Origin of the sequence: Gracilimonas tropica DSM 19535 (assembly GCF_000375425.1) — a bacterium.
Classification (GTDB): domain Bacteria; phylum Bacteroidota; class Rhodothermia; order Balneolales; family Balneolaceae; genus Gracilimonas; species Gracilimonas tropica.
Genome location: NZ_AQXG01000016.1, coordinates 1 through 57671, shown reverse-complemented (window position 1 = coordinate 57671; position 57671 = coordinate 1). Strand labels below are relative to the sequence as shown.

Below are 57671 nucleotides of genomic sequence, written 5' to 3'. Positions count from 1 at the left end.
AATGTAGCCACTAACATCAAATTCAGCGCAGATGATATGCCGAATGTGGATGCCGTAGATTGCCGGGCTATGCTGCTATCTTTTTGGGATGCTCACAACAAAGATACACTTAAACTCGATCTGTGGACCCGCGATATGACGGTTGACGAAATGAAGATATTCTTCCATCAAACCCTGGTTACGATGGCCAATACTCTCCAAAATTCCATTGATGACGAACGCATTGCCGGCGACATGCGCGATTTTTGTGATTACTTTGCCGAACGAATGGAGATCAAAGAGTAAGAACATCCAACAGCGAGGATAGACCCGTTGGATTAGCCGCCTGATATCATTCCCGAGAAGCCGAGAATTATATTTTTATCATTGATACTCACAATTTTCGTTGACTCTCGTTCCCAAGCTTTGGCTTGAGGATGCCGTCCGGGAAGCTCTCCGCATGGTTCGGAATGCCAGCCCGGATCACCGGGGCGAAGATGTTGAAAAGGAATATTACGTTTACTTCGTGCATTGGAGAACTCGTAGCAAAACGCTGTGATTAAAATTCACCGATATAAAATCGACCCAAAACTCACGCCGCTTTCCCGCTCACTCTCATCCCAGATATCATAAGTAAGAATTTCTCCATTCAAACCGGGCAGAGTTTTTAGGAAAGAATACAGCGGTGGATATCCACAAATGCGGAAAGGGTCATATTTTTCGCTCATCAGGTTGAGCAATTTTTGGGGTGAACCGGAGGCTCCGAAATCCAGGAAAGCATCATCAAAATTCCGGATGTCATCAAATAGTTCTTTGGCCGGTTTGTTATCTCCGAATTTCTTGCCAATGTGGGCGAGATCTCCGCTGATCAGAAAAAACGTATTGTCATCATCTACGAATAATTCTGCCAGTAATCCTGAAAAGTTTTCCACTTGCTGTCCCTGGAACCCATCGGCTTTGTAAAACAATTCATCTAGGCCGCCAACGACAATTGGGATCAACGAAAATTCATGCTCCCAAAGGTGATTGATGAAGATGAGGTGTTGCTCAATACTGTGCTCGATACGGTGCGCCCTATCCTGAAACGTGACGCCGTAATGTTCTTCCTCACCCTCAATTTGTTCACGGATTTTTTTAATGCCTTCCCAATCCGCTTTCACAATTCCGTTCACCATTTTGAAATCTTTAGAGGCGATCACAAACGGCCGCTCTTCATAAATATCGGGATACATGCCGGAGTAGTGGGAAGTGGCCAACATCACCACTCGTTTTGGTTTTAGTTCTTTGATAGCCGAAAAAGCTTTCACGTAGCTGTTCATTCCTACCCGTATATCGATGTGAGGTGCGTAGAGTGCTTTTGCGGTTTGAACCGGTTCCGATGTTGGGAGTTTCTCAAAAGCCTCATTCAAAAAGTGGGTCATTTCTTCGGGATCATCGGGGTAGGCGAGTCCTGCTGTGATAGAAAAATGTACGTCCGAGCGTTCATATTCTGATTCCATTTTAGCAGCATGTTCTTTGAAATGAGCCGAATGCAGCAGGGCATTTTCATCCAGAAATTGAACATATTCCAGGATCTGTTCTTTGGTCACGCCATTGTCGGAAAACTCCATGATATCTTCCACACTTCGCTGCCCGTCAAACAAGGAAAGCATAGACCGAGCAGATTGTGGAACGGCAAAATCGCTGGTGGCATATCCGTATTGATCCTGAAAATAAAGATAGGTTTTCCCGTCCTGTTTGATCGGGATGATCTGCACATCAAACCGTAAGGGCGGGATGGGGTCTGTGTAGGAATTGAAAATGGAATCAGGTTTAATATCAGACACGTCTTTTAAAATATTTTGTAAGGGATTGGTTTTAAATAGCTCTTACTAAGAGAAAGCAACCTGTATTTGTAGGGGTAATTCATGAATTACCCCTACAAATACAAAGAGAATTTAATTCAATAACCATGAAAGATTACAAGCCAAAGAATAACCGAAAATCGATTCGACTGCAATCCTACGATTATTCAAATCCGGGATATTATTTCGTGACAATTTGCACGAAAGACCGGGAAGCTATCTTTGGTAACATTGAAAATGGAATGATGGCGAAAAATGAACTGGGGAATGTAGCTTATAAATATTGGCTGAGAATGCCGATACAATATGATTATGTTCGAATTCCTGCCTTCGTGATAATGCCGAATCACGTTCACGGAATCATTGAAGTTACCCAAAAACACACCCCAACCGTAGGGGCAATCCATGAATTACCCCTACGGTTGGGAATTATTGATCATGAGACTTATAGAAAAGAAAGGCGGCAAATGTATTTGTCTAAAATTGTGGGCTGGTATAAAATGAATGTATCTAAAGAAATAAATAATAGATTTGGATTGAATGGGAGTAGTTGTTGGCAAAGAAATTACTATGAGCACATCATTCGTAATCAAAAATCATTGAATAAAATCACGGAATACATTGAAAAGAATCCTCAATTGTGGGAAAAGGATAAATATTTTAATAAATCGCGTAGGGGCAATTCATGAATTGCCCCTACGCGATTGGATCAACTATCTTTCCGCATTTTCTGGCATTCACAATTTATGCCGTAATTCTTGCACAGTGGATGATCCGGCGCTTCCGAAATTCGGGCTTTACACGGGCCGCGACCATGATGGATCATCAGGTGTGAAAGATCCGTCCAGCTTTCGCGGGGAAATAACGCCATTAGGTCCTTTTCTATTTTGTTCGTGTTCTTCTTCTCTTTGGTGAGTCCAAATCGGTTCGAAAATCGCTTAACATGCGTATCTACTACTACTCCGACATTGATTCCAAAGGCATTTCCTAAAACCACATTCGCTGTTTTTCGGGCAGCTCCACGCAGCTTTAGCAAATCCTTCATGTTTTGAGGGACAATTCCGTCAAATTCCTCTACTAAAATCCGTGAAGTTTCTTTCAGTGATTTGGCTTTATTACGATAGAATCCTGTTGATTTTACCAATTCTTCCAACTCCTCCAACGGAGCATCTTTCATCAATTCCGGCGTGGGATAGGTTTCGAAAAGTGCCGGCGTGGTTTTATTTACGCGGACATCCGTACACTGAGCACTCAAAATTGTTGCGATCAGCAATTCAAACGGATTCCGATGATCCAACTCACAATGAGGGTTGGGATAATATTTGTAGAGCTCATTCAGAATTTCCAGCGCTCGTTCTTTCTGTGCTTTGGTTTTTTTAGGAAGCTTGGGAAGTTTGTTCTTCTCTTTCGGCATGTATATTAGTGATCAGTTAGCAGTAAACAGTTATCAGTGCGCTTTGAAGGTAGGGGTTTGAAGTTAGATGCGCAGGTTGAATTGTAGAGCTGATATGAAGTCAACATCGTTCCTCTCTTCCCGTATGCACGGGACGAAGCTAAATCCGGTCTCTCTTACCTTATTCGGCAAGCAGGCGCCAAAGAGAGATAAGTTCTTGCTTAGTTCTAAAGTTTAGTTTGATAACCAACATCTTGCCAAAGCAAAGAACCTGTGTCCCTCTGGAGGGACAGAAAAATCAGTTCACTGATTTTTCAGGGAGGATCGTCAGTTTAGTCCATATCAAACAAAGAAAATAACCATACCCGCATAAGCAATCACAGCTAAACTTCCAGCCAGAATCGCCAATGGAAACTGTGTTTGAACATGATCCATTAAATCACAACCGGTAGCCAGGGAAGATAAAATTGTAGTATCCGAAATGGGTGAACATTGGTCTCCAAAAACAGATCCGCCGATCACGGCAGAAAAACAAAGAGTGATAAAAAATGGATCGGGAACCACCGCCCAGGCCAACGGGATGGCGACCGGAAATACCACAGCATACGTTCCCCAGGAAGTTCCAGTTGAGAACGCGATCAACATGCAAAGAACCATCAACAAGCCGGGAAGAAGGTAAGCGGGGATCACATCTCCAACCAGATCGACTACATATGGAGCAGTTCCGACCGCATCGGCCACTTCTTTCAGTGTAACTGCAAGGGCAAGAATGATGGCTCCAATGGTCACGCCTTTACAGCCGTCAATAAATCCATCGATCACTTCCTGCAGTTTCATTCCCTTGGCGAGTGCAATTCCAAAGCCAACTAAAACGGCTAAAATGAATGCTTCAGCAATCAACAAAACCGCATTTTCGCCCATATCTAAAATAAAACGAGATACGATGTAGGGGATGATGGCTACTCCGAGTAAAGTCCCGATCGGACCAAAAAAGTCGATCAGCCCGGAATTATAATTTTCTGGGATCGCACTTTTGGTGAGTTCATCAGCGGCCATGGGAGAGGAACCGGGTCGGTCTAATCCTTTACATGAACGAGCACGTTTGATGGCAGCTCTCATTTTTTTCCCGGGAACGAATGGGAATTTATCCCAGGCAAATAGGAGCGTCAAAAGGATCGCAAAAATGGCGTAAAAATTGTAAGGGAGGGCAGAGAAGAAAAAGGAGACACTTTGCTGTGTGGTTTCCAGGAAGGGAAGTGTTCCGATTACCAGTCCACCTACATAAAACGGCCACACGTTGAAGGGGATGAGCGTGGCGGCGGGAGAAGCGGTGGAATCTACCATGTAAGCCAGTTCTTCGTGAGAGACCTTATGTTTGTCGGCAATGGGGCGAACCGTGGCTCCGGTCAAAACGGTACTAATAGTCCCGCCCTGATGGAAAATGAGTCCCATCATCCAGGTGAAGAATTTAGCGGTTTGAGGACCACGCACCATTTTCTTGCTGGCCCAAATTGCGAATCTTTCTGCACCGCCGGTTCTTGTCCAGATGCCGATCAATCCTCCAAGTGCCCAAAGATACACGATGATAATCAACGCAAAACTTTCGGTTCCAACGGAGGGAATCAAGAAATCCTGTACAATATTGAGCTTTCCTGAGATCACTCCACCCAAACAAATTCCGATGAAAAGAGAACTGACCACCTCCCGGGTATAGAACGCAAGAACAATGGCGACCACGGGCGGCATTACCGACCAGAAACCGTAATGTCCGTTCTGCTCAGGAAAAACTTCATTCACCCCGGCATAAACGCCCGCAATAATGAGTGCAATGAAAGCTCCAACTCCAATTCTTCGACGTGTTTTAGGGTCTTTCCACTTCTGCTTGGTACCTTCGAAATCGTTGCTCATAGAATCTCATTTGTTAATCGGTGCGTCGGATGGTAGCCATTGAGTATCGAACATTCAATAAAGAACATAGGTTTTAATCGTAAAATGAGGTTACAGTTTTTACTTCCCAGTTCAGGCGTAAGCGTATCGCTTGTGTTGTGTTGAATTCGAAATGGGTTGCCTTTTGTCGACCTCTTGTTTCATTTTTTCTTGATAAAAAACGAACCAAAATCAAGAAAACACAAGACCGCAAACACCCCAATCTTTTAATCATTTCTTGCTTACTCGAGTTGGTTCCCGGTGATAAATGTTTCCCTGTTTTTTTGATTTGTTCTGTAATCCATCATTCGGTTCAGTTTTAAAAGCAGGGGAGTCAGATTCGAAAAGAGCCGGGTGATGGATAGCGGAGAGCATCGAATATTGAAAAATGGGATATTCAATTTCGAAGAGTTTTACTTCCCGTTTTGAACCGTGATTCCCAGGATTTGGAGATTACCGGGATTTTGTTGGAGTTGACAAAGAAATTTATCCCTCCCCGGGTATCCTGAAAATGAAAAGTACCTGTTTTTTGTATTCTGGAAGTTAAACTAAGTATCAATTAAAGTTTGACGGAAATGGATATTGAATTTTGGATCATCGTAATTGTAAGTGCCATCCTCGGAGGCATTGGCGGAGATTTAGCGGTGAAATGGTTTGCCAAAAAGGGATGGATTAAGCTGAATGAAGCTAAAAAGGATAAAGGGGAATAAGACATCAATTCTGATTCTCAAAGAGAAAAGTGTACAAAAAAAGGCGCATCATTTGATGCGCCTTTCGACTATTCAATAATAAAAACTGAAATCAGTTAAACAGCTTTTTGATCCAGCCAAAAGCTCCGTCGGAGCTGCTTGGGGATGGACGTTTACCGTTACTGTCACCTTCTTTTCCACCGGATAATCCGTCATAGGATGGGCGTGGCAGTCCGTTGGATTTCTTCTCTTTCTTAGGCTGGCGGCGTTTTTTATCCCGCTTTTTATTGCTCGATTTCTTCTTGTCGGAAGACTTCTTGCCTTTGCCACGGCTTTTCTTCTCTTTCACTTCTTCAGGCAACGGTATTTCAGTAGGAGCATATCCCACTTTTTTCACTATCTCGTCGATGTCATCCTTATCCATTTTGGAAACTAAAGATACCATCCGGGCTGCTTTACCACGGCCAACCAACTCAGCACGATATTTGTATTCCTCTACTTCGTTAGGCACATCGTAGTTGATGACCTGCTTCACTTCATCCAGCTCCACTTCCGTGGCCGAAAGTCCGCCCACCAGCAAGATCTTCATGTCGCCTGAGGTAAACTTCCCGAAGCGCTCATCATAATACTCCTGCTTCAAGCCTTTGTTGATGCTCACCACGCCCCAACCTTTCTTACGGATAATGCGGAAGAGTCGATCCGTAGTACGTTTGGAAGCAGCAAACACCACTATTTTATCTGTCAATGTATCCTCAAGATGAGCCAGTAACGTGGAGATCTTGGCTCTCGGTGGCACATAAATATAAGCCTGTGTCAAGTCTTCGGGAACCGGTTCTGGCTCTTCATCCTGATTTCCGGAATCCTGCTGCTCAGCTTTTTCTTCTTCCTTTTTCTCCTCCGGGTTGAGCACGACGCTTACACTTGCCTCGGCCAGCTTCCGGTTCACTTCCTGCTGATCGAGCTCAAAATCCTCTTGCTCTTCCTGCTGATTTTCAGGCTGAGATTTTTCATCCTGAGATTCGGACTCTGATGTTGTTTCTTCTTTGGAATCAGAGACAGCGTTGTCATCAAATCCAATAACCTGAGCATCTTTTAACAGGGCAGAGGAAAGCTGTTGAGTGGCTTTGTTGTTAGATTTGGAAAATATAAGCACCTGTGGATCGCTCTCCACTTTTTGCATGATATCCTTCACCCGGCTTACCAGGTTATAGTTTTCCATGCCGTGGGCTTCATCAATGATGATCAAATCCACGTGAGGGAGCTTTAGCTCGTGATTTTCCAGTATTTCAATTAGCCGGCCGGGATTTGCTACCACAACCGGTGCGCCATCTTTTATCGCTTGTTCTTGCTCAGTGCGAATTCCTTTCATGGAAAGCGCCGCACTGCTGATTTGAGCATGGTAGCCCATAGCCCAAACCGTTTCGTCTATTTCCTTAACTCGCTCAATAGATGGTGTTAATATTAAAACTCGTGTGCCAGAAACCTCTCCGTTGGTTGTCAACTTCTGCAAAGCAGGTATCAAAAATACACCGTCATCGCCGGCTTCATGTTTTACAAGCAAATGCTTCCCTTGTAATGCCGGTGGAATAACTTCATTTTGGAGAGGTGTGGGTTCTTCAATTCGTACGTCGGCCAGCCCGCTCATAAGTTCGGGGCTTAGGCCAAATTCTTCAAAAGACAATGGTTACACCTCTTTCATTTTTGGCGTTATAGTTCAATTTTCAAAGATCTTGTTCTCTCAATGAGAACTCTTCAATATACAAAAAATGAGAACCAAGCTCAGAGAATATCGAACATTGAACAACAAACCTGTCTTTGGGGGCAGGCAGCATTCAATATTGAAGTAAAAATGAGTTCTCGTCCGACCACTGAAAGAGGTAATTTGGCCAACACAAAATTCAAACCTTTTATAAAGCTGGAAATTTAATCTAGCAAGGAGTGATCCGACGAGTGGAACTAGCTCGGTATCTTTTGAGGCGATAGAACCTGCTTAGCAGAGGTACAATCGTCGGACGAATTTGAAGGTTTTGGAGAGATTCAAATTTGGTTAGACTTATTTGGACTGATAGATTTTTGTATGGTTTCATTCGTCGAAGGATGTCCTGGGCTTTTAGAACAACGATGAACCCTTCCGATGAATGACTGCATAATTGGAAAAAATGGAAAATCCGAAAATTTAGCTTTTCTGAACGGGGGTACTTTCTAATTCCCGAAATGATTTTCTAAACGGCTCAGCCAGTTCGAGTTTTACTCCTTTCCATTTTAGATAGAGGAGCGAAATTCCCAGAATGAGCAGAATGCCGATGATGCCAATGACGCCGGCTTCGGGACCAAAAGCACCACCGGTCCACCAATCGGGACCGCTTTGCTGGATCTGAATAATCGAACTTCGGATTTCAAGCCCACTTACCCGAAACCCAAAAATGCCGCCCTGGAAAAAATTCCAGGAGAAATGTAATCCTATGGGAAGAGCCAGCCGACCGGTGAGGACGTACGGAACGGCTAACATCACCCCGGCCAAAATAATGTTGACTACGGCAGTAGTTGACGCATTGGGATTTCCTGCATGTAAAATCCCAAATATGGAAGAACTAATGAAAATGGCTATTAAAGTCGCTTTTTGTGGGCTGATGTTGCCAAATGAAAATCCTTCCGCGATGTTGGGGATGAGGTAGCCGCGCGCCATGAGTTCTTCGTAAAATCCCACCGATATCATCTGAATGAGGAATATGCTAAAAGGAATCAGCCAGTGCCGCTCAAAAGAACGCTCCCAGGCAAAGCCGGTGATTTCCAGCGTTCCGGTTTGCCATTGGGCCAGGAAGATGAGTCCCATTACGGTTGCTGCAATCAAAATTCCAGAAAAGCACTCCTTGATCCATGTGGATCTGATTTGGAGTCCGGCATAATCCCACGGGCGACGATCCACAAAACGAAAAAATGTATAAAAAAGTCCGAAAATCAATACTCCGCGAGCAATGTATTCCAAAGCGGTGAATGGGATAAGAGTAGGAACGCCGGTCAACAAGGCAAAAAGGAATATGTAGGAAATAATCCGGAAGAAAGCTCTCATGCGGGCTTCATCAGAATTAAAAAAAGGATTGGTCATGCCGGAATTGGATTATTTTGGCCTAAAGGTAGTAAAGTTTGAGCAGTTATAAATAAGGTCCGGATCAGAGGAAAGGATTTTATACTTTATCAAATGAGGCTGAGAAATTTTAAAGAACGTGTAGATTTATTGGGCAATAGAATTGGCTTTTCTCGTTAACACAAATAAATCAGAGCAAATAATGGAGACATCATGAAACGTTATGTATTAGAAGCTGATAAATTTGTTATAGAAGAGACCTTTGGGGTGATCTCAAATTCTCAGATCATGTATGAGCCAAATTATAATGTCATTCCCGGTGCCACTATGCCGATCATCATAAAAACAGAAGAAAAGAGAGAAATTATACAGTCGGTATGGGGTTTAAAATTTGAGGGTGAGGGGGAAGGAGCTTCTGAAATTAAACAAGAGGAAATAGCTGAAAGTGAAAAATATCTTAAGCAATTGAGATCATTGCCCTGTTTGATCCCCATTTCCGGATTTTATAAATGGAAAGAAACGGTAAGTGATCCTCTTCCATTTTATTTGAGAATATTGACTCGGGATGTAACGGCGGTTGCAGGTTTATATAATTCTTTTAAGGATCAGGACGGTCGTATTGTTCATACCTTTGCGGTTGTAACAATGCCTGCAAACCCTTTAGTGGAACCACTGGATAACCGAATGCCGGTTATTATTGAAGAGAAAGATTTTGAAAGCTGGTTGTCAGGGGATGCAGCTGATATGGTAAAAAAAGGTTTTTCCGGTAATTATTTACTGCCCGATATGTCGGTATTCCGTGTTCCTGAATTGGTGAATGATCCTTCCAATAATTCCAAAGAACTGATTCAGCCCATACCTAAACTCAGGAATTATGATGGTGCTGATGAGGATGAATGAATTAAAAATTCAAAATTAAGGATTGAAAAAAAGTTAGCAGATAATCCTTAATCTTAAATTCTACATCTTTAATCCGCGGAGGGAATAGTTCCAGGTTTGCCTTCGGTTGGATTATTGTAATATCTGATAGTGGGGTATGCAAAGTCAATGTTGTCATGGTCTGCAAAACGTTCCAGAATAGTTTCCCACAGCATCTGAGAAATACTGCGCCTTCTCCTTGGATCCGATAAATAACGAATGGTGAGATTGATTCCACTGTCCTTTACATTCGTGTATACAATGGGCGTTAAATAACGATACTGAATGAGGTACGACTTTTCAGCTCTTTTGACTTCTTGGCGGGCTTGTTCTACAAATTCCTCGCAGACCTGATCCGCAATTTCCTGAAGTATCAGTTTGGCTTTTTTCCAGTCACTTTCAAAGGTCAATAAAACTCCCATTTCATTCCAAACCCATTCAAAATCGCTGGTGTAATTGGCTATATCTTCCGAGAATATCTTATGATTTGGAATGTGGATGACTCTCCCGGTGCTTTGGTCGGCATCCACCCAATTCCCAATTTCAAGTACCGTAAATTTGAAAACGCGAATATCTATAACATCTCCTTTGGAGCCGCCTACCTGAATGCGATCACCTACATCGAAGGGCTTTCGCCAAATAAGAAACAACCAACCGGCCATATCTGTTACCGGATCTTTTAAGGCAATGGCGATACCGGCGGAAAGTAAACCGAGGAATGTGGCTAGCTGTCCTATGGCAGAGAACCAAACCTGCGCTAAAATAAGAAGCCCGATCAAAAAGATGATATAGGTAATATTCTTCTTCCATTTGTAAAGCGTTTTCCTGTTCTCAACATTTTTCTGAAGAATTCGCACAGAAAAGAAACGGATCAGCCACAGTATGACAATGATACCAATGGTTTCGGCGATCTGTATAGTTAAGGAGGGAGAATTAGCTAAAAATTCTCTTATTGTTTCAATGAATTGTTCCATTCAAGTATTTTGAATTTTTTGAGGTCTCCATGCTTGGGATAGTAGGCAAAATTGGGTATCTTTTCACCCTTCTAAAAGATAAGAAACGAATTACATGCTGTTATATAATATTATTGTAGGAGTTATTGCTGTTATCTGCTTCCTGTTGATCGTGGTTGTGTTATTGCAACCGGGACAGGGGCAAGGAATTTCCGGAATGGGTGGAGCCGGAGCCATCGGTGGAGGTGGCGGACTGGGTGCCCGCAGAACGGCTGACTTGCTTTCTAAATCGACTTCGGTTCTGGCCGGAGCGTTCCTGGTGCTTTGCATATTAGCTAATTTTGCAATCGACCGTGGAGAAGTTAACCGAAGTATTTTGCAGGAAGGGGGCCCCGGAGTAAATGCTCCTATTGAAGCACCTTCACAAACTGCACCTGCTATTCCTCAAAATCAGGGACAGCAAGAGCAAGGTGGAACTGAAGCAAATTCAGAAAGCGGAAGCAGCGAAAACTAAATACTGCAAAACCGAAAGAATCTAAGCCTTATCAATTATTTTTGATGAGGCTTTTTTTTATCTCCTTATTTCAATCCATAAAAAGTGGAGAACTCAGATACCGGTCTCCGCGGTCGCAGGTAATACATACAATGATCCCTTCGTCCAAGCCTTGAGCTAATTTGAGTGCGGCCGTAAGTGCACCACCACTGCTCATGCCGGCAAAAATGCCTTCTTCTTTGGCCATGCGCCGAGACATTTCGGTGGCTTCAGCTTCGCTCACATCTATGGTTCTGTCTACCCGGTTTGCTTCAAATATTTTTGGAAGAAATTCCGGTGACCATCGACGAATTCCAGGGATGGAAGATCCTTCAGTGGGTTGTGTGCCGATAATTTGTACCCGTGGGTTTTGGCTTTTTAAATAGCGTGAAACGCCCATGATGGTGCCGGTGGTTCCCATAGCGGATACGAAATGAGTGATCTTGCCTTCGGTATCTCGCCATATTTCCGGTCCGGTGGTGCGCTCATGCATTTTGTAGTTATCGGGATTTGCAAATTGGTTGAGTTGGAAGTAACCGTTTTCGTCTGCCATTTGTTGGGCAAGATCGCGGGAATATTCAATGGTTTTTTCTGCGGGAGTCAGGATCACTTCTGCCCCGTAGGCTTTCATGGATTTGATTCGTTCCTCAGTAGCACTTTCCGGCATAAGCAATTTGATATTGAGGCCTTTCAGAGAAGCGATCATAGCCAGGGCAATTCCGGTATTTCCACTGGTGGCTTCCACCAGGGTATCTCCGGGTTTGATATCTCCACGTTCCAACGCTCCATTGATCATCCCTAAGGCAGCGCGGTCCTTTACACTACCACCGGGATTTTGCCCTTCCATCTTACAGTATATGGTTACATTTTTATTAGTGGGAATGTTTTGTAGTTCAATGAGTGGTGTGTTACCGATGAGTTCTTCTATTTTCATAGCTTATCTTCTTTTGCCTCAAAACTTGTATTACGTAAAACGGGTAGTTTTTAAAACTTCGTAGCCATTAAATTCAGGTTCTATTTGTAGGTAATGGTGTCTGTTTCGCCTTCGGTGTTCGACATTTTGGCTTGATAGTAGATCTTAGAGTTGGGAGGTACGCTTTTGGTCAGCCAAACATTTCCACCAATTATACTGCCTGTACCGATCACTGTATTTCCTCCTAAAATGGTAGCCCCTGAGTAAATGACCACATTATCCTCAATGGTGGGATGTCGCTTTTTTTTGGCATCTTCTTTTTTCACGCTCAACCCTCCAAGCGTCACGCCTTGGTAAATTTTTACATGCGAGCCGATCTTAGTGGTTTCGCCAATCACGATTCCTGTTCCATGGTCGATACAAAAATGGTCGCCAATTTCGGCTCCCGGATGGATATCAATTCCTGTTTGTCGGTGGGCATGCTCGGAGATGATGCGCGGGATCAGGTTTACCCCTAATTTCAACAGCTCGTGCGCAATTCGGTGAGCGGCCATGGCATAAAAGCCGGGATAAGTCCGGATGATCTCACCTTTACTTCCGGCCGCCGGGTCGCCGGCAAAAATAGCGTCCACATCTTCAAGTAGAGCTTTTCTCACTAAAGGAAGTTTTTCAAAAAAAGCATCTTCGAGTCCTGCTCTTCCACTTTGTACACAATCTTCATTTTGATCCAAAATATCCCGTAACTCTGATCGGCATTTATCAAGGATACGCTTAATTCCTGACTCATCAACTTGGCGCTTATGGGCAAATTCAGGAAATAAAACACTCAGGAGGTGATCAAAAAAGGTAATCACCATTTCGGGAGGAGGACATGTGGATACATCTCTGTGGGCTTTGGCAAGTTCTGTTATAAAATCTTCTGTAGTACTCACTTTTTCGAATATTTAATTTTTTAACATTGAACAAACAAATTATGCGAATAGGTTCATCGTTTAAAGATAATTACAAGACCAATGTGGTCACTTAGGTGTTAAATAAATTAAGAACCAACATTTGTCGTATTATTTATTATAATGTTAGTATTAATTTTCGGGAACGCTAAGGAAGGTCAAGAAAACTTCTGCTTCCAGAATTATTCGATTATTTAACATTTGTATTACAAAACCAAAAAGCTAATTCATTATGAAACATTTATTCACAGCACTAATTGTTTCTCTGTTGTTTGTGAACCTGGGTTATGGGCAAACAAAGCTGATAGAGAAGGTAGAACAGTCGGATGACGAACTGGTCATCCCATATGAAAAATATGAGCTCGAAAATGGGCTTACCCTCATCATTCATGAAGATCATTCCGATCCTTTGGTTCATGTAGATGTGACTTATCATGTAGGTTCGGCACGCGAAGAACTAGGAAAATCAGGCTTTGCTCACTTTTTTGAACATATGATGTTCCAGGGTTCGGAAAACGTAGCTGATGAAGAACACTTTAAGATCGTATCCGAATCGGGGGGTACCTTGAACGGGACTACAAACCGCGATCGCACCAATTATTTTGAAACACTGCCAAGTAACCAGCTTGAAGTGGCTCTTTGGCTGGAAGCCGACCGTATGGGCTTTTTGTTGCCTGCTGTAACTCAGAAGAAATTTGAGGTTCAGCGATCTACTGTGAAGAACGAGAAACAGCAGAATTATGATAACCGTGCTTATGGTTTGTATAGCGAGCTGAATGCCGCAACCTTGTATCCATACGGACACCCTTATTCCTGGCTGACGATCGGTAAGCTTGAGGATCTTGACCGAGCCGACCTTCAGGATCTGAAAAACTTCTTCCTGCGCTGGTATGGGCCAAATAATGCTGTTTTAACAGTGGGTGGTGATGTTAATCCTGAAGAGGTGGTAGCCCTGGTAGAAAAATACTTTGGCGTGATCGAATCCGGTCCGGGAGTAAAGGACATGAACCTTGAACCGGTTTCCTTAGACGAAGACCGGTATGTTTCCTACGTAGATAACAACATCCGCTTTCCGGCGCTGATCTTAACCTACCCAACCGTGCCGCGCTTTCATGAAGATGAGGCTCCTCTTGATTTCCTTGCGCAGATCCTGGGAACCGGGCGCAGTTCTTATTTCTTCAAGAAGTTTGTGGAACCCAGAAAAGCAATCCAGGCATTTGCCAGCAACAGTGCCAGTGAATTAGCCGGCGAGTTTGGCATGTTTGTACTTCCCTACCCGGGACAAACCCTTTCTGATTTTGAAACCGAAATGAGAGGTATCCTGGAGCAATTTGCTGAGGACGGCGTTTCTGAAGAAGATCTCCAAAAGATCAAAGCGTCTTATGAATCCAGCTTTGTAAATAGATTGGCCAATGTAAGCGGAAAGGTGTCTCAGCTTGCCAGCTATGAGACGTTTGCTCCAAGTTCAAATTATATCAATCAGGATTTGCAGCGTTATCTGGATGTGACTGCAGAAGACATTATGCGGGTCTTTAAAAAATATATATACAACAAACCTGCGGTGATCCAAAGTGTACTTCCAAATGAAGATACTGCACCGGCCAAACCGGATAATTTCACTCCGCCAACGGATGGGGATAATCCATACCCTCAGGCAGATTATACCGGCTTAGCATACGAGCGCCCCACGGGAGATGATTTTGACCGAAGCGAAAAGCCGGATCCCAAAGCGGCTCCACTGGTTCAAGTCCCGGATTATTGGAGATCAGAGTTTGACAATGGAATTAAAGTGATCGGAACCAATTATACAGAAATCCCGATCGTTACCCTTCAGCTCACCATTAAAGGCGGTCACAGGATGGATGCATATGCACCTGATAAAGCAGGGCTGGCTTCCATGACGGCTTCCATGATGAACGAGTCGACCGAGAACTATACCGCTGAGGAGATCCAGGAAGAACTCCGGAAAACGGCCAGTACCGTGCGGGTATCTTCCGGTAATTCTACAACAACGGTTTACATCAGTACGCTGAAAAAACATTTGGACAAGACGCTGGAACTTGCTGAAGAGATCATGATGCGGCCTGCATTTGTAGAAGAGGATTTTCAGCGTGTTAAGATGCAGCAGCTTGAAGGACTGAAATCCAGTTATCAAAATCCGGCATCGATCGCTAGCATGGTGTACGACCGACTGCTGTATGGTGATGAACATATCTATTCCGTTTCTTCAAGCGGTCTGGAAGAAACCATCGAGCGAATAACTTTAGATGATATAAGGGATTTCTACAACAAATATTACGATCCGTCAATAAGTGAATTGGTGATCGTGGGAGATGTAGAGCAGGATGAGATTACATCCAAACTTGGTTTCTTGAAAGACTGGGAACCAAAAGGTGCGGAAGTACCGGATCTGCCGGAAACCAAGCAAGCTGAAAAAACCAAGATCTATTTGGTTGATAAACCCGGTGCTCCTCAATCACAGATCAGAATAGGTAACATGACCGACCTGACCTATGATGCAACGGGAGAATACTTTAAAACCGGTTTAATGAATTACGTTTTAGGCGGAGCCTTTAACAGCCGTATTAACCTGAATCTTCGTGAAGACAAAGGATGGACCTATGGCGCCCGTACCTATTTCAGTGCTTCGGATGAACCGGGGCCATTCACGGCATCTGCGGGAATTAAAGCAATTGCTACCGACAGTGCCGTATACGAGTTCATGAAGGAGATCACTGAATATCGTGAAGGCGGTATTACAGAGGAAGAACTGGCATTTATGCGTAATTCGATCGGTCAAAGAGATGCTCGTGAATATGAGGCTCCTTATCAAAAGGCCGGTTTCTTGCGTGAGATCGTGCGCTATGATCTTGATAAAACCTTTGTTGATAAACAATCTGATATCATCAAGACGATCACAAAAGCAGAGATCGATGACCTGGCTAAAGAGCACCTGAACCCGGATGAGTTCTATATTCTGGTAGTAGGTGATGCTGAAGCTCATCGCGAAAACCTTGAAGCGTTAGGTTACGAAGTGGTTGCCGTTACTGAAAAAGGTGATATTATCACGGAGTACCAGGAAGGCACTTCCGAAACCGGAGATGAAGAATAAGAGGTAAATCTTATTTAACTAAGTTTCGAGCCCGCTTGTCGATGGATGAGCGGGCTTTTCTATATCAAAAATTGAAATCCAACTCTATCATCCATTCATCATCTTTGTATTCCCAAAGAATGACATAAAGACCTCCATTGCCAACTCTTTCAGCTCCGGTGAAATAACGCCCTAATTCCAGAACACGGCTTTCAGAGATTTGCCAAAGCTGTTCCTTTTTGAGATCGACTTGGTAATTAGGGTTCTCCATATAAAAATACCTCTCAGCGATTTCTTCTCTTCCTTCAGATTTATAGCCATTCCCAAAATACGTAGCCCCCGCACTGTACAAAGCTTCAATATGAGTTTTAGGATCATGCTCATTAGCCAACCTGACCCATGTTTTACGTCTTTGATCGAGTGTTCTGTCAAGTGATTCACTCACCGGGTAATCGGTAGACTCTGGGGTAAGTATAACATCTATTTCCTTTTTCCAGCTCCCCTCAACATCCCGCCAGCCTGTTAGTAATAGGATTGAATCAGCAGTAGTGCTCAAAAGACCTAAAGTGACGTAGCGAGAGGGGTCATGCTCATAAGTTTTCCAATGCTGGTAATGCTTGATCCCCAAACTTCCTTCTGATGAGAATAACTGTGTAACACTTTCTGCATCAAGTGTGGTGATCTTTGAAAATATCAGGCTCCTGTCATCCCAATAAAAAGAGGCGGTGGAATCCCCTGACTTCAAGGCCTCAACCCATTCTTGTTGATGGGAATCTAAAACGACTTGAGCCTGGAGCGATTGAGGAATAATTAGAAGTAAAAGAGGAATCAAACTTTTCATGCTTCAGGAATTTATTTACTAACGCAATAGTATATAAATGTGCGTCCATATCTGCAATAAGGCGATCGAGAATGTTTATGGGCTTGATATACACAAGATTGGGGTCAATTTGGAAGGATTTGGGCATGTGGCATGTTTGTTGAGATGATTTAATGTCAAACTATTTATTAACTCATTCCATAAATCAGATTTGTATGAATTTTTACGATGCTATTAACTGGCGATATGCCACCAAAAAAATGAACGGAGACGCCGTTCCAAAAGAGAAATTGGATAATATTTTTAACGCGATTCAAATGGCTCCGACTTCGATCGGTTTGCAGCCATTTAGTGTGATTCACGTCACTGATCCTGAGCTGAAAGAGCAAATTCAACCCATTGCCTATGGACAATCACAGATCGTGGACGGTTCCGATATTCTGATCTTTACTGCCTGGGATGAAATTACGTCCGAGCGTATTAATGATTATGTGAAGTTGACCGGAGAGATCAGAGATCTTGGCGAGGAGGAATTGCAGCCTGTTCGTAATATGGCGGAAGGGGTAGCTTCCCGTTCAAAAGAAGATCAATTCAATTGGTCGGCCCGGCAAGCATATATCGCCCTTGGTTTTGGTCTTTCTGCAGCGGCCATTGAAAAAGTGGATGCAACACCTATGGAAGGGTTCAAAAATGAGGAACTGGATGAGCTGTTCGGACTTCCCGAACAAGGCCTGAAAAGCATCGCTATTTTAGCACTTGGCTACCGCGATGAAGACAACGACTGGCTGGCCCCGATGAAGAAAGTCCGCCGACCCAAAGAAGAATTGTTTGTAAAACCGGAAGTTCCTGAATTGGTATAACATTCAGACTTTAGATTAAGGTTGAGAAGTCCTAAGCAGCGTAAGTTGTTTGGGACTTTCTTTTGCGGGTGATTTTTTTGCTTGCTCAAACACAGCCCTCTCTCTGGATTATAGCAAAGCTAAATCCGGTCTCTCTCCAAAGAGAGATAGGTTCTTGCTATGAAATAGTCTGTTACCCTCCTCGAATTATGTTTCTAGTGATAAGAACCCTATGTCCCTCCGGGAGGGACTGCAAAAACAGCTTGCTGTTGCTTGCAGGGAGGGTAGTCAAAAGACAGGGTTTACTACTCCAATGCTTTAACTGCTTTATCGATCTTCTGAATTACCGAGTCCATGTTTTTCAGCACATCTTTGTTGGTAAAACGCAAAACGGTGAACCCAGCTTTTTCTAATTGTCGTTGCCTCTCCAAGTCCTTTTTAAATGCTTTTGGATGGTCATGTGTGCTACCATCCACCTCAATGATCAGCTTGAGCTCTTTACACATAAAATCAGCAACGTAATTAAGTACAGGTCGTTGCCGGTTAAAAGTATACCCTCTTTGGTTTTCTTTTAATACATATTTCCAAAGGCAAACTTCTGCTTTGGTCATATTCTTTCGTAAAGTTCGTCCAACGGGTTTTAAATTTTTATTGTAATGATGGTGTGATTGGTCATTCCCCATAATCCCCCTCTTTTCATTCAGTATAATTAATTGTGGTTAGAAAATCAGAATTGCTATTGGTGACACTGCCCTCTCTCTGATTTCCAGCGAGCTGAAATCGGTCTCTCTCCAAAGAGAGATAGGTTCTTGCTATGGTAAATTAATTCTCTTTACTAAATAGAGTTACTTAGGGCAAGAACCCTATGTCCCTCCGGGAGGGACAGGAAAATTAACTCGTTAATTTTGCAGGGAGGGCAGTCAGAAAACTTAGCTTGGTTGTTGAACCTTCACTTTCCAATACAAAACCGCGAAAAAATAGAATCTAAAACATCTTCATTCGTGATCTCTCCGGTAATGGTTCCCAATTCCTTCAAAGCCGCGCGCAGATCAATAGAAAGGAAATCCCCGGTCATGTTTTGGGATAAAGCGCGAAGGGCAGATTGAACGTGTTCTTTGGTTTTTTGAAGGGCATCACGGTGGCGGGTAGAAGTGACCAAAAGGCTGGAGGCATCGTAATGTTTGTTTTCCAATGCCCGGTCTTTCAGTAATTGCTTCAATTCCTTGATACGCTCGCCTTCCAGTGCCGATATCTTCAGATCAAATTCGGTTCGCCATTTTCCGTCCATTTCAATATCCGCTTTGGTGCCGATCAGGATGAAAGGCGTGTCTTTGGCGCGTGACTGGAAATCGGCAATTTCTTTACGTTCCTCATCGGTGAAGTTTTGGGAGAGATCCTTCAGGTAGATCACCAGGTCTGCCTGCTCAAATGCTTTTTGGGATCGTTTCACGCCCTCGGCTTCAACAATGTCTTCTGTTTCCCGTAAGCCGGCAGTGTCGATGAGTTTGAAGAGTAAGCCGTCGTAACTCCAGTCGGCATCAATGGTATCACGAGTGGTTCCGGCGATCTCGGTCACAATAGCGCGATCACTTCCCACCAGCGTATTCAGCAGCGTAGATTTCCCTGCATTCGGCCGGCCAATCAACACCGTTTTTACTCCGTCTTTCACCAAACGGCCGGTTTCATAGGTTTCCAAAAGTTCCGTGATCTCCGAATCGAGATCTTCAAGAAGTTTCTGAAGCTGTTCCTTGTTGGCGAATTCCACATCCTCCTCAATGAAATCCAGCTCCAGTTCTACCATCGCCGTAGCATCAATAATTTGTTGACGGAATTTTTTGATGTGTCCCCCCAATCGGCCTTCTAACTGCTGATGTGCTGCATCCACCGCCTTCGAACTTTTGGCGTGAATCAGATCTGCGACGGCTTCGGCTTGATCCAGATCCAGTTTCCCATTCAGAAAAGCACGCTGTGTAAATTCTCCCGGCTCGGCCGATTTCACTCCCAGAGCCAAAATGGTTTCTAACACCGATTGTGTAACCAACACGCCGCCATGACAAGAGATCTCCACGGTCTCTTCGCCGGTATAAGATGTTGGAGAATGAAAAAGCGTAACCAATACTTCATCTACAGGAAAGCCGGCTTTGTTCATGATCTTTCCGAAGTGAACCGTATGGGATTTTTGCTGCGTGAGATCTTTGCCTTTGAACGCCTGATTTACTTTGGCAATGGCATCTCTCCCGGAAACGCGGATAACGGCTATTCCGCCTTCGCCCACAGGCGTTGCAATGGCCGCAATAGGTGGTTTTTGAGTGATGTCTGTCATGTTTAAAAGATAGGCAGATTGGGACGAAATCCGTAGGGGGAATTCATGAATTGCCCCTACGGATTTTGACACGGATTATGTAGTTTAAGATGAAACCAACCTCAATAAATTCAAGCCTATGAAAAAGTTATTATCTGTTATCGTTCTATTGTTTTGTAGCCTCAATTTTGTACATGCGCAAACTTACAGTCCGGATCGGCCGGGTATCGGGAATGGCTCATTCATCACACCAGAAGGAATATTTGGAGTGGAAGCCGGACTGGATTTTCGAACCAACGACTTTGTCAATCAATTCAATATCGGGCAGGTTTTGCTGCGAATTGGTGTTATGGAAAACCTGGAACTTCGGGCAGGCTTAGGTTCTTTTTCTTCAAGGAAAGTAGAACTGATTGGTTCAAGGGTCACTAATTCCGGGTTGCAGGATATGTCGATAGGGGCTAAATACAATTTTCTATCCAAAGAAGGACAACCCAACGTGTCAGGTATGGTGAATATCAGTTTACCGGTAGGAGATGATGCTTTTACTTCTGATGAAGTGGTGCCGAGCTTAACTGTTTTAGCGGATCATTCCTTAAACGAAGACGTTTCCATTTCATCTAATTTAGGATATTCTTTTGGGGTAGGAGATTTACGTGACAGCTGGTTGTTTACTCTGACTCCCGGCTTTTCTCTTGATGATAACATGGGAGTTTATGGCGGCTATGCCGGAAGGTATTATGGGGATGGGATCAATCAGAATTGGCTGGAAGCCGGCTTCACATACCGCCTGGAAACGGAAGCCCAATTAGATGCCAACCTTGGTTATGAAACTGAAGGTGAAACCTTTTTTATCGGAATCGGCTTTGCCAAAGGATTTTAGTTCAGAACCATCATTACAATATGTTGAATTCATAAAAGGGCGAATACACTTCGTCCTTTTTTTGTATGATGAGTAGAAAGTTAAGAAAGATACCTTTATGGAACAGTTCATTTTAGCATTAGATCAGGGAACGACCAGTTCAAGAGCAATGCTTTTCAATAAGAAAGGTGCCATTATTTCGGTGGCTCAGAAAGAATTCAGGCAGATCTATCCTGAGCCGGGGTGGGTAGAACACGATGCACAAGAGATATGGTCCACCCAGGCAGGTGTTGCTGCAGAAGCTGTTGCTTCTGCGGGTGTGAGTGGGAAAGCAATTGCGGGAATTGGAATCACCAACCAAAGAGAAACGACGGTAGTTTGGGATCGGAAAACGGGAAAGCCCATCTACAACGCCATTGTGTGGCAAGATCGCAGAACCTCAGAATATTGCGATCAGCTTCGGGAAGAAGGTTATGCCGAGATGATTCAGGAAAAAACCGGCTTGGTGATCGATTCCTACTTCTCCGGAACCAAATTAAAATGGATCCTCGATCATGTGGAAGGGGCAAAGGAAAAAGCCCAAAAGGGAGAACTCGCCTTTGGTACCATCGACAGCTGGCTGGTGTGGAATTTAACGCAAGGAGAACTGCATATCACCGATGTAACCAATGCTTCGCGAACCATGCTTTTCAACATCAATACGATGGAGTGGGATGATGAACTGCTGGGACTGATAGACATCCCCAAAAACATGCTGCCGGAAGTAAAACAGTCGAGTGAGGTATATGGGGAAACCCGCACTTCATTATTTGCGATCAAAGTACCGATAGCCGGGATCGCAGGAGATCAGCAGGCTGCCTTATTTGGACAAATGTGTACGGAGCCGGGGATGGTTAAAAACACTTATGGAACCGGCTGTTTCATGTTGCTGAATGTGGGGGATGAGCCTGTTAAGTCAGAACAAAATTTATTGACCACGATAGCCTGGCAAATCAACGGAAATGTGACTTATGCATTAGAGGGATCTGTATTTATTGGAGGTGCGGTGGTTCAATGGCTTCGGGATGAGTTAGGTATCATTCAGGATGCAAAAGATGTGGAATACTTTGCGAACAAAGTGGAGAGTTCGGACGGAGTGTATCTGGTGCCCGCTTTTGCAGGTTTGGGGGCTCCGCACTGGAATCAACATGCCCGGGGAATGATGGTGGGAATGACCCGTGGAACCAACCGAGCACATTTAGCCCGGGCAGCCCAGGATGCCATTGCTTACCAGGTATTGGATTTATTAAACGCCATGAAAGCCGATTCAGGCATTGAGATCAAAGAACTACGGGTGGATGGCGGTGCAACTGTAAACAACACCTTGATGCAGTTTCAAAGTGATTTGCTCAGAGTTCCGGTTATTCGTCCCAAGATCACGGAAACGACGGCTTTGGGAGCCGCATATCTGTCCGGACTTGCGGTTGGTTTTTGGGATGATATCGAGGAGATCCGCAATTTGTGGAAAGTAGATAAAAACTTTGAATCTGAAATGAATGAAGATAAAGTTGAAGAGTTAACGAATGGTTGGCAGCGAGCGGTGAGAGCAGCTATTAGCTGGGCTGATGACCGATCATGAGATCCATAAAAAAAGCCGGATCAAAAAGACCCGGCTTTAAATAATTGGCTAAATGAGTGTTAAAGTTACTCTACATCACCCATTAACTTTTTAACTCCTGGAGCAGCAAGTAAAGCTATAACGCCACCGCCTCCAACAATAATCGCTACCATTTGGAAAAGTCCGGCAGGAGCCAGGCTTTCTAATTGTCCGGCTACCAGGCCGGCCATTAGGTTACCCAGCGCAGCAGCTACGAACCAAATTCCCATCATTTGACTTACACGATTCTTGGGAGCCAGTTTGGTCATGGAAGAAAGACCTACCGGTGATAAGCAAAGTTCACCGGCCGTATGTAAGAAATAAGTTACGATCAGCCATGCCGGGGAAACCAAATTTGTAGAGGAAGCATTTGCAGATCCCCATGCAAGAACAAAGAAACCGGCTGCAAGTCCCAGAAGGCCTAACCCAAATTTAACCGGAATAGAAGGATTCGCATTTCTGGAAGCCAGCCAGGTCCACATAAATCCAAAAATTGGGGCAAAGATCACAATAAAGGTTGGGTTGATGAGCTGCAGGGTACTGGCAGGAATTTCCCATCCTTTTCCAATTTGACTAAAAACCCAGTATAAAAATGCTAAAAGCCCAATGGCAGAGGCGATCAGTGCAAACTTTGCCATCGACCAAAGATCTTCGCGCCGAACGGCTTTCATTACATAATAGCCCACTGGCAATGCAATAATAAATGTGATCAGAAGTGCTCCATATCCTCCTAAAAATGCATTGGGCCCGGCCGCGCGATTGGTTAGGTCAGAGGCAAATAAGTTCAGAGACGAACCGGCTTGTTCAAAGCCACTCCAAAACAAGGCTGCCAAAATAAATAACCAGAATATTACCCCCAGCTTCTTTTTCTCTTCGGTGGTATGTCCTCCAAAGAAAATGATATATGCAAAGAAAAGGAACGTGATGATCACTGCTACGATACCAAGATTTTGAGCGAGGGCATCAAGAGCCACATTTATAGCACCGGAGCTTTGTAAAAATCCAAAAATAACAACCAGAGCAATCAGAATGGACGAAACCGTGTAGAAGATCTTACTTTTCTTACTTACTTCTTCTTCTGTGAAACTCTCATCAAGCTCACCTGCACCCTCAAGGTATTTATCACCTACTTTGTATGAAATTAGTCCTAAGACCATACCAAATCCGGCCAAAGAGAAACCATAATGCCAGTTGTATCCTTCACCTAACAAGCCACATAATAGAGGCCCTAAAATAGCCCCAAGGTTTATACCCATGTAGAAGATAGAAAATCCGGCATCCCGGCGGGCTCCTCCTTCTGGGTAGATATCACCTACCATGGAGCTTACATTTGGCTTCAAGAGCCCTGTTCCTAACACAATAAGGGCTAATCCAATGAAAAAGAAAGTGGTTGTAGGCACGGCCATACTAAAATGTCCTGCGGCGATGATGCAACCTCCAACAAATACTGCTTTTTTCTGCCCCCAAATATTGTCAGCTACCCATCCGCCCGGGAGAGATAATACATACACAAAAAACGTGTAAATACCATAGATAGCGGTAGCTTCGGCCACGCCAAATCCCATTCCCGGATTGTCTCCGACAGCCTCAGCCGTCATAAAAAGGACCAGAAGCGCGCGCATTCCATAGTAACTGAAACGCTCCCAAAGTTCGGTAAAAAATAGAGTAGAAAGACCGCGTGGATGACCGAAAAAGTCATTGGCGGTAGCTGTATTCCCGTTTGCCATAATGATGTTTAAGGTTGGTTAAGGTGTTTTCGAAAACATAAAGTGTCCGATGATAGCCAAACAGAGCAACGGTTGCAAGAAGGGATTGAATTCCAAGGCTGACTTACCGACCTTCCAAACATAAATAAATTGGATGGAATGGTTCATATTACAATAGAAAATCTGTATTCAAATATTGAGCAATCGATATCTGAATTGAGAAAAAATCCTGCGCGTGTCCAACAATCACGGGAAGTGGTGGAGGGTGCCTTAACTAAAAATGAGGCGTTTTACGGTATCAATACCGGGTTTGGAATTCTTGCTAACAAACGGGTTGGGGCCGATCAGCTAAAACAATTGCAGCGAAATCTGATCTTATCGCATGCAGTGGGAACCGGAGATTTGATCTCCAAAGATATATCAAGGCTCATGCTTCAGCTCAAGATCCATGCCCTGGGTTTGGGGTATTCCGGCATTTCCAACGAAACTTTTGCCCGGCTTCTCTATTTTGAAGAACATGACCTTATCCCGGTCATACCCGAAAAGGGAAGTGTAGGAGCTTCGGGTGATCTGGCCCCTTTATCGCATATGTCGCTGCCGCTGTTGGGCTTTGGTTCATTCTGGGATGAAGCCGGTTCAGAAACTATTCCTGCAGATGTCGTGCTGAAGAAACACCATCTGGAACCGATCGATCTCCAGCCTAAAGATGGTTTGTCGCTCATCAATGGGACTCAATTGATGAGTTCGTACGGTGCTTATGTACTTGAAAGAAGTCTCGACCTGCTTAAGGTGGCAGACCTTTTGGGGGCTATGAGCCTGGAGGCATTACAGGGAAGCATCAAGCCTTTTGATGAGAGAATACATAAGATTCGCCCGCATACCGGCCAACAAACGGTAGCCCGGAATGTTCGTAATCTGCTGGCTGAAAGCGAGATCCTGGAATCACACCGAAATTGCGGAAAAGTTCAGGATCCATATTCATTACGATGTATTCCACAGGTTCATGGAGCGAGCCGCGATGCAATCGCGCACAGTATCCAAACCGTTGAAACCGAGATCAATTCTGTGACCGATAATCCATTGGTTTTTCCAAATGGGGATATAATTTCAGGCGGAAACTTTCACGGCCAACCGTTGGCATTGGTTCTTGATTATGCAGCCATTGCCCTGGCTGAGTTGGCTAGTATCTCAGAACGGAGAACTTATCTATTGTTGGAAGGGCATGACGGTTTACCAACTCTACTTATGGAAGAGACCGGTATCAATTCCGGGTTCATGATCCCTCAGTACACCGCTGCGGCTTTGGTATCGGAAAATAAGGTACTTTGTCATCCTGCTTCGGTCGATTCTATCCCTACCAGCCTTGGTCAGGAAGATCATGTAAGCATGGGAAGTATCGGAGCACTGAAATTGCTGAACGTGATGAAGAATGTAGAGCAGGTTTTAGCTATTGAGATGTTTACCGCAGCGCAAGCTTTGGATTTTAGAAAACCCCTGAAACCGGGACGCGGTGTAGATGAAGCACATGCCTACATACGAGAGCATATAGCCCATGCCGAAGAAGATCACTTTTTCAGGGATGAGATCAACAGGGCAGTGGAGCTTTTGGGAGATGAAAAATTAATTACGGGGTTAGATTTAAACTGATATGAACGCAAATAATCCGGAAAAGAAAGAAGGCACCGTACTGTTTTGCGATATCCGTAATTTCACTTCTTTATTTGACGAGAAGGATCCTTTTGAGGCTGTTGAATTTGCTAATACGGTTCTTGCCGTATTGGGTGAAGTGGTAGAAGAAAGCGGGGGTACCGTAGATCGTTTTACCGGGGATGGTTTTTTAGCTCATTTTGGATTTTCGGAAACGGCAGACCATCATGCTGCGTTAGCGGCAGATGCATGCATATTGATCCGAAAAAAACTCAATGAGATCAATGCGAATCGCTACTTCAAGGTTGAATCTGTGGTTTCGGTGGGAATTGGAATCAATTCAGGAGTGGCTGCTTATTGTAAACTTGAAACCAATCAGCTGAAGCAAACCACCGTGCTTGGCGACATGGTAAATACTGCTGCCCGTATAGAGGAAATGACCAAATATTTTATGGTGGATATCCTCTTTTCAGAAAGTACCTTTCAGCAGATCAATGACAATTATTTATTTCAAAAATTGCCTCTGAAATCGATACGGGGTAAAAAAGAACCGGTTCAAACCTATTGGTTTCTGCCAACTAATACTTAATACCAAACTAAATATACAATGATGCAAATTACTGTAGAAGATGGCGTTCAGGTATCCGAAGAAGCTGCAAATGAACTACGTAAACACGCAGATATGATCGAATGTCAGTGTCCAAATAAGTTGTTGGACATTCTTGAGGTAGTTAGAGACTTCACCCGTTACACCGAACATTGTATTGAGAAATACCCGGATGATCGTGACACACATAAATGGCTGAAATCATCTGCGATCAACCTCGATCAGTTGCTGTCAACTACGCTTATTCAGCTTGCGCGGATCGAAGGCTTTATCAACGAGAACAACGAGATCGTAGACCGGCAAATTTAATCCGGTATTGAAACTAAGTGAATCAACCTGCGTGTACCGAGCATGGAAACAATTATTCTCATTTTTGGTGCTTTACTGATCATTACCGGCCTGATCGGCTCTTTTTTACCGGTTATTCCGGGACTGCCTTTTAGCTATGCAGGCCTTCTCTTACTCCAATTGGTATCTGCTCCTTTTACGCTCACCTTTATGTTGATATGGGCGCTACTTACCGTAGTATTAGGTTTCGTGTTGGATAATGTGATCCCGGCATGGGCAACAAAAAAATCAGGTGGCTCTCCCTATGCTGTAACCGGGAGCGTTGTGGGACTGGTGGCAGGAATATTTTTTCCACCCATGGGATTTATTATTGGCCCTTTGGCCGGAGCTTTTTTGGGTGAAATTTTGGCCGGTAAAAAATCAGATCGTGCCTTAAAATCAGCATTGGGAGCTTTTGCCGGATTTATGGCTGCAACCGGACTCAAAGTAATCGCTGCCGGAATGATGGCCTTCTATTTCTTCACCAACATTTAAACCGTTAAAAGATTTATCGGTATTGGAATTTGGGAATTGTTTTTAGGAATTTCTGCCCACCTAAGCTACTAACCAAATTTCATCATTATTTTGGATAACCTTCCTCGTTTTATTTTTTATGCATCGGGTGTTTTTATGATCTCGGCTGCATTCACTCTTTTCTCATCTGAATTCATGGTCAAGGTCAGCGATCCCGGTTTTGTGGGAATGCTATTTTTGCTTGGATTTGGATTGGTTTATATGAACATCATTTTTGTGACCGGGCGCCGTTTTATGCGACGTTTGCAAGGCCCTAATCCCGTTCCTTATATATTTGGACTTTTGGTAGCTGCACCGCCATTGGTTTGGGTTCAGATCTATAATGCCGGATTGGGAGAGTCAAAGCTGATATTTATGTTCACGATAGTAATTGCTTGTGCACTTGGTGCTTTTTTCGGGCATCGGGCCGGCTTAAAAGCACAGGTCGCCTTTCAGGAAAGCCTGAAAGAATATCTGAACCAAGAAGACAAAACCCCTGATGAACTAAAACGATCTCACGATAATCTTAATAAAAATTGAATTTATGAAAGCATTCAAAGCTACTATTTGCTCTTTGTTATTTATGATGATGTTTACAGGAATTGCCCTGTCTCAAACACCACAAACCGAATTCCTTCGTGATATTGGAGCCGCTCCGTCCGCTGACCGTATTGAAGCAGACATCACAAAATTAGTGAGCTTCGGAACCCGTCATACGTTATCTGATACCACCTCAGACTCTGAAGGCATTGGAGCTGCCCGGCGCTGGCTGAAAGCCGAATTTGAACGTATCTCAGCTGATTGTGGCGGCTGTCTTGAAGTATTTTACGTACGGGATACCATCGAAGGAGAAAATCGAATACCTGAACCGGTGGAGATCGTAAATGTAGTTGCCATTCAGCGTGGAACGGCTGATCCGAACCGCTTTGTGGTAATGAGCGGCGATATTGATTCCCGAGTGAGCGATGTGATGGATGCTGAATCCCGCTCGCCCGGTGCCAACGATAATGCCTCTGGTGTGGCCGGCGTGTTGGAAGCAGCACGGGTCTTAAGTCAGTATGAATTTGAAGGTTCTATCATGTATGCCCAGCTTTCCGGTGAGGAACAGGGGTTGTTTGGTGGTCAAATTCTTGCTGATTACGCCAAAGAACAGGGTTGGGATATCAAAGGAGTGTTGAATAACGACATGATCGGAAATATTCAGGGTATCAATGGAGTGATCGATAATACCACGGCCCGTGTATTTTCAGAAGGAACCCGTGCCGTTGAAACTGAGCGGGAAGCACGCATTCGCCGATTTACCGGGGGTGAAGTTGATTCTCCGTCCAGAAATCTGGCTCGCTATATAGATAAAATGGCAGATCTCTATATCCGAAATTTAGATGTGATGATGATCTACCGGCTCGACCGTTTTGGCCGCGGCGGACACCATCGTCCGTTTAATGCAGTGGGATATCCGGCAGTGCGTATCATGGAAACGAATGAAGATTACGTGCGCCAGCATCAGGATCTCAGAACGGAAGATGGCGTTGAGTATGGAGATGTGCTCAGCGAAGTAGAATTTGATTTTGCAGCCAAACTGACCGGATTAAATGCAGTGACAATGGCCGCTATGAGCTGGGCTCCAAGTCCACCCGCTGAAGTGCAGATACAAGGAGCGGTTCGCCCAAGTACTACGCTAAGTTGGAAAGCCCTCAACCCGGATGAAAACCCACAACTGGCCGGCTACAAAATCTACTGGCGACTCACCGATGCCAACCAATGGCAAAAAAGCGTGTTCGTCCCAGCTGATGCTACTGAACACACTCTCGAAAACGTAGTGATCGATAACTACTACTTCGGTGTAGCCAGCGTATCCAAAGATGGCCTTGAGAGTCCCGTTGTATTTCCCGGCCCCGCCGGTAGCTTTGGTGATTAAGTTTGCATAGGGCGGACAGCTTGTCCGCCCCGATAGGATCTTTATTGCTGCATTTATGTCGGGCAAACTGTCCTGCGTATGAAATTTTTCATCTAAAAAAGAGTGTGAGTTTCATTAATTAGAACTCAGATTGAAACGAATAAGTCTTCAGATGTATAAAGAATCTCTATCTCGAATAATCTCCCCTTGAGGGGAGTACCGCTTTACTCGCTCCGATGCTCTCCGTCGGAGCGTTTTTTGTTTATGAGTGGTGGCTACATCCCACCCTCTCCTTTGTTTCCTCTCCCGGGAGAGGAAGACGTGTTGGTTAAATCTAAATCCAATTCAAATAATTTAGCCTATGAAAAGCTATCAATTTCAACCAATTTCAGCATCGAATATAACCAAAGAGCCTCCCCGCTCGGGCGGGGATTTAGGGGTGGGTGAATGTCGCTAAAGCCTTCACTACTTACTTTCGAAATGTACTTGAATCCACCGCTCAATCTCGCCCACCACCGAATCTGTATAATTCCGGGCATCGCCCTCACTGAATCGCAAAAAACTGACGCCAAACTGTTCAATCATATGCTGACGCTCCAGATCAGCCTTAATCTTAAAATCATGAGATCGTCCGTCAATTTCGATTGCCAGTTTGAGTTCTCTGCAGTAGAAATCAACAATGAAACGGTGAATAGGTTGTTGTCTCCTGAATTTATAACCTAAAACTTGCCGGCCTTTCAGCGCTTTCCAGATTTCGATCTCTCTAGGAGTGGAATGCTTTCGTAGCCAGCGGGCTTTCTGAATTAGATCTTGCCGATACGGTAGGATTGGTAATCTCTTGCTCATTTGTACCCGTTGTTTTCTTTCTAAGATGATAAAATCCGGGAGAAGGTCAAATTGTTGAGTAGAGGCAACATTCTACCCTCTCCTTTGTTTCCTCTCCCGGGAGAGGAAGACGTGGTGGTTAGTTATTGGTTAATGCAGACTTCTTCCCAGTGGATGTTTCTTCAAATCCAGCTTCAAACTGACCAAAGTAATTTCCCTTCTTGGGAGGGTAAATGTATCCAAAGAATATTCAGTTAACCTAAATCTCAATCTTTATCAAGAAGTATAAGCCGCATCCAGTATCCGCTCGATCTTCAGTTTCTTGCCGGTAACTTCCTTCAGTAACTCCGATTTCCGCTCTGCACCCCAAATTTCCAGATAAGGTTCTCCTTCCGTCCAAATGTTGATCCTGATGGATTCTTGTTCAGGATATACCTCAAGCTCCTTCACATTTTGATAGTGACTGCGATCCAAACCATCAGCCACACGCAAAATGCCGGATAACTTCTTAATGCGCTTTCGGGTTGCCGGACTTAGTTTCCAATATTCCCCGTGTCGCTTTTTCGGGGTTGATCGCCGATGATAACGAGCAACATTGGCAATGATCTCAATTTCATCTTCTTTGAATCCTTTTAGGTCGGAATGACGGATGATGTAGAGCGCATGTTTATGATGCTTGGAATGGGAAATGTAATACCCGATATCATGTAAATAAGCGGCATATTCCAATAACTCCCGGTCGTTGAAAGAGAGTTCGAGTTCATCTTCCAGCGCATCAAAAATGGTGAGTGCCATATTGGCTACGTGCCGGGAATGATTTTCGTGCCAGTCCGTTTTGCGAAGCAGCTCAAACACACTTCGCAGGCGGGGGTCGGCAAAAGCACCGGTCCACGGCAAGCCGATCATCTCTTTTTTTAGATGCCGGATCACAATTCCTTCCCGTAGAGCCTGAGATGAAATCCGGATCTTTTTAATACCAAATTTTCGGATCAGGTAGTCCACTAAGACCACTCCGGTGTTAATGAAACCCACCCGTTTGGTTTCGAGTCCCGATACCTTTTTACGCTCGTTTCGGTTCAGCTTTATGAAATTATCATAAAAATCCCGGAATTCATCCGCCGAAAATTCAAGCTCATTCAGTGTTACATCCGTAGGCTTATTCTTTCGGGCAGCGATCATCTGCGCGATATTTTCCATGGTTCCGGACGAACCGATGATGGTATCGGTGCGATGTTGTGCAAAAGCCTGGGCCACATCCCGAAGCTGTTCTTCATAATGCTTTTCCAGTGTTTCAATATCTTTTTTGGTGATGGGATCGGAGGGTTTGAACACCTCCGTCATGCGCGAAACTCCAATTTTCTTACTGGCCAGGAAAAAAAACTTCTGATCGTTTCCCAATATGAATTCTACACTTCCACCACCAATATCTGCTACCAATACGGGTTTTTCGGTAAGCTTGACGCCATGCCGAACCGCTAATCCGATCAACTCCGCTTCCACTTTCCCGGGAATCGCTAACATCTTGATGCCAACTTCATCAATGCTTCGTTGAATGAATTCCCCGCCGTTCTCTGCCTCACGAATAGCACTGGTAGCGTAGGCGAGAATTTCTTCACACTCATAACTATCTGCCAGTCGTTTGATGTTTTTAAGAGCTGAAAGTCCGCGTTTGAAAGCGCCATCCGTAAGACGTTTGCCCATTCCGCCTTTGGCAAGTTCTACCATCTCCTTCAGTTTATCGAGCGTGCGGAAGCTGCCGTCGGAATAGATATCGACGATAATGGCGTGAAAAGAGTTGGTGCCAATGTCGATAGCAGCAATACGTTTGATAGGGGCTACTTGGTTGGTGCTGTTGCTGCTGATGATCAAAGTGAGGACCGGGTTTTGTTGAAATCTGTTAATAGCATAACCAAAAGTACGGAGTTTTTCAGTAACAGATGTAATTCCCCCATTTATCCATTTCTCGTTGAGCAGCTCAGCTGCTCAATGCGCGCAAGAGGCTCCGCCTCAAAAAAGATTGTAAGGAATGGTTTTGAGATCACTCTAACTAACTAAAAAAAGTCATGGGCAAAACAAGGTACAAATTCAAAGAAGAGTATTATCCTTATTTAATAACCAGTAGTATTGTAAAAGGGATATCGTTATTTGCTTATCAAGATATTAGCGAGATTATAATTGAATCTGTTAAGTATCTTCAAAACAAAGAAACTGTAAAAGTTTACGCATATGTGATCATGCATAATCACCTTCACATGATTGTAGAAGGGAAAGGGTTGCCTCATAAAATGGGAAAGTTCAAGTCATTTACAGCAAGGTGTATTATTGATTACCTGAAGCTACATCAACGAAATTATTTTCTGTCTCAATTAAAAGCTTATAAACATTCGAATCATAAAGATAGCGAGTATCAGGTTTGGCAAGCAGGGGTACACCCGAAACTAATTTCGAATGCGAAAATGATGAATCAGAAGATTCAGTACGTGCATTATAATCCAGTGAAAGCGGGCTTTGTGGAGTGTGCTGAACATTGGAAGTATTCGTCTGCACGGAATTATGCAGGTGAGGGAAATTGGGTACTTCCTGTTACGTTATTTTCGGGATGATTGGAGGCGGAGCCTCCGGGTTGCGTTGAGCAGCGGAGCTACTCAACGAGATACCAGAGCTACTCAATGAGGTTTAGTTGGAATGAGTAAATGTAGAAATAATTCGGTCTTTGGTAATCATAATTTTTACCGTCCCTTTCTTTTGATGGTGAGAGAACCCTGCATTTAATGGCATAAAAGTCTCTTCATTGGTCTCCAGGATGATTCCGGTATTGCCCCTCATTTTATCGAGATGAATACTTTGTGTTTGTTTCGGCTTCAGGTTTTCGATCAGGTAAGTTTCGTCTTTTATATGAATGAATAAACTGTCGATCATTTCCTCATCCTGATTAAAGACGAAGAAATTGTCCTCCTTTGGGGAACAAGTTGTGAAAAGAGGGAGCAGGAGCAACAGAAGTAATGTTTTCCAATTCATAGCTAAAAAGTGCAGCCACTATAATTAATGAGTTCCTGAAATCTACTACTAAAATTGTAGTTTTGGTAAATGTTTTTATCTTTCAGAAAATCAATGTGATATAGCTTTCTATGGTGAGATTCTATAAGAGTGTGTTTTTCGGGATGATGTTTTTGGCCTTTTCTATGGGATGCACCTCAGAAAAAAACGACAAAGTCGATCAAACAACCATCAAGACAACAGAGCTCAGTATATATGAGAATTATGTGGACAGTGAAAAAATCTTGTTGGGGATGCCGGTCCGGCTAAAGTATGACGATCAGGCCCAACATTTGTTTATTCAGGATCTGCCTAAATGGGGAATTACGGAAATTGATGACAGCAGTAACGTGATTCATCAGTATGGTCGACGAGGGCGTGGACCGGGGGAGATACAGATGTTGAACGATTTCTTTTTCAACGACGAACACCTCTTTATTGTAGATGGCGGTCAGTATTTTGTTCATAAATACAGTCGTGAGGATGGCGAGCATATTTCTTCTTTAGATTATGCAGAGCTAAGAACAAAGCGGAAAACCATTCCTGACAACCCGCCACCGCCACCTATGCCGCTCAATGACAATAACAATCAGCTGTTTGTGACTTTGGACGAGACCGTACTGATCCCGTCTCATTTTGGTGAAGAATATTTGTACAAAGCCGTAAACTGGGAGGGCGACAAGATCGCGGATATTGCCAAAATGCCTGAACAGTGCTCCATCAATGAAGATGAGGAAGTATCAAGAGAAGCCCTCAAAAACAAAGAAGTCCCGGCAAAAGATCAGTGCCAGACTTTTCCGGTGAATGACCCTGCCAACCCGGATGAGATTTTCATCATCTACAGTGCCATCCCAAAAATTGAGAAATATACACTAACCGGAGAGAAACTTTGGGAGAAGCAGATCCCGGAAACTCCTGAAGTGGACTCTTTGGCGATTGATCTCAGCAATGTCGCTGAAGAGCATCCAGACCGACGATTAAGTGCGATGAAGGTTCGAAAATATGTAACTGGAAGGAGTAATAAAGACGGAGAGCTTTTTCTAATGACCTACACCAACCTGGTAACAAGATTCGCTCCACGCCGACCGCTATGGATCCATAAATTTGATACAGAAGGAGAGCTGACAGAACGAATAAAGGTGGCCTCTGAAGAAGATCTGAATCCGTATGTGGGAATGGATTTTGAGGGGGAGCGGATGATGGTGAATCTGTTTATGGAAGTTGGGGTGCGGGAGTATAGTTTCAAAAATCGTTAGCATGAGACCTTTACAATCTATATTGATTTTCTTGCTGATCTACAGCTGTACAAAAGCCGAGCAACAGCCCTCTCAAAAGGAGGGTAATATCCAGAAAGCAGAAATGGTAGATGTCCGAATCTACCCAGATGGAAAGATCATCCTCAATGGAGAGCAAACGAATTTTTCAGCATTAGACGGACGGGTAGAGTCCATGAATATCGGCGATGAAACCCGGGCTCGGTTTGTATTTGTGACGGGAGAGCAAACGCCGCTGGTGTATAAAACCACTCGACTTATTCATCAAAAAGGAGCAACGCGAATTAAGAAGATCATTCTGGAAGAAGAGGAGTTTTGGGAGTATATCAACAGCACGATTCACATCGATGTATTACGTTCGGGAAAGATTCTGTTTCAGGGAAAAGAATTATTCGTACAAGACCTGCCATTGGCTTTGGATCGATACTCAAACAAAGAGATGCGGTTTGTCATCACCAAGATGAATGATTTTGAAGCAGAAACGTATCAAAAAGCGATTGCTAATCTCGATTCTTTGGGTTTTGGTGCCGTGATCACTAAGGGGCTTTCAGACTATGAGTAGGGGAATGATAGACTAAATTGGAATAGCAGAACTAATGTAGTAGTATAAAATAGATAGTCATCTAAAATCATACATATCATGCGTTTAAATTTATGGATTATTTGGGGATTAGTGATAGTCATTGCGAGTTGCTCAGGTTCGGAGGATCGGGCATCACTGAATAATGAAGAAACAGCACAACAAGACGTTCCGGCTCACCTGCAAGACATAGAAAACCTAAAAGTACTTGCTGATCTGAACCCGGAGCAAGAAATAACCTTCACTAAATTTCAAAACTACGGCGAGATCTATCCAAAGCTTTTAGCTCCTCAATTTGGATTTGGTCGTGAGGTAGCCGTGGATGCTAATGGGTTGGTGTATCGGGCAGACAAAGCAGAACGAACGATCCTGGTATTTGATGAGGATGGGAAATTGGTAAAAAAATTAGGGCGGGATGGTCGTGGACCGGGAGAATTTCAATCCATCGTAGCACTGGATGTATTTGAAGATCATCTTGTTGCGTATGATTCCAATTTAGGTCGCATTTCTACCTTCAGCACCACAAACCATGAGCTGGAAGAAATATTGACAATTGATTTTAAGCAATGGGATAATAAAGTAAAAGCGAGTTTTAAAAGACCTCAAACGGTCAAAGTGATTGATCCTGAGATGTATCTGATATCAACAATTAAAGAAAAAAAGGATGAAAACTATGTTCAGTCTTATTACCAGATGAATGATAAAGGAGAAATTGTGTCGGGAGAGATCGTAGAAACAGAGAATTTGGAAAGTCATATAGGAAGTACCAGTCAAGGACACCGGGCAGGCATAAAACTGACCTTTTCAACTAATGGTCAAATAGAACTTTCAGAATCGGGACAAGTTTATCATATCAATACCGGTGAGTTTTTGGTCAGCCAGTATGATACGCAGGGCAAACTCCTTCAAGCTATTTATTATCCCTTTGAAAAAACATCTTTAGATGAGGACGCTTTTGTAGAGGAGCAACACCCAAATATGCAGTCAGTATATGATAATGTTGACTTTCCCGAAACTTGGCCGGCCTTAGAGTCCCTTCTCATTGATGATGAAAATAACATATGGGTTTCTACTATTGTAGACGATCAAAGCGTACGACAATGGTATATTTTGGATGAATCGGGTACGGTAAAAGCCACGTTTGAATGGCCCAGCGAAAGTGAGATCACCATTGTACGAAATGGAAAAATGTATGCTGAGGAGAAAGACCCTGAGACGGAAGCGAAGTTGATTGAGGGGTATGAGATTGAGTATGAATGACTATTTTAGTACTATTAATGTAGTATTTTGTTTTTTCTCGATTAATTAACAATACTTCCATTACAAAATTCTCTAGAATGAAAGACCGTCTGCATAATTTACGTTCACTAATCCTAATACTGATTTTAATATCAACAGGGTGTGATTCACAAACCAGTGAAAAAAAATTGCCTCTTCATGTTCAAGAGCTGGAGAATTTACAGATTTTTACTCCAAACCAAGGTTTGAAACCAAACATTGAACTTACCCGACAATCAATCTACAAAGGTGGCGATAAACTGATAATAGGTTCATTATTAAATTTTGAAGTGGATAATAATGGTAATGTGTATTTAGCAGACTGGGAGCAAAAGCAGATACATGTTTTCAATGGAGAGGGAGATTATCTAAAAAGTTTGGGCAATGAGGGAGTTGGACCCGGGGAGTTTCAAACCTTTAGTGAGATGAATATTTCAGGGGATTCATTGCATGTGTTCGACAGAATGCAATTCAAGATCAACACTTTTGAGTTGAATGAAATTACATTTGCGAATACAACTACTATACGGCAATATCCAAAGAATAGTGAGGAGCATAAGGAAGTCATGGGTTGGATTCCCATGTATGTAACTCCAAGATATGATGGCACATCATTGGTAGGGTTTCTAAAACATCCGAGAGACTCCCGCATTAACAGAGACACCTACAACATCGGAGAAGTAAGAAAGGTGAAATACTACTTCATGGATTATAAGAGAAATATCATTTCTGATAAACTATTCGAATTGAGGGATCATGAGGATCTTGCTGTTACGGTAAAAGGTAAACATTATACTAGCATGCGATCACAACCATACTTAGGTAAGTCACTTGTCACAGACCCCTCTAGAAATAAGTTTATTACTAATTGGACTGAAGACTTTTTACTCAAAATTTATAACAAAGAGGGAAACTATGAACGAGCTATTTACTATCCAGTATATAAAAGGAGGGCACTCAAAAGAGAGGATTTACTAACATATCTTGAGGAAGAGGATTGGAACCGTCCTGTAGTAGAACATGCAGAGTTACCAGAGAAGTGGCCAATCATTTATTCTGTCAATATTGATGAAAACGGATGTATTTGGGTGTTGACCATTAACGATGGAGATAGAATGTTACAGTGGTTGGTACTAAATGAGAATGGTAAAATAATTGGTAAGGCTAATTTGCCTGAAGAATTATCTTTGGAGTGGTTAATGGAGAAGCCCAAAATTGCAATCAAAAATGGAAGCCTTTATACCAATGAAATAGATCCCAAAAACGGAGCTGATCGTTTAGTCAGATATATTTCAGATATATTATAGAGTTTAGGTGAACCTCGTGCAAAATTTCCCCTTGCCCAAACCTCATGTAATAGCTACCATTGGCTAACTTTGAAACCAATGACTTGCAATGAGATATTTACTGCAACTACTTCTACTTTCAGGCTTGCTCCTCGGCGCCTGCCAACCTCAAGAAACAAAATCCCCAGCCAAACCAGACGCCGTCAATGCCGTACTCGATGACTGGCATGCTGCGGCAGCAGAAGGTGATTTCGAACGCTACTTCAATCATTTCGAAAACGATTCTTCTATTTTTATGGGAACGGATGCTACCGAGCGCTGGACGATCGCAGAATTTAAGCCTTGGTCTGAGCCGTATTTTAAAGATGACGGCGTAGCATGGACGTTCTCTCCAACCTTTCGAAAAGTCTATTTTTCTGACAATGGTCAAATCGCATGGTTTGATGAAGAGCTGGATACCCCTAACTTAGGGCCCAGTCGTGGTAGCGGCGTGTTGGTGAAGCAAGGGGAAGAGTGGAAGATCGCTCACTATAATCTTGCCATTCCCATTCCGAATTCCATAGTCGATGATGTGGTCAAACAAATTGAAACCGAACTGAATAATCCATCCGAATAATGAAGAGATCATTTGTACTTACGTTTTTAGCAGCCTTTTTATGGACGGCCTCAAGCTGGGCTCAACTTCAATCCCCGGCCGAATTCTTGGGCTACGAACTGGGCGATCAGTGGACTCCTCACTATAAAGTGTTGAACTATTTCCAGCATGTGGCAGAAGAATCTCCATTGGTGACGCTTTCTGAATATGGAAAAACCAATGAAGGTCGTGAGTTGGTGTATGCGGTGATCTCATCCGAAGGAAATCAGCAAAACATCGAGGAGATTCGACTTAATAACCTGCGTTTGGCAGGACTCGAATCCGGTTCTCCCACCGAAAACCAAAAAGCCATTGTGTGGCTGAGTTATAATGTACACGGTAATGAAACTTCTTCCAGTGAAGCAGCGATGAGTACGGTGTACAAATTACTAACCGAGAAATCCGAATGGCTGGAAAATACCGTTGTGGTGATGGACCCGATGGTCAATCCCGATGGACGAGATCGCTATGTGAACTGGTACCGAAGTGTGGTGGGCGAAGAGCGAAATGTGAACCTGGATACACGCGAGCACAACGAGCCGTGGCCGGGTGGACGTACCAATCACTATTACTTTGATCTGAACCGGGATTGGGCGTGGCAAACGCAGGTGGAAAGTCAGCAGCGCATTCGGGTGTATAACGAATGGATGCCGCACGTACACGTCGATTTCCACGAGCAGGGCATCAATTCTCCGTACTATTTTGCTCCAGCCGCCGAACCCTTTCATTTGGCGATCACCGACTGGCAGCGAGAGCTTCAGACCATGATCGGGAAAAACCACGCGGAATATTTTGATCAGGAGAACTGGCTCTATTTCACCAAAGAAGTTTTTGACCTCTTTTACCCAAGTTATGGTGATACCTGGCCAACCTTCAATGGCGCGATCGGGATGACTTACGAGCAGGCAGGACACAGTACATCTGGATTAGGGGTAATCACGGCAGAAGGCGATACGTTAACCTTGCTCGACCGACTTACCCATCACACCACCAGTGGATTATCGACGGTAGAAGTAGCGGCTCAAAATTCAGAGCGCGTGATCAATGAGTTTTCAAACTATTTCAACAATGCGATCGAAAATGGATCGGGCGAGTACAAGACGTTTATTGTGAAGAAGAGCAGTAATCCCGATAAGGTGTCTCGGCTGTTGCGGTATTTGGTGAATCAGGAGATCGAATTTGGTCAGGCTTCCGGTTCAACCCGTGCCAATGGATACGATTATAGCACCGGCGAAACCGGTCGTGTGAATGTGGAAGAAGGCGATTATGTGATCAGCACCTATCAGCCTAAGGGAACATTGGTGCGGGTTTTGTTTGAACCGAAACCGGAACTGGCCGATTCGCTGACCTACGACATCACCGCTTGGGAAATGCATTATGCTTATGGCGTGGATGGATATGCGATCAACGGACAGGTGAATACGGAGCCGATCTCCATGGAAGTGCAGGATGAATTAACGCCGACGGTTCAGAAACCGTATGCCTATCTCGCGAAATGGAATTCACTGGAAGATCTGCGTTATTTAGCGCGTCTGCTGGATGAAGGCGTAGCGGTACGGTATGCTGAAGAATCCTTTTCTGTAAATGGGAAAAACTACGCGCCCGGTACGTTAATCATCACCCGAAATGGAAATGAAAAACTGGGAGCGAAATTCGACCAGATCGTAAAAGATGAAGCCGGTTTGTTAAACCGAATTGTAACTCCGGTGGCTACCGGTTTTGTAGATTCCGGTAAGGACTTTGGCTCTTCATCGGTGCGATATCTGACGGCTCCAAAAGTAGCGCTGCTTTCCGGCGATGGAACCAACTCCAACATGGTAGGACACATCTGGAACTACTTTGACCAACAGATCAACTACCCGCTGAACATGATCAATGTGGATGATGTCCGTTCGGTAAATTGGGATGATTATGATGTACTCATTCTTCCTGAAATGTATGGCAGTGCTGTGAGTGATAGCGAGTTAGATGACATCAAAGAGTGGGTCCAAAACGGCGGAAAACTGATTGCCGTCGGTGGTGCGAATGGCTTGTTGGTGGACAAAGAGGGCTTTGCGTTGAAACGGAAATCCAGCGATGAAGAAGTTGGGGAAGAAGAACCTGAAGACAAATTGAAAACGTACGGAAATGCCTCACGCGAAAGAACTTCAAGCTTCAATCCCGGCAGTATTTTTGAGGTGTCGCTGGATAACACGCATCCCCTCGCTTTTGGTTATGGAAATACGTACCTGTCGCTTAAGACAGGAGCTTCTGCTTACGAATACCTGGATAACGGCTGGAATGTAGGAGCCGCAAAACCCGGTGCACATCGAAGTGGTTTTATCGGACATGAAGCCAAAAAAGATCTCGAGCATAGCTTAGTGTTCGGCGTTCAAAATATGGGTCGTGGCAGTGTGGTTTACATGGTCGACAATCCATTTTTCCGTGGATTCTGGCATAATGGAAAACTGATGATTGGGAATGCAGTATTTATGGTACAGTAGTGTTTCAGTGTTACGGTGTTATAGTGCTTCGTAAACTATAACACCGTAACACCTTCTCACTTTAACACTATATAGATATTGTTATCTTCGGTTCACTCACTCATTAAAAATCGAAGATCATGAAGCGTAAAGAAACGCAGTCTATTCGCACTCAAACCGAACGTACAAACTTTGGCGAACACGCCACGCCCATCTACATGACCTCCAGCTATGTGTTTGATAATGCTGAGCACATGCGAGCAATGTTTGCCGGGGAAGAGGACGGGAATGTGTACAGCCGATATTCTAATCCCACCGTGGATGAATTCATCAACAAAATGGCTATGCTGGAAGGAGCAGAAGCAGGCTGGGCGACAGCCTCAGGAATGGCCGCCGTGTTCTCTACTTTTGCTGCTTTACTGGACGCCGGAGATGAAGTGCTGGCTTCCCGATCGGTGTTCGGCTCAACCCATAAATTGTTTACGCAGATCTTTCCGAAATGGAATATTGAAACAAACTATGTATCGGCAACAGATTTAGATGAATGGGAAGATGCCATCACCCCAGAAACAAAAATCTTGTATTTGGAAACGCCCTCCAATCCGGCGCTGGATATTATTGATCTGGAGAAAGCCGGCGAAATCGCTAAAAAGCATGATTTGATCTATGTGGTGGACAACTGCTTCACGACGCCGATCATCCAGAACCCCATTGAATTTGGAGCAGACTTGGTGATTCATTCCGCCACTAAATACATCGACGGACAAGGACGTGGTTTGGGCGGAGCTATTGTTGGGAAACAAGAATTGATTGACGAAGTGGAAGCTTTTGCACGTCATTCGGGACCTTGCCTTTCGCCTTTCAACGCGTGGATGTTATCAAAGAGTCTCGAGACTTTGCAGATCCGTATGGAGCGACATTCACAAACGGCGCTTGAAATTGCTCAGCGACTGCAAGACCATGATCAGGTGGAGTGGGTGAAATATCCTTTTTTGGAAAGTCACCCCGCTTATGAAATCGCCAAAAAACAAATGGCCATGGGCGGGGGAATTGTAACGTTTGGCATCAAAGGTGGACTGGAAGCCGGACGTAATTTCCTGGATTCCATTAAGATGCTTTCGCTAACCGCAAATCTCGGCGATTCCCGAACGATTGCTACACATCCCGCTTCAACAACCCATTCTAAACTCTCCGAAGAAGAACGAGCCAAAGTTGGCATCACCCAAGGATTGATTAGGCTTTCGGTAGGACTCGAACACATAGAAGATATCTGGGAAGATGTAGATCAAGCTTTATAGTGTTACGGTGCGAGGGTGTTAGAGTGTTACGGTGTTAATGGTTTGATTCTAAAATCCATAACACCGTAACACTTTAGCACTAATTCGCCAATTCCGCTTCGCTGGCGATATATCCAAAAGCTGCCCAGTTCTTTGAATCGTAGACTTGCTGCCAGATCTTTTGTGCTCGTTCGCTTCGTCCGTTAATATCGTGCCAGAAACCGAGTCCATAGCCCAGGGTGGCGTTATCCAATTCGGAGTTTTCCTGAGAAAGGAGTTCTTCCTGCGTAAAGATGCCTTTGAAGACCATCAGCAATTCATGGTAACTGGTATTTTCGATCAGCTCCATATTCGGAGAAATGGTTTCAAGCAGATTTCCGGCTTCTACATCTCTGCCTAATTTTCGGAGGGTCATGTATTTCCAATAGGAGAAAGCAACGGTCATGTCGTTATTGGTGGAAACCTGAAGTCCGTTTTCATAGGCAAGATTGGCTTGTTCATATTCACCTTTCAGATAATTAGCCAATCCCAGGTGATACCAAGTGTTGGTTTGAAGGGAGCTTAATGGAGTATTCTGTTTATTCGGAAGACCATCCTGTTCGGTGATATCCTGCTGACCTTCAAATAACCGGACCGCTTTCTGAAAATCTTGAATTGCCAGGTCAAAAGCTCTCAAGGTGATGTATCGGTGTCCCCGGTGGCGATACAATCTTGGCTCTTCGGGAAATTGGTGAATGGCATCGGTAAATAACTGCACGGCTTGTCTATATTCGCCTTCATAGGCTACTTTTCGGGCTTCCCAGATCAGATGATCAATCACACGATCATCATCTAACGCTTCCACACTTAATGAATCGATACGAATTTGTAATCGCTCCGGTAATGTCTGCGGAGCCGTTTTTAGCGTATCTCCCAGCAAAGAAATGGTTTGATCCGACAATGGGAGAGACTCAAATCTCGGTTGTGAAGTTTGTGGCTCACAGCTAAGAAAAAGGATGGGAAGTAAAATAATAGAGAGAAAGCGAGTTTTCATATCAATTCAGTTAATTCGAATAGACTTCATTATCAGGAATATATTGTTTTTAGGATTCTTTTCTTGACAATGGTTTTGGCTTGGAAGATTGTTAATCGGCCTTAGAAAAAAAGAGCGTTAAGAAGATGATGGAATGAAACGTTAAGAAAGAAATCATACCGCTGATGAGTTAAGAAAATGTTTATGACCGTGAAGGAGCATTGATTTCTTTTAGCGGAATGGAGTCAGCTTTAGCTCTTTTTTCTCAGCCGGTCCCGAGGATTCGGGATGTTTCTTTTGTCGGTACAAAAGAAAGGGAATTAGTCCGACCTACATCAAAAGCTGGAAGCCGGAGCTTCCTGGATTGCATTGCGAAGATGGACCTTCGCAACGAGTTGAAAGCGTTCTTACTTGTATGTTCCTTGTTGGATGTTCAATGTTCTAAAGCACATCCTCCACTTCATCCAGTTTCACCCCAACCAATCTCGAAATCCCGGTATCTGGCATGGTTACGCCGTACATCATCTCGGCTTTACTCATGGTCTTTTTGTTGTGAGTAATGATGATGAACTGTGTATTTTCCGAAAAATTCTTGATCATTTTGGCAAAGCGCTCAATGTTGGCATCATCCAGTGGAGCATCGACCTCATCAAGCACACAAAACGGAGAGGGTTTCACCAAATAAATGGCAAAAAGAAGGGCGATGGCCGTCAGTGTTTTTTCTCCACCGGAAAGCTGTGAAATACCGGAAGGTCGTTTTCCTCTTGGCTGGGCTTTGATCTCAATGCGGGCTTCCAGTGGATCTTCCACATCCTGCTCTATCAGCAGATCACAATAATCATCCTCAAAAAAGAGGGTTTTAAATACTTGCTGGAAGTTGGTGCGAATCTTTTCGAATGTGGTGTTAAATCGCTCGGTAGCCGTTTCGTTGATCTCGTCGATGGTTTCGAGCAGCTGCTCTTCGGCTTCTTCCAGATCCATGATCTGCTCTTCGTAGAAATCGAGGCGTTCTTTTTCTTCCTTATACTCCTCAATAGCCAGCGGGTTGACTTCCCCGATGCTGTTCAATTTCTGCTTCAGCCAGCTGATGCGTTCCTTGGCTTCCTCCGGCGATTTGTCTTCAGGAAGCTCTCCGGTCACCTGTTTCATCAGAATGCCATAGGTTTCCCAAATATGATCGGAAAGCGCCTGCGACTGCATTTCCATTTTTTCCCGCGCCATATCGAGGTGATGCACGAGCTCCATATTCACTTCTTTCTTACGGCGGACTTCCTTCAGCTCTTTCTCGATCTCATTGATCTTACCGCGCTGTCTGGCTGCTGATTCTTCGGCTTTTTCGAGCGCTTCATCGGCTGCTTTTTTCTCTTCACTTTTTACGGTGATGATCTCCTGAAGCTCCTTGGTTTTGGTGGTCAGCTCCTCGATCTGCTCCTTACTTTCTTCGGTGAGCCGGGTGCGATTCTCAATACGCTTCTTCACATTCTGGATGCCTGTTTCCGCACGCTGTACATCCCGCTCCAGGTTATCGACTTTATTCTTCAGATCCTGATGCTTCAGTTGCGTATCATTGTACCGGCTTTGGGCAATGGAGCGCTCGTCTTCCAGCGTCTCCAGCAGGTCTTTCTTCTCCTGCTGCTTTTCATCCAGCTCCAGCATTTTCTGCTGTAATTCCTTTTGTTTGGGCTGAATGGAATTGAGCTCTTCCTGGGCGGTTCCCTCACTGCTTTTTAGGTGATCCTTTCGATTCACCAGCTCGCCGATATTCTTTTGATACACCGACACTTTGGAACTCAAACTCTGCTGTTGCTGCTCCAGTCGGCGGACTTCCTGCTCTTTTTCCTTCAGCATTTGAGAGAGCTTGCCGATGTCGAGCTTTTCATATTTTTCAACGATCTGCTGCAGATATTCTTCCAGCTTCACGATCTCTTTGGAGACTTTTGCTTCTTCTTTCTCCAGTTTTTCGATCTTGTCCTTTAGTCCAACCCGGATACCGGCATTTTTACTCTTACTTCCGCTTTGGAAGAATTTGTTGTCGGTGACCACTTCACCATCGAACGTCACACCAACGGCATCATCCTGACCTTTGGTGCCTTTGTAGGCCGCTTCCACCGAATCAAAAACCAGTACATTTCCAAGCAGCAGCTGTTTGAGAGCAGAATATTCCCGCTTGGTTTTTACCTCATCAAACAAGCTTCCCTCTTTCACCGGATAGGTAGCGGCAAGCTGATCCAGTGGAATGAAGGTCGCCCGGCCTTTATCATTTTCTTTGAGAATTTTGGCTGCACGCTGCGCTTCATCCAGCGTTTTTACGACCACGAAATTCAGCATATCACCCAGCACCGATTCCAGCGCTACTGCATGTTTTTGATCCGTATCGAAGATCTCAGACACCGTGGTCATATCCTTGAAATTGAAGCGGTGATTTTCGATCAGGAACTTCACGCTTCCCGGGAAAGCCTCATTGGAAGCCGCAAGATCGTTCATCAGGCGGATCTCTGATTCCAGCGACTCCTTTTTACTTTGAAGCGTCCGGAGTTCATCTTTGATCTCATTTTGCTTATCGGCAAATTGCTCGCGTTTTTCACGTGCAGTTTCCAGCTCCTCTTCCAACTCATCCCGGGTCACTACCAGCTTGTCGAGCTTTTGTTCGATGAGCCCCTGCTCACCGTTCATATTCTCAATCTCGTCATTCAGGTCGGTGATCTCATCATCAATACGCTCGAGGTCGCCTTCGGTATTTTCCAACCGGCTCTCAATCTTGATCCGTTTGGTTTGAAGCTGATTCAATTCATTATTGGCCGCACTCAGCTCCACTTCAATTTCATACAACTCGCTGCGCTCGCGATTATACTGCTGCTGAATTTGCCCATATTTTTTCTTGGAATCCTCCAGTGCCTGCCGCGATTTATCCATCTCATCATCGTAGCCTTCCAGCTTATCCCGGCTCGATTCCAGCAGCTCAGTCAGCTCCTCGAGATCTTCCTGCCCGCTTTCAATATCCTTGGCGTACTCGGTGATCACCTTCTTCTCATTCTCAATCTTCTCGCGGGTGATCCGCAGATTGGTATCGGCCTCGCGAATGGCATTATGGAGCTGACTTACCCGACGCTGTGCTTCCGCCTGTTGCCGTTCTTTTTCGATGAGTTCGGTGCGTGCTTTTTCGTCGGCTTCCTCTAATTCCTCAGAACCTTTGGTGATTTCCTTTTTTTCTTTATCCGCATTTTTGATGCGCTCCTTCAGTGGCTCCAGCTCATCTTTGATCTTATTGAACTCATGAAGTGTGAGTGCTTTATCCAACAGTTCAAGTTCATCCTTATAGATCTTCGCTTTTTCCGCTTTCTCGGCCTGAATTTCGAGGGAACGAGCTTTTTTACGAAGTTCAACTAACAAATCATCCACCCGCTGCAGATCTTTTCGGGTGCTTTCCAGCTTTCGGATCGTCTTCTTTCGCTGATCCTTGTACTTGGTCACACCTGCAGCTTCCTCAAATAAACGACGACGGTCATTGTTTTTGTCGTTGAGAATTTCTTCCACCATCTTCAGCTCAATCACTGAATAGGCATCCGATCCCATTCCGGTATCCATGAACAGCTCCATGATATCCTTGAGTCGACAAGTGGTTCCGTTGATGAGATACTCACTATCCCCCGAACGATACAGGCGACGCGTGATCGTAACTTCGCTGTATTCGATTGGAAGAATACCTTTGTCATTCACAAAAGTGAGGGATACTTCAGCCATCCCAAGCGCTTTTTTTTGAGCCGTGCCATTAAAAATGACATTAGCCATTGCTGAAGACCGAAGCAATGAGGGCCGTTGCTCACCCAAAACCCAGCGTAGCGAATCCACAATGTTAGATTTACCACACCCATTGGGCCCTACAATAGATGTAATTCCACTATCAAACTTTACCTTGGTTTTATGGGCAAAGCTTTTAAACCCCTGTAATTCAAGTTCGCTTATATACATGGATGGTGTTACGGTGTCTGAAGTGCTAAAGTGTTACGGTGTTAAGCTGATGCAAGGAAAGCCTTAACACCGTAACACCGAGGCACAGTAACACTTACACGGTCATTATTTCTTTTTCTTTCTTCTCGAGGAGTTCGTCTACCTTGGCAGTATATGAATCCGTTAGCTGCTGAACATTTTCTTCGGCTTCATACTTGGAATCTTCGGAGAGGGACTCGCTTTCCACCGTTTTTTTGATAGAGTCATTAGCATCGCGACGGGAGTTTCGAATACTGATCTTGGCTTTTTCAGCAATGTCTTTGGAATGTTTTACCAATTCCTTGCGCCGTTCCTCAGTCAGAACCGGAAGCGGGATCAGAATGCGCTCGCCATCATTGTTAGGATTCAGGCCAAGCCCGGCCGACATAATCGCCTTTTCAATTTCCTCCATCGTGGAACGGTCATAGGGCTGAACAACCAATAGCCGGGCTTCAGGAGCACTTACATTAGCCAATTGCTGAAGAGGAGTTTGGGAACCGTAATATTCTACTTTAATGCCTTCTAAAAGAGCAGGATTCGCTTTTCCGGCTCGTACATGTGAAAGCTCTTTCTTTAGAAATGCAGTTGCTTCTTCCATGTGCATTTCCGCTTCATCGATAATTTCTTGTAATTCTTCCGATATCATAGTGCCAAGACTTTTAATTGTGCTGTTTGACTAAATCACGAAGTTAATAAAATCAGAAGTGAGGACAAACCCCGCAGAACATTGAATGTTGAATAAGGAATATAGAATGTTGAATTGCTAACAATGATGGCGCAAATAACTGGATTTAAATTTAAGATTGAAGAGGGGAGTAAAATTAATTTAAGAGAACACCAATCTGCTCTCTCTTTGCTTTCGTATTAACTGATGAATCAAGAACAAATAATCAGTTAACAATGAAAGCACTAAGTAAATTATTAATGATAACGACCGTCGCGCTAACTTTTGCGGCCTGCAACTCCGACAATGGAATGGATGATGGTGACCCATTTATGCCTTCCGTTGAAGTAAATACCCAAGGTACCAGTAATGGGAATCAGGTTACAATTTCCTCTGTAGATTCTCCTGAAGACGGATGGGTGGTCATTCACCGTTCAAATGCAGAAGGCAACGGCCCTCAGGTTCCTGAGATCATCGGGAAAGCCATGGTTGAGTCCGGGACAAACACTGACGTAACCATTCAGCTGGAGGAAGGAGTTGCAAATGATGAGACTCTTTGGGCTATGTTGCATGAGGATACCGGAACCATCGGTGAGTATGAGTTTGATGGTGAAAACGGGCTCGATCTTCCGGTTACTTTCGATGATAATATCGTAATGGCCTCCTTCATGATCACACAAACAGACCCCGCGATCATGGCTGAAGATCAAGTAAATAAAGGAAACATCTTTACCGTTTCTGTGGATGCTGCCGAGGATGGCTGGATTGTCATTCATGGTCCCAATGCCAATAATGATGGTCCTCAGATACCCGAAATTATAGGTAAAGCACCGGTTACAGCCGGATCAAACACGGATGTCCAAATTGAGCTGAATGAAGGTGCATCGGTTGCCGCCGGAGATAACCTGTATCCTATGCTTCACTTCGATACCGGAGAAATAGGAACCTATGAATTTGATGGTGAAAACGGGCTCGATCTTCCGGTTACTTTTGAAGGCGATATAGTATTGAGTTCTTTTGAAGTACTCGAAAATACATCTACACTCATGGCCGAAGATCAAATGATCATGAATAATTCCATTATGGTAGATGTAGATTCCAATACGGAAGGGTGGGTAGTTGTACACCGTTCAAATGCAGAAGGCAACGGTCCCCAGGTTCCCGAGATCATTGGTAAAGCACCTATTCAGGCTGGCATGAATACAGACGTTCAGATCATGTTTGATGAAGGTGTTGTGGTAGAAGATGGTGAGCAATTGTGGCCTATGGTTCATTATGATACGGGCGAAATTGGAACTTATGAGTTCGATGGGGTAAATCCTTACGATCAACCGGTCATAACAGCTGATGGAATCCTGATGACAAATATCACTGTGAGTGGTTCAGCATCTCCTTCTGTGATGGTAAGTGACCAAACAGTTGCAGATGGAACTCTGACAATTGACGAAGCAATGGCAGGACAAATCGGTTTTGTAGTGCTTCATCGTGACAATGGTAGCGATGCTCCTGTTGTTCCGGCAAGCATTGGCCATGGTCAAGTGTACACCGGTAGCAATACGGATTTAACGATCGAACTTAATGACGGTGAAACTCTTGAAGCCGGCGATAAAGTATGGGCTATGTTGCATATCGATAACGGCACTATAGGCTCTTATGATTTTGACGGATCTGAGGGCTCAGATGATCCTCCGGTATTCGATGAAATGAGCAACATTGTAATGGTGCAGTTTACCATTCAATAATTTTTTGATGCGTTGAGAGAGATAGATAGAGGCCGCCGGATTTTTCCGGCGGCTTTTTTTTTATTTGGTTCTTGAACAGGCCAAACAAACTTCATTAAAATTTTGACGTGGATGGTCTACAGGTAATCTTTTTTAATATTAACAGCAGTTAAGTAATTCGGTATAACACTTGTTAGATCTTATTTAAAGACGATGTATGGAAGGTTTTTAGAACCCATTTATTAAAAGATTCAAAAAAGCGCTTTTCCGGAAATTAAAGGAACGATACTTATTTTGAACTAATTGGAATTATCCTGAACTTTAGGGTCCGTTTACAAAACCTCAAAATCCGCCTTTAAGGCACTAAAACAAAACAATTTTATGGCGAAGGTAGAAGTAGTAATGCCCCAAATGGGTGAATCGGTAATGGAAGGCACTGTGATAGAGTGGTCTAAAAGCGTGGGAGACACTGTTGAAGTGGATGAAACGCTGTTGGAAGTGGCCACCGACAAAGTGGATACAGAAGTTCCTTCTCCTGAGGCCGGTGTACTCGTAGAAATTTTGGCTGATGAAGGGGATGTGATCGAGGTTGGTAAACCTATCGCCATTATTGAAACCGACGCTGATGCTGCAGGTGATGTTTCTTCCGGCAGTGCTGCAGAAGCCGAAGAGCCTGCAGAAGAGGAAGCCCGGGAAGAAGAGGCTGAGACTCAAGAAGAATCAGCTCCGGCTGCACCGAACAGTGGAGATGAAGGTGAGCGTATTGAAGTACAAATGCCTCAAATGGGTGAGTCGGTAGTAGAGGCTACAGTAATCGGTTGGAATAAGCAGGTAGGTGATAAAGTGGAAGAAGACGAAACCCTGCTCGAGATCTCTACCGATAAAGTAGATAGTGAAGTTCCATCTCCTGCATCCGGTACACTGGTAGAAATCCTCGCGGAAGAAAATGATACCATCGAAGTTGGGCAGACCATAGCAATAATTGCAACCGGAGAGGGTGCTTCCGCATCAAGCAGCAGTTCGGCTGCGACTCCCCAAAAAGAGAAGAAAGCAGATACAGCCCCGGCTCAAAAAGAAACTCAGTCTGCAGCTGTTTCATCCAATGGAACTTCGGGTGGGTCGGAGCCTCAGCGTGTCGGGACCGATGGACGTTTTTACTCCCCGCTGGTTCGTTCCATTGCTAAAGAAGAAGGAATTTCACAGGAAGAACTGGAGAATATTGAGGGTTCCGGACAAAACGGTCGTGTTTCCAAGCAAGATATACTCTCTTATGTAGAGGATAAGAAAGCCGGAAAAGTTTCTGCTCCGGTTCAACAAAAGCAAACTGCACCTTCTGGTGGCGGACTCAGCAAACCTTCATCCGGCAAGTCTTCTGATGGCTCGATCTCAGCCGGGCAGTTGGATGTGAAACATGCACCTTCCGGTGATGTAGAAGTGATCAAGATGGATCGTATGCGTAAGATGATCGCCGAACACATGGTGAAGTCGAAGCAGACCTCCGCTCATGTTACTACTTTCGCTGATGTGGATGTGACCAGTATGGTGAAATGGCGAAATGCCAACAAACATGCGTTCCAGGAGAAGACTGGAACAAAACTTACTTTCACCCCTCTTTTTGTGGAGGCTATCATAAATGCAATGCTGGAATATCCGCTGATCAACAGTTCGGTGGTGGAAGATGAGATCCATGTTAAGAAGGATATCAATTTTGGCCTTGCAGTTGCACTTGGTGAAGGTGGCGAGGGAGGACTGATCGTTCCGGTTATCAAAAAAGCACAGGAAAAGAATTTGGTTGGACTTGCGAATGCCGTGAATGAAGTGGCTCACAAAGCAAGAAGTAAGCAATTAAGTCCTGATGACTTGGTGGGAGGAACCATCACACTTACCAATTATGGCAGTGTGGGTAACCTTATGGGGACCCCAATCATCAATCAGCCACAGGTGGCTATTATCGGAACCGGCGTGATTGAAAAACGTCCGGTAGTAATGGAAGTTGGCGGCGAGGATGTGATCGCCATCCGTCATATGATGTATCTCTCTATGAGTTATGATCACCGTATCATTGACGGTGCGCATGGCGGGGCATTCCTGAATCGCATCAAGCAGATTCTGGAAAACTTTGATACCGATCGTTCGGTATAAGATTTCCAAAAAAAACAGAAAGTAAAGAAGGCGTTCATTTTCGAGCGCCTTTTTTGTTTGGGAGAAATATAGAAATTCCCGTCATCGAGAGGAGGCTTGTAGCTTAGTTCTTGTTATTTGGTTTTCTTCTCTCAAGGGCGGCTCTATTTAGCCCATTCCATAAAATTTCACTTTTTCCTCAAAATACGGTGCAAATACAGTGGAGAGATTTTTGTGAGAACTTTCCTTAAGCTCAGGATCTTCTTTTAACAAGGATTTTGCCTTTTCTTTGGCTTGTGCCAATAAGAATTGATCTTCAACAATATCGGCAAATTTGAAATCAGGAAGACCGCTTTGTTTGGTTCCAAGAAAGTCACCGGGGCCACGTAATTTTAAGTCTGCTTCGGCAATTCTAAATCCATCGTTGGTTTCTTCCATGGTTTTGAGCCGAAAAGCCCCGGCTTTGCTCACTTTCACATCCGGCATCAAAATGCAATAACTTTGTCGTTCACCCCGGCCGATCCTTCCTCTTAATTGATGAAGCTGTGAAAGGCCGAATCGTTCGGCATGTTCTATGATCATGACCGAAGCATTGGGTACATCAACCCCAACTTCTATCACAGTTGTTGAAACCAAAATATTGATTTCGTTATCAATGAACTTTTTCATTACGGCTTCTTTTTCTTCGGTTTTCATGCGCCCGTGAAGCAGTCCGATCTTAAATTCAGGAAAACGTTTTTTAAGCTTTTCGAAACCGGCCGTGGCATCCTTTAGATCCAGCGCTTCTGATTCCTCTACCAAAGGATAAACGACATAAACCTGACCGCCATCTTCAACCTCTTGTCGCACAAAATGCATGACATCTTCTCTTTTCTTGTGAGAACGAATGGCCGTTTTAATAGGTTTTCGTCCGGCCGGAAGATCTTTAATGACAGAAACATCGAGATCAGCATAAACCGTCATAGCCAGTGAACGCGGAATGGGAGTGGCGCTCATTACCAACATGTGAGGATGATTGCCTTTACTGAGCAGGTCTGCGCGCTGCTTTACTCCAAAACGGTGTTGTTCATCAATCACCGCTAGCCCCAGGTTGTGGAACCGTACCTCATCCTGAATGATCGCATGGGTTCCAACAACAATCTGTGCATTTCCGCCTTCAACATCCGTAAGAATATCTGTTCTCAGAGCTTTTTTTTGGGAACCTATGAGTAGACGGATATTTATATCCATTTCTTTAAGATGATCGGAAAGAGTACGGTAATGTTGTTCTGCTAATATCTCGGTTGGAGCTAGAAAAGCTGCTTGAAAACCATTATCCAAGGCCATTAGCATGGCACCAATAGCAACCACTGTTTTTCCGGCGCCTACATCTCCCTGTATGAGCCGATTCATTTGTTTCCCGGAACGGACATCTTGTTTAATTTCAGACAAAGCAATTTTTTGTCCTTCGGTCAGCTCAAAGGGTAAAACTTCATTGAAGTAACGGGCAGTATAATTTCCTATGTTTTTAAAAAGGTGCCCTTGTGCCCGATCTTTAACGGTGAAATGGATCTTTTCCATGCTCATTTCAAACAAGAACAGCTCCTCAAACTTAAAACGGTTTAAGGCATTCTTATGCTGATTGTGTGATTCCGGAAAGTGGATCATCCTGTAAGCTTCTTTTCGAGTAGGAAACTTCATCTCACTTAAGATGTCGGTAGGCAGAAATTCATCGATCTGTATATTTGCCAGGATCTCTTTATTCCAGTTTTGGATCATGCTGCTGGTAATGCGCGCTTGGCTTATTCCTTTACTGCCGGGATAGATGGGTACAATTCTTGAGAAAGCATCCAGGTCTCCTTCAGAAGAGATTTTATCTACTTCAGGATGGGCAATACTAACATTTTTACCATAGCGCTTAGCCTGCCCAAAAAAAGCGACAGTCTCGCCCTTTTTGAAATACTTACTGAAATATTTTACTCCCCGAAACCAAACCCCCTTTATAGTTCCGGTGCCATCGTTAAGGGTGACTTCCAGTCGCTTCTTTCGGCCAAATCCCGCGGTACTTATGTCGACTACCTTGCCTGCAACAGTAACCTCTTCACCTGATCCCGGCAAGAATTTCATCTTTTGGGTATTGCTTCGGTCAAGGTATCTGCGTGGGAAAAAATTAAGCAGATCCATGGCAGAGTGAATGCCTTCTGAGCTAAGAGCATCCAGTCGTTTTGTACTTAAATAAGAAAGTTCAGATAATTTCAAGTGATATAAAGTTATATATCGGTTAATCTAAAAAAAGGGGCTATTTCCGCAATTTTTTTCAGAATTGAGAAGTTTAAGAGGGTATCAGTGAAATTTTAGAAATAATCAGCATAAATTTTTTGCATTCATGTTGAAACGTTCCCTATATTTGCAAGCTCTCGATTTGATGGCAATAACCAAACATTTGAACAGTGCCAACTATACAACAACTCATACGAAAAGGTAGAAAAAGCAAAGTAAGTAAAACAACTGCTCCTGCGCTACAAAATTGTCCGCAGAAGCGTGGTGTTTGTACTCGCGTTTATACAACTACGCCTAAAAAGCCGAATTCGGCATTGCGTAAAGTAGCTCGTGTACGTTTGACGAACGGGATTGAGGTTTCGGCCTACATACCCGGTGAAGGTCATAACTTGCAGGAACATAGTATTGTATTGATCCGTGGAGGTCGTGTAAAGGACTTGCCGGGTGTTCGATACCATATTATACGTGGAACATTAGATACTGCGGGTGTTGAGGGAAGAACTCAAAGCCGTAGTCTGTATGGCACCAAGAAGCCGAAAGGGTAACATTAAGAAATTAAGATTAATCGAGCATGCGTAGAAAAACAGCAGAAAAACGAGATGTGCAAGCGGATCCAATTTTTGAGGATAAGCTGGTAACTCGTTTCGTAAATAACCTGATGCGAGATGGAAAAAAGAATGTTGCTCGCAAAATTGTATATCAGGCTTTTGAACTTATTGAAGAGAAAACAGGCGAGACCGGAATCGATGTATTCCGCAATGCGCTGCAAAACTCAACTCCGGTAGTGGAAGTAAAATCTCGCCGTGTGGGTGGTGCTACTTACCAGGTGCCGATTGAGGTTCGTCAGGAAAGAGGGACTGCATTGGGTATGCGATGGCTGATTAAGGCTGCTCGCGGACGTAATGATAAGTCTATGTCAATTCGTCTTTCAAGAGAACTCATTGATGCTTCCAATAATGAAGGTGGAGCGGTTCGTAAGAAAGATGAGACACATCGTATGGCAGATGCTAATAAGGCTTTTGCCCATTTTAGATTCTAAAGAATATTATTTGAACAAGTATTATGTCTGAAGCAACAAAAACAGATCCAAAAATTTTAGATAAGATAAGGCGCACGCGGAATATCGGTATCATGGCGCACATTGATGCCGGTAAGACAACCGTAACGGAGCGTATCCTGTTTTATACCGGTCGTAGTCACCGTATGGGTGAGGTGCATGATGGCGCTGCCACTATGGACTGGATGGAGCAAGAGCAGGAGCGGGGGATTACTATCCAGTCTGCTGCTACTCATTGTATCTGGAAAGATCACCGAATTAACATTATTGATACTCCCGGTCACGTTGACTTCACTGTAGAGGTAGAGCGTTCTTTGCGTGTACTTGATGGTGCTGTTTTTGTGCTTGACTCAGTTGGTGCTGTTCAGCCGCAGTCTGAAACTGTTTGGCGTCAGGCAAATAAATATCATGTTCCTTGTATGGCGTTTGTCAACAAGATGGACAAGGTTGGTGCTGATTTCTACAACGTAGTAGATGAGCTTGATGAAAAGTTGAATGCCAATCCAATTCCTATTCAAATTCCGATCGGAGCAGAGGCTGATTTTCAGGGCGTAGTTGACCTGATCAATATGCAGGCCATTATTTGGGATGATGAGTCTTTGGGCGCTAAGTATGATATTGTTGAGATTCCTGAAGAATTAGCTGGAAAAGCTGCTGAATATCGTCAGATCATGCTGGAATCTTTGGCTGATTACGATGATTCCCTCATGGAAAAATATTTGATGGAAGAGGAAATCACAGAGGATGAAATTATTGCAGCTCTTCGTGAGGCAACGATTTCCAAAGATATTACTCCGGTAATGCTTGGTACAGCCCTGAAAAACAAAGGGGTGCAGGTATTGCTTGATCGTGTACTCGATTTCATGCCTAACCCATTAGACATTCCTCCTGTTAAAGGTATCGACCCGGAAACAGAGGAAGAAGTGAAAAAAGCTCCGGATGTAAATGCACCATTTTCAGCACTTGCATTCAAGATTATGACCGACCCTTATGTAGGTAAGTTGACTTTCTGTCGTGTCTATTCCGGCCGTCTGGAAAAGGGTTCTTACATTCTGAATGCATCCACCGGCAACCGTGAACGTGTAGGTCGTTTGCTTGAGATGCACGCTAATGACAAAAAGGATCTGGATTATATCCAGGCCGGAGATATTGCAGCTATTATTGGTATCAAAGAAGTGCATACCGGTGATACACTTTGCGCGGAAGATCATCCGGTAATTCTTGAGCAGATCACTTTCCCTGAGCCGGTTATCAAATTGGCTGTTGAGCCTAAAACCAAGGCTGATGGTGAGAAGCTTTCAACCGGATTGCAAAAGCTGGCCGAAGAGGATCCAACTTTCCAGGTCAAGACTGACCATGAAACCGGTCAAACTACGATTGCAGGTATGGGTGAGCTTCACCTTGAGATTATTGTTGACCGCCTGAAGCGTGAATTCAAAGTAGAAGCTAATGTTGGCGCTCCTCAGGTATCTTACCGTGAGACCATTTCTAAGAATGTTGAGCATCGTGAGATCTACAAGAAGCAAACCGGTGGTCGTGGTAAGTTTGCGGATATTTCTTTTGAAATGGGTCCGATCGAAAACTTTGAAAATTACGATGGAAACGAAGACAGAATCACTCGTGAAGAAGGATTTATCTTCATCAATGAAGTGGTAGGTGGTAATATTCCCCGTGAATTTATTCCATCTGTAATGAAGGGATTCCAGCAAGCTTTGAGCGGTGGTATCCAGGCCAACTATTCCGTTGAAAACATTGGCTTCCGTTTATTTGACGGATCATACCACGATGTTGATTCGGATCAGTTGAGTTTTGAACTTTGTGCTAAGCTTGGTTTTAGAAATGCTGCCCGCAAAGCAGCACCGAAAATTCTTGAACCGGTAATGAAGGTTGAGATCATTACTCCTGAAGAATACATGGGTGATGTGATCGGAGACTTGAACAGTCGTCGTGGTATCATGCAAAAAATGGATACAAACAAAGAAGGTTCTGTTGTGAATGCACATGTACCTTTATCTGAAATGTTTGGTTATTCCACAGACTTGCGATCTCTGACTCAGGGTAGAGCAGTGTACTCCATGGAATTTCATGACTATATCGAAGTTCCTGAAACTCTTGCTAAAGAGATCATTGAAGAACAATCATAAAGAAATTAAACACTAAGTAAGAAAAACGAAGAATCATGGCAAAAGAGACCTTTCAACGGAATAAGCCACACGTGAACGTGGGCACGATCGGACACGTAGATCACGGTAAGACTACCCTGACGGCAGCGATTACGACAGTAATGGCGAAGACTTATGGTGGGGTAGCCAAGCAATTTGCAGATATTGACAATGCTCCGGAAGAGCGCGAGCGTGGGATTACCATTGCTACCGCGCACGTGGAGTATGAAACCGATGAGCGTCACTATGCCCACGTAGACTGCCCGGGTCACGCCGACTATGTGAAGAACATGGTAACCGGTGCTGCCCAGATGGACGGAGCTATTTTGGTAGTGGCAGCCACCGACGGTCCGATGCCACAGACCCGCGAGCACATTTTGCTTGCCCGCCAGGTAGGGGTGCCACAGATTGTGGTATTCATGAACAAGGTAGACCTGGTGGACGATGAAGAGCTGCTGGAGCTGGTAGAGCTGGAAGTGCGTGAGCTGCTTTCTTCTTACGAATTTGACGGAGACGATATTCCGGTGATTCAGGGATCTGCCCTGGGCGCCCTTAACGGCGAAGCCGAGTGGGAAGAGAAGATCGTGGAGCTGATGAAAGCGGTTGATGA

At 44.1% G+C, this 57671-nt stretch carries 48 protein-coding genes (1 of these 48 running past the window's edge); 29 read left to right on the top strand and 19 right to left on the bottom strand.

Annotation, left to right across the window (positions count from 1 at the left end; translation table 11 throughout):
- A protein-coding gene (gene gldC / locus B151_RS0116080; RefSeq protein ID WP_020404677.1) for a gliding motility protein GldC crosses the window boundary here: on the top strand, window positions 1–285 show its 3' portion. Its footprint begins 69 nt before the window's first position; 285 of the gene's 354 nt are visible here — the last part of the coding sequence; its start codon lies off the left edge, out of view; its stop codon occupies window positions 283–285.
- Window positions 286–545: 260 nt separating this feature from the next.
- Here the strand turns inward: gldC and amrB are convergent, their stop codons facing one another.
- Complete coding sequence (gene amrB / locus B151_RS0116075) at window positions 546–1805, bottom strand: AmmeMemoRadiSam system protein B (protein WP_020404676.1); 1260 nt, start codon at window positions 1803–1805, stop codon at window positions 546–548.
- Window positions 1806–1930: 125 nt separating this feature from the next.
- Here amrB and B151_RS19035 point away from each other — a divergent pair, with 125 nt between their 5' ends.
- Window positions 1931–2512 carry a transposase gene (locus B151_RS19035; RefSeq protein WP_020404675.1) on the top strand — a complete coding sequence of 194 codons (582 nt, stop codon included), beginning with the start codon at window positions 1931–1933 and terminating at the stop codon, window positions 2510–2512.
- A 20-nt stretch (window positions 2513–2532) separates the two neighbouring features.
- Here the strand turns inward: B151_RS19035 and nth are convergent, their stop codons facing one another.
- Entirely contained in the window at window positions 2533–3237 is a 705-nt protein-coding gene (gene nth, locus B151_RS0116065; RefSeq protein ID WP_020404674.1) for an endonuclease III, read from the bottom strand.
- 321 nt (window positions 3238–3558) lie between these two features.
- Window positions 3559–5124 carry a Na+/H+ antiporter NhaC family protein gene (locus B151_RS0116060; protein WP_020404673.1) on the bottom strand — a complete coding sequence of 522 codons (1566 nt, stop codon included), beginning with the start codon at window positions 5122–5124 and terminating at the stop codon, window positions 3559–3561.
- Window positions 5125–5717: 593 nt separating this feature from the next.
- On the opposite strand from B151_RS0116060, the gene B151_RS20415 reads away from it, so the two are divergent.
- Window positions 5718–5852 (top strand): hypothetical protein, encoded by a 135-nt coding sequence (locus tag B151_RS20415; RefSeq protein WP_020404671.1) that lies wholly within the window; start codon window positions 5718–5720, stop codon window positions 5850–5852.
- Window positions 5853–5943: 91 nt separating this feature from the next.
- Here the strand turns inward: B151_RS20415 and B151_RS0116045 are convergent, their stop codons facing one another.
- Both B151_RS0116045 and B151_RS19030 read right to left on the bottom strand, forming a co-directional pair.
- Window positions 5944–7512: a DEAD/DEAH box helicase gene (locus B151_RS0116045; protein ID WP_020404670.1), complete on the bottom strand. Its 1569-nt coding sequence runs from the start codon at window positions 7510–7512 to the stop codon at window positions 5944–5946.
- Between the two features lie 495 nt (window positions 7513–8007).
- On the bottom strand, window positions 8008–8937 hold the full coding sequence (locus tag B151_RS19030) for a CPBP family intramembrane glutamic endopeptidase (RefSeq protein WP_020404668.1): 930 nt from the start codon (window positions 8935–8937) through the stop codon (window positions 8008–8010).
- Window positions 8938–9129: 192 nt separating this feature from the next.
- Here B151_RS19030 and B151_RS19755 point away from each other — a divergent pair, with 192 nt between their 5' ends.
- Entirely contained in the window at window positions 9130–9816 is a 687-nt protein-coding gene (locus B151_RS19755) for an SOS response-associated peptidase (protein WP_020404667.1), read from the top strand.
- Between the two features lie 68 nt (window positions 9817–9884).
- Here the strand turns inward: B151_RS19755 and B151_RS0116025 are convergent, their stop codons facing one another.
- Window positions 9885–10808, bottom strand: a complete 924-nt coding sequence (locus B151_RS0116025) for a mechanosensitive ion channel family protein (protein ID WP_020404666.1) — start codon at window positions 10806–10808, stop codon at window positions 9885–9887.
- A 94-nt stretch (window positions 10809–10902) separates the two neighbouring features.
- Here B151_RS0116025 and secG point away from each other — a divergent pair, with 94 nt between their 5' ends.
- Window positions 10903–11301 (top strand): preprotein translocase subunit SecG, encoded by a 399-nt coding sequence (gene secG, locus B151_RS0116020; RefSeq protein WP_020404665.1) that lies wholly within the window; start codon window positions 10903–10905, stop codon window positions 11299–11301.
- 70 nt (window positions 11302–11371) lie between these two features.
- Here secG and cysM read toward each other — a convergent pair whose 3' ends face one another.
- Together cysM and epsC are read right to left on the bottom strand one after the other, a co-directional pair.
- A complete protein-coding gene (cysM, locus tag B151_RS0116015) occupies window positions 11372–12253 on the bottom strand; it encodes a cysteine synthase CysM (RefSeq protein ID WP_020404664.1) in 882 nt (293 codons plus the stop codon).
- An 80-nt stretch (window positions 12254–12333) separates the two neighbouring features.
- Window positions 12334–13164, bottom strand: coding sequence for a serine O-acetyltransferase EpsC (epsC, locus tag B151_RS0116010; RefSeq protein WP_020404663.1), 831 nt, complete (start codon window positions 13162–13164; stop codon window positions 12334–12336).
- Window positions 13165–13414: 250 nt separating this feature from the next.
- On the opposite strand from epsC, the gene B151_RS0116005 reads away from it, so the two are divergent.
- Window positions 13415–16294, top strand: coding sequence for a M16 family metallopeptidase (locus B151_RS0116005; protein WP_020404662.1), 2880 nt, complete (start codon window positions 13415–13417; stop codon window positions 16292–16294).
- A 64-nt stretch (window positions 16295–16358) separates the two neighbouring features.
- Here B151_RS0116005 and B151_RS0116000 read toward each other — a convergent pair whose 3' ends face one another.
- Window positions 16359–17114: a nuclear transport factor 2 family protein gene (locus B151_RS0116000; RefSeq protein ID WP_020404661.1), complete on the bottom strand. Its 756-nt coding sequence runs from the start codon at window positions 17112–17114 to the stop codon at window positions 16359–16361.
- Window positions 17115–17308: 194 nt separating this feature from the next.
- Between B151_RS0116000 and B151_RS0115995 the strand changes: the two genes are divergently transcribed.
- Window positions 17309–17953, top strand: coding sequence for a nitroreductase family protein (locus B151_RS0115995; RefSeq protein ID WP_020404660.1), 645 nt, complete (start codon window positions 17309–17311; stop codon window positions 17951–17953).
- Between the two features lie 284 nt (window positions 17954–18237).
- Here the strand turns inward: B151_RS0115995 and B151_RS0115990 are convergent, their stop codons facing one another.
- A complete protein-coding gene (locus tag B151_RS0115990; RefSeq protein ID WP_040517212.1) occupies window positions 18238–18615 on the bottom strand; it encodes an endonuclease domain-containing protein in 378 nt (125 codons plus the stop codon).
- Between the two features lie 266 nt (window positions 18616–18881).
- The gene (gene mnmE / locus B151_RS0115985) at window positions 18882–20255 is read right to left on the bottom strand and encodes a tRNA uridine-5-carboxymethylaminomethyl(34) synthesis GTPase MnmE (protein ID WP_020404658.1); all 1374 of its coding nucleotides are present in this window, start codon (window positions 20253–20255) and stop codon (window positions 18882–18884) included.
- A 118-nt stretch (window positions 20256–20373) separates the two neighbouring features.
- Between mnmE and B151_RS0115980 the strand changes: the two genes are divergently transcribed.
- Window positions 20374–21114, top strand: coding sequence for a transporter (locus B151_RS0115980; protein WP_020404657.1), 741 nt, complete (start codon window positions 20374–20376; stop codon window positions 21112–21114).
- A 97-nt stretch (window positions 21115–21211) separates the two neighbouring features.
- The gene (glpK, locus tag B151_RS0115975) at window positions 21212–22711 is read left to right on the top strand and encodes a glycerol kinase GlpK (RefSeq protein WP_020404656.1); all 1500 of its coding nucleotides are present in this window, start codon (window positions 21212–21214) and stop codon (window positions 22709–22711) included.
- A 65-nt stretch (window positions 22712–22776) separates the two neighbouring features.
- Here the strand turns inward: glpK and B151_RS0115970 are convergent, their stop codons facing one another.
- Window positions 22777–24456 (bottom strand): peptide MFS transporter, encoded by a 1680-nt coding sequence (locus B151_RS0115970; RefSeq protein WP_020404655.1) that lies wholly within the window; start codon window positions 24454–24456, stop codon window positions 22777–22779.
- Window positions 24457–24594: 138 nt separating this feature from the next.
- Here B151_RS0115970 and hutH point away from each other — a divergent pair, with 138 nt between their 5' ends.
- The 6 genes from hutH to B151_RS0115940 all read left to right on the top strand — a co-directional run bounded on the left by hutH (window position 24595) and on the right by B151_RS0115940 (window position 29447).
- Window positions 24595–26082: a histidine ammonia-lyase gene (gene hutH / locus B151_RS0115965; protein WP_020404654.1), complete on the top strand. Its 1488-nt coding sequence runs from the start codon at window positions 24595–24597 to the stop codon at window positions 26080–26082.
- 1 nt (window position 26083) lies between these two features.
- Complete coding sequence (locus B151_RS0115960) at window positions 26084–26671, top strand: adenylate/guanylate cyclase domain-containing protein (RefSeq protein ID WP_020404653.1); 588 nt, start codon at window positions 26084–26086, stop codon at window positions 26669–26671.
- 18 nt (window positions 26672–26689) lie between these two features.
- Window positions 26690–26998, top strand: a complete 309-nt coding sequence (locus B151_RS0115955) for a hypothetical protein (RefSeq protein WP_020404652.1) — start codon at window positions 26690–26692, stop codon at window positions 26996–26998.
- Window positions 26999–27040: 42 nt separating this feature from the next.
- Window positions 27041–27511 (top strand): DUF456 domain-containing protein, encoded by a 471-nt coding sequence (locus B151_RS0115950; protein WP_020404651.1) that lies wholly within the window; start codon window positions 27041–27043, stop codon window positions 27509–27511.
- A gap of 90 nt (window positions 27512–27601) precedes the next feature.
- Window positions 27602–28069, top strand: coding sequence for a hypothetical protein (locus B151_RS0115945; protein ID WP_020404650.1), 468 nt, complete (start codon window positions 27602–27604; stop codon window positions 28067–28069).
- Window positions 28070–28112: 43 nt separating this feature from the next.
- Window positions 28113–29447 (top strand): M28 family metallopeptidase, encoded by a 1335-nt coding sequence (locus B151_RS0115940; RefSeq protein ID WP_425402419.1) that lies wholly within the window; start codon window positions 28113–28115, stop codon window positions 29445–29447.
- A gap of 444 nt (window positions 29448–29891) precedes the next feature.
- On the opposite strand, the gene B151_RS0115935 is transcribed toward B151_RS0115940, so the two are convergent.
- Both B151_RS0115935 and B151_RS0115930 read right to left on the bottom strand, forming a co-directional pair.
- Window positions 29892–30272, bottom strand: a complete 381-nt coding sequence (locus tag B151_RS0115935; protein ID WP_020404648.1) for an endonuclease domain-containing protein — start codon at window positions 30270–30272, stop codon at window positions 29892–29894.
- A 255-nt stretch (window positions 30273–30527) separates the two neighbouring features.
- Window positions 30528–32120, bottom strand: a complete 1593-nt coding sequence (locus B151_RS0115930) for a Ppx/GppA phosphatase family protein (RefSeq protein WP_020404647.1) — start codon at window positions 32118–32120, stop codon at window positions 30528–30530.
- 194 nt (window positions 32121–32314) lie between these two features.
- Here B151_RS0115930 and B151_RS0115925 point away from each other — a divergent pair, with 194 nt between their 5' ends.
- Window positions 32315–32854 (top strand): REP-associated tyrosine transposase, encoded by a 540-nt coding sequence (locus B151_RS0115925; protein WP_020404646.1) that lies wholly within the window; start codon window positions 32315–32317, stop codon window positions 32852–32854.
- A gap of 73 nt (window positions 32855–32927) precedes the next feature.
- Here B151_RS0115925 and B151_RS0115920 read toward each other — a convergent pair whose 3' ends face one another.
- Window positions 32928–33170 (bottom strand): hypothetical protein, encoded by a 243-nt coding sequence (locus tag B151_RS0115920; RefSeq protein WP_020404645.1) that lies wholly within the window; start codon window positions 33168–33170, stop codon window positions 32928–32930.
- A 209-nt stretch (window positions 33171–33379) separates the two neighbouring features.
- Here B151_RS0115920 and B151_RS0115915 point away from each other — a divergent pair, with 209 nt between their 5' ends.
- From B151_RS0115915 to B151_RS0115885, 7 genes are all read left to right on the top strand, one after another.
- Window positions 33380–34543, top strand: coding sequence for a hypothetical protein (locus tag B151_RS0115915; RefSeq protein WP_020404644.1), 1164 nt, complete (start codon window positions 33380–33382; stop codon window positions 34541–34543).
- 1 nt (window position 34544) lies between these two features.
- Window positions 34545–35123, top strand: a complete 579-nt coding sequence (locus B151_RS0115910) for a hypothetical protein (protein ID WP_020404643.1) — start codon at window positions 34545–34547, stop codon at window positions 35121–35123.
- A 78-nt stretch (window positions 35124–35201) separates the two neighbouring features.
- A complete protein-coding gene (locus B151_RS0115905; RefSeq protein WP_020404642.1) occupies window positions 35202–36401 on the top strand; it encodes a 6-bladed beta-propeller in 1200 nt (399 codons plus the stop codon).
- 77 nt (window positions 36402–36478) lie between these two features.
- Complete coding sequence (locus tag B151_RS0115900) at window positions 36479–37726, top strand: 6-bladed beta-propeller (protein ID WP_020404641.1); 1248 nt, start codon at window positions 36479–36481, stop codon at window positions 37724–37726.
- 124 nt (window positions 37727–37850) lie between these two features.
- Window positions 37851–38321: a nuclear transport factor 2 family protein gene (locus B151_RS0115895; protein ID WP_245550438.1), complete on the top strand. Its 471-nt coding sequence runs from the start codon at window positions 37851–37853 to the stop codon at window positions 38319–38321.
- A complete protein-coding gene (locus tag B151_RS0115890; protein WP_020404639.1) occupies window positions 38321–40822 on the top strand; it encodes a M14 family metallopeptidase in 2502 nt (833 codons plus the stop codon). The genes B151_RS0115895 and B151_RS0115890 overlap by 1 nt, the downstream gene beginning before the upstream one ends.
- A gap of 119 nt (window positions 40823–40941) precedes the next feature.
- On the top strand, window positions 40942–42099 hold the full coding sequence (locus B151_RS0115885) for an O-succinylhomoserine sulfhydrylase (RefSeq protein WP_020404638.1): 1158 nt from the start codon (window positions 40942–40944) through the stop codon (window positions 42097–42099).
- Window positions 42100–42178: 79 nt separating this feature from the next.
- Here the strand turns inward: B151_RS0115885 and B151_RS0115880 are convergent, their stop codons facing one another.
- From B151_RS0115880 to frr, 3 genes are all read right to left on the bottom strand, one after another.
- The gene (locus tag B151_RS0115880) at window positions 42179–43111 is read right to left on the bottom strand and encodes a tetratricopeptide repeat protein (RefSeq protein WP_245550436.1); all 933 of its coding nucleotides are present in this window, start codon (window positions 43109–43111) and stop codon (window positions 42179–42181) included.
- A 420-nt stretch (window positions 43112–43531) separates the two neighbouring features.
- Window positions 43532–47059 (bottom strand): chromosome segregation protein SMC, encoded by a 3528-nt coding sequence (gene smc, locus B151_RS0115875; protein ID WP_020404636.1) that lies wholly within the window; start codon window positions 47057–47059, stop codon window positions 43532–43534.
- A gap of 94 nt (window positions 47060–47153) precedes the next feature.
- A complete protein-coding gene (gene frr / locus B151_RS0115870) occupies window positions 47154–47723 on the bottom strand; it encodes a ribosome recycling factor (RefSeq protein ID WP_020404635.1) in 570 nt (189 codons plus the stop codon).
- 278 nt (window positions 47724–48001) lie between these two features.
- On the opposite strand from frr, the gene B151_RS19020 reads away from it, so the two are divergent.
- Together B151_RS19020 and sucB are read left to right on the top strand one after the other, a co-directional pair.
- The gene (locus B151_RS19020; RefSeq protein ID WP_157471090.1) at window positions 48002–49483 is read left to right on the top strand and encodes a DUF7282 domain-containing protein; all 1482 of its coding nucleotides are present in this window, start codon (window positions 48002–48004) and stop codon (window positions 49481–49483) included.
- A 360-nt stretch (window positions 49484–49843) separates the two neighbouring features.
- Window positions 49844–51604 (top strand): 2-oxoglutarate dehydrogenase, E2 component, dihydrolipoamide succinyltransferase, encoded by a 1761-nt coding sequence (gene sucB / locus B151_RS0115855; RefSeq protein ID WP_020404632.1) that lies wholly within the window; start codon window positions 49844–49846, stop codon window positions 51602–51604.
- A gap of 147 nt (window positions 51605–51751) precedes the next feature.
- On the opposite strand, the gene recG is transcribed toward sucB, so the two are convergent.
- Window positions 51752–53821 carry an ATP-dependent DNA helicase RecG gene (recG, locus tag B151_RS0115850; RefSeq protein ID WP_020404631.1) on the bottom strand — a complete coding sequence of 690 codons (2070 nt, stop codon included), beginning with the start codon at window positions 53819–53821 and terminating at the stop codon, window positions 51752–51754.
- Between the two features lie 191 nt (window positions 53822–54012).
- On the opposite strand from recG, the gene rpsL reads away from it, so the two are divergent.
- From rpsL to B151_RS19015, 4 genes are all read left to right on the top strand, one after another.
- Window positions 54013–54387 carry a 30S ribosomal protein S12 gene (rpsL, locus tag B151_RS0115845; RefSeq protein WP_020404630.1) on the top strand — a complete coding sequence of 125 codons (375 nt, stop codon included), beginning with the start codon at window positions 54013–54015 and terminating at the stop codon, window positions 54385–54387.
- A gap of 26 nt (window positions 54388–54413) precedes the next feature.
- Complete coding sequence (gene rpsG / locus B151_RS0115840) at window positions 54414–54881, top strand: 30S ribosomal protein S7 (protein ID WP_020404629.1); 468 nt, start codon at window positions 54414–54416, stop codon at window positions 54879–54881.
- Window positions 54882–54904: 23 nt separating this feature from the next.
- On the top strand, window positions 54905–57043 hold the full coding sequence (gene fusA / locus B151_RS0115835; protein ID WP_020404628.1) for an elongation factor G: 2139 nt from the start codon (window positions 54905–54907) through the stop codon (window positions 57041–57043).
- A 35-nt stretch (window positions 57044–57078) separates the two neighbouring features.
- Window positions 57079–57671, top strand: a 593-nt coding sequence (locus tag B151_RS19015) for a GTP-binding protein (protein ID WP_020404627.1), incomplete at its 3' end; no start/stop codon positions are given.

Excerpts from the sequence above, each read along its gene's own strand:
- B151_RS0115950 (WP_020404651.1), top strand. The coding sequence starts at position 27,041 with ATGGAAACAATTATTCTCATTTTTGGTGCTTTACTGATCATTACCGGC.
- B151_RS0115955 (WP_020404652.1), top strand. The coding sequence starts at position 26,690 with ATGATGCAAATTACTGTAGAAGATGGCGTTCAGGTATCCGAAGAAGCT.
- B151_RS0115970 (WP_020404655.1), bottom strand. The coding sequence starts at position 24,456 with ATGGCAAACGGGAATACAGCTACCGCCAATGACTTTTTCGGTCATCCA.
- B151_RS0115935 (WP_020404648.1), bottom strand. The coding sequence starts at position 30,272 with ATGAGCAAGAGATTACCAATCCTACCGTATCGGCAAGATCTAATTCAG.
- rpsG (WP_020404629.1), top strand. The coding sequence starts at position 54,414 with ATGCGTAGAAAAACAGCAGAAAAACGAGATGTGCAAGCGGATCCAATT.
- B151_RS0115960 (WP_020404653.1), top strand. The coding sequence starts at position 26,084 with ATGAACGCAAATAATCCGGAAAAGAAAGAAGGCACCGTACTGTTTTGC.
- secG (WP_020404665.1), top strand. The coding sequence starts at position 10,903 with ATGCTGTTATATAATATTATTGTAGGAGTTATTGCTGTTATCTGCTTC.
- B151_RS0116025 (WP_020404666.1), bottom strand. The coding sequence starts at position 10,808 with ATGGAACAATTCATTGAAACAATAAGAGAATTTTTAGCTAATTCTCCC.
- B151_RS0115880 (WP_245550436.1), bottom strand. The coding sequence starts at position 43,111 with ATGAAAACTCGCTTTCTCTCTATTATTTTACTTCCCATCCTTTTTCTT.
- cysM (WP_020404664.1), bottom strand. The coding sequence starts at position 12,253 with ATGAAAATAGAAGAACTCATCGGTAACACACCACTCATTGAACTACAA.
- B151_RS0115885 (WP_020404638.1), top strand. The coding sequence starts at position 40,942 with ATGAAGCGTAAAGAAACGCAGTCTATTCGCACTCAAACCGAACGTACA.
- B151_RS19030 (WP_020404668.1), bottom strand. The coding sequence starts at position 8,937 with ATGACCAATCCTTTTTTTAATTCTGATGAAGCCCGCATGAGAGCTTTC.
- B151_RS0115980 (WP_020404657.1), top strand. The coding sequence starts at position 20,374 with ATGAAAAAGTTATTATCTGTTATCGTTCTATTGTTTTGTAGCCTCAAT.
- nth (WP_020404674.1), bottom strand. The coding sequence starts at position 3,237 with ATGCCGAAAGAGAAGAACAAACTTCCCAAGCTTCCTAAAAAAACCAAA.
- B151_RS0115925 (WP_020404646.1), top strand. The coding sequence starts at position 32,315 with ATGGGCAAAACAAGGTACAAATTCAAAGAAGAGTATTATCCTTATTTA.
- B151_RS0115905 (WP_020404642.1), top strand. The coding sequence starts at position 35,202 with ATGCGTTTAAATTTATGGATTATTTGGGGATTAGTGATAGTCATTGCG.
- sucB (WP_020404632.1), top strand. The coding sequence starts at position 49,844 with ATGGCGAAGGTAGAAGTAGTAATGCCCCAAATGGGTGAATCGGTAATG.
- B151_RS0115990 (WP_040517212.1), bottom strand. The coding sequence starts at position 18,615 with ATGGGGAATGACCAATCACACCATCATTACAATAAAAATTTAAAACCC.
- B151_RS0115915 (WP_020404644.1), top strand. The coding sequence starts at position 33,380 with ATGGTGAGATTCTATAAGAGTGTGTTTTTCGGGATGATGTTTTTGGCC.
- mnmE (WP_020404658.1), bottom strand. The coding sequence starts at position 20,255 with ATGACAGACATCACTCAAAAACCACCTATTGCGGCCATTGCAACGCCT.
- B151_RS0115910 (WP_020404643.1), top strand. The coding sequence starts at position 34,545 with ATGAGACCTTTACAATCTATATTGATTTTCTTGCTGATCTACAGCTGT.
- B151_RS0116060 (WP_020404673.1), bottom strand. The coding sequence starts at position 5,124 with ATGAGCAACGATTTCGAAGGTACCAAGCAGAAGTGGAAAGACCCTAAA.
- B151_RS0115920 (WP_020404645.1), bottom strand. The coding sequence starts at position 33,170 with ATGATCGACAGTTTATTCATTCATATAAAAGACGAAACTTACCTGATC.
- B151_RS0115995 (WP_020404660.1), top strand. The coding sequence starts at position 17,309 with ATGAATTTTTACGATGCTATTAACTGGCGATATGCCACCAAAAAAATG.
- B151_RS0116005 (WP_020404662.1), top strand. The coding sequence starts at position 13,415 with ATGAAACATTTATTCACAGCACTAATTGTTTCTCTGTTGTTTGTGAAC.
- B151_RS20415 (WP_020404671.1), top strand. The coding sequence starts at position 5,718 with ATGGATATTGAATTTTGGATCATCGTAATTGTAAGTGCCATCCTCGGA.
- hutH (WP_020404654.1), top strand. The coding sequence starts at position 24,595 with ATGGTTCATATTACAATAGAAAATCTGTATTCAAATATTGAGCAATCG.
- B151_RS0115900 (WP_020404641.1), top strand. The coding sequence starts at position 36,479 with ATGAAAGACCGTCTGCATAATTTACGTTCACTAATCCTAATACTGATT.
- B151_RS0116000 (WP_020404661.1), bottom strand. The coding sequence starts at position 17,114 with ATGAAAAGTTTGATTCCTCTTTTACTTCTAATTATTCCTCAATCGCTC.
- B151_RS19035 (WP_020404675.1), top strand. The coding sequence starts at position 1,931 with ATGAAAGATTACAAGCCAAAGAATAACCGAAAATCGATTCGACTGCAA.
- smc (WP_020404636.1), bottom strand. The coding sequence starts at position 47,059 with ATGTATATAAGCGAACTTGAATTACAGGGGTTTAAAAGCTTTGCCCAT.
- B151_RS0115940 (WP_425402419.1), top strand. The coding sequence starts at position 28,113 with ATGATGATGTTTACAGGAATTGCCCTGTCTCAAACACCACAAACCGAA.
- B151_RS0115890 (WP_020404639.1), top strand. The coding sequence starts at position 38,321 with ATGAAGAGATCATTTGTACTTACGTTTTTAGCAGCCTTTTTATGGACG.
- fusA (WP_020404628.1), top strand. The coding sequence starts at position 54,905 with ATGTCTGAAGCAACAAAAACAGATCCAAAAATTTTAGATAAGATAAGG.
- B151_RS19755 (WP_020404667.1), top strand. The coding sequence starts at position 9,130 with ATGAAACGTTATGTATTAGAAGCTGATAAATTTGTTATAGAAGAGACC.
- B151_RS19020 (WP_157471090.1), top strand. The coding sequence starts at position 48,002 with ATGATAACGACCGTCGCGCTAACTTTTGCGGCCTGCAACTCCGACAAT.
- frr (WP_020404635.1), bottom strand. The coding sequence starts at position 47,723 with ATGATATCGGAAGAATTACAAGAAATTATCGATGAAGCGGAAATGCAC.
- glpK (WP_020404656.1), top strand. The coding sequence starts at position 21,212 with ATGGAACAGTTCATTTTAGCATTAGATCAGGGAACGACCAGTTCAAGA.